Source organism: Streptomyces sp. NPDC005808 (assembly GCF_042871385.1).
Classification (GTDB): Bacteria; Actinomycetota; Actinomycetes; order Streptomycetales; family Streptomycetaceae; genus Streptomyces.
Genome location: NZ_JBIAIK010000017.1, coordinates 111,567 through 166,309 on the forward strand (window position 1 = coordinate 111,567; position 54,743 = coordinate 166,309).

Here is a 54,743-nt window from a genome sequence, read left to right on the forward strand (position 1 = left end):
CACCAAGACTGCCGACGTTGAGCGATGCCATGCCTCCACCCTGCCCCACCCTTGCTAGCAATTGCAAGCAGGCGCTTGCAAAAGTGCGCCACGCCACGTCGAGAGGCGCCGGGGTGTCCTGTCTCTGCTTGAACAGTCCGGTCTGTTCACCGTGTCCTGTCTCTGTGATGTCCGGGCAGTCTCGGAGATCTCCGGGCATGTGAGTGGGCGTCTCGGTCATGTCCGGGCAAGTTGAGGGGTGTCTCAGTCTTCTCCGGGTACGACGGGCCCGGCGGTTCTACGGTCGTAGCGTCTGGTCGGCGTCGTACCGGAGGCCGGGATGGCAGGACACGCGCAGGTTCCGGAGTCCGCAGTGGACTTCGAGGTCGAGTAGTCCGACGCGGATACCGCCCCAGCGACCGGCGTCGACGGCTCGACATCCTGGGCACCAGCCACCCCGAAGTCTGGGACCCCCGCCGCTACATCGCCGTCTATCCCGAGGTCGTCGCAGCCACCGCCCTCTACGCCTCGCCCCGCTGGAGGAACCTCGCACTCTCTGGAGGCAGCGAATACTTCCAGTTCAGGACCGAGTTCATCCGACGGCTGCCACAGGAACAGGTCCTCCGCAAAAGCAGCAAGCCGTGGTTCCTCAAGGAACTGGGCGAGACCGCGCAACGCATCGAAACAGCCATCACGGCACATGCCCGGGACGGGAATGCCCGGAGTGAACCAAGGACAGTCATCCGACCATCCACTGCTCCAGACACCCCAGGCCAGCAGACCTGCACTACCCGGGACAGCCGCGAGAGAACCAGACACATGAGATCAGCGTCCATCCCTGACGAACAAGATCACGGATAGTGACGGAGACCCGGGACATGACAGGCGCAGCCACTCGATACCTCTACCTCGCCCGGCACGGTGAAGCGTCAGCAGACGAGACGACCCTGACGGAAAGCGGCCGGCGCCAAGCCGTTCTGCTCGGTGAACGGCTCCAGAGCACCCCACTTTCGGCGATATACCACGGGCCGCTCCCTCGGGCGCAGCAGACGGCCCAGCTGATCAGCGCACAACTTGACGCCGTCCCACTGCACCAATCGGAACTGGCCGGCGACTACGTCCCCTACCTGCCTACGAAGGAGGAGTTGCCGCCGGATTCGGCCGAAGCCATGCTCAGCTTCCTCGCTCAGGTTCCGGAAGAGGAGCGCAACCGTGGTCCAGCGCTGGCCCGGGAAGCGCTCGCAGAATTCACAGGCTCGGTCGACGGCGAACGCCCCCGCCATGAACTGGTCGTCACACACAACTTCCTCATCGGATGGCTGATCCGAGCTGCCCTCGACGCACCCGAGTGGCGCTGGATGGGCCTCAACCACGGCAACGCAGCTCTGACGGCCATCCGATACGCACCCGGCAGGCCGTCCTCCGTGCTCTTCTACAACGACATGCGACACCTGCCCGCAGAACTGCGCTGGACCGGCTTCCCGCCCGAACTCCACATCTGACCAAGAAGGCCGTTTGCCCGGACTCGAGTGAGACGACCTTGCGAAAACCCGTCTCACTCAAGTCCGGGCATCGCAGGTCAGGGGACCGCCTCACCCGGACTTATCTGAGACCGGACATGTCCTGTCTCTGCTTGAACAGTCCGGTCTGTTCACCGGCATCCGCGGCAAGCAGCTCGCTGACCGCTGCATCCTCGTCCGCACCGGGCCCTTCCTCCTCAACACCGAGTGGCGGTCCCTGATCTCCTCCATGGAGAACGCCCTCCGCCTCCAACGGTACGAGCCGACCACCTTGGTGACGATGGCGAAGAACCTCAGCGCACCGGCAGCATGATCGGAAGTCTTGATCGGAAGTCTCTCCCGCTTCCGCCGTTTCCCGGCGAGTGCGAATCGTCCTACTGGACCCGGCTGGCCCAAGCCAACCATGTTCCTCTGGCCCCGGCCGCGAGCCCCGTCGCGCTGGCTGGAATCCCGCCTGACCAGCGTCGATGCCCTATCCCGATCGTCACGGGCATCTGCCTGGACGCCACCGGCAAGCTCTGGAGCGGTCTGGCCCACCGCCACTACCGGCTCAACCGCCGGGTCGAACTCCTCCACGACCTGATCCGAGTCCAGCCCGTTGCAGACACCCCTGCGGGCGTTGCAGACGCCTCTGCGGGGCACCAGCCGCACGTGGCTCAGCACCACCATCGAGGCCACAGCCAGGCAGATCGAAGGCCTCCTGGACCCCTTCAAGAGGCGCAACCGCGTCCACGGCCCGGTGAGGCATCGATGCCCACCGACGGTCGGCGTCCTTGACTGATCACTCAGCCGACGAGCGAGTGGGAGACCATCTGACCGAGCCGGCGCAGGACTCTGGTTGACCTTCACCTTGGGGGAGGCCACAGCATCGGTGAGGCCGGGCGACATGCTCGGCATGAGGAGGAGAGCGGGCATGGGGTCGGACATAGGGTTGCTGACTATCGGGACGTTCGCGAAGGCATCCCGGCTGTCACCGAAGGCGCTGCGTCTCTACGACGAGCTCGGTCTGCTGACTCCCGCTCGCGTCGACCCGGTGACCGGCTACCGTCTCTACGCCCCGGAACAGCTGGAGCAAGCCCGGCTGGTCGCCTGGCTCCGGCGCCTCGGGATGCCCCTGGCCCGCATCCAGCACGTCTGCACGCTGGAGGCAGGCCCGGCGGCCCGGGAGGTCCGCGCGTTCTGGGCCCAGGTCGAGGCCGACACCGCCGCGCGGCGAGACCTCGCTTCCTTCCTCACCGGCCATCTGTCCTGGAAGGACCCCGCTATGTCTCCGACCGCTAAGCCCCTGGGAATCCGTTACGCCGCTCTTTCCGACACTGGCCTTGTCCGTGAGAGCAACCAGGACACCGCCTACGCAGGGTCCCGCCTGCTCGCAGTCGCCGACGGCTTCGGCAGCGGAGGAGCCCCCGCAAGTGCCGCCGCCGTCGACGCGCTCAAGCGCCTCAAAACCGACAGCATCCCGGCAGGCGATCTCCTCCACCTCCTCGAGGACGCCATCGAACAGGTTAAACAGGCCGTCAACGGCGTCGCCGGACCCGCCTCATCGCCCGAAGAGGCGGGCACCACTCTCACCGCGATGCTCTGGACCGGCTCACAGCTGGCCCTCGTCCACATCGGCGACTCCCGCGTCTACCTCCTGCGCGACGGAGAGCTGTTCCAGATCACCCACGATCACACCGTGGTGCAGTCGATGGTCGACGAAGGAAGCCTCACCCCGGAGGAAGCCGCCTCCCACCCCCAGCGGTCCCTGTTGCTACGAGCCCTGGGCCAAGGAGCCGATGGCACCCCCGACATGCGTCTGCACGACGCCCAGCGGGAAGACCGCTACCTGCTCTGCTCCGACGGCCTGTCGACCGTCGTGCCGAGCGAAGAGATCCACCGGGTGCTCTCGGAGATCAGTGAACCCGAGCGGGCGGTCCGCGAACTCATCGCCCTCGCCAACGGCTCCGGCGGCCCCGACAACGTCAGCTGCGTGGTCGCCGACGTCATGGAGCTCCAGCAGTAGGAACGAGCGGCATGCACTTCGAGTTGCACCAGATCCGCTCTCATGAACTCATCCGCGAGGCGGACGAGTACCGACTCGCCCAACAAGTCAGGAAGGCCAAATCGGCTCCCCGATCCATGCCGGCCGACACATGGCGACCGACTCCACGACGCCTGCTGGCTTGGCTCCGCGGGTGAACCATCACGCTCCCTACGGTTGAGCGGGACACCGACCGCCAACCAGTCCCGCTCAGCCGTAGGCACCGCAGGTCAGGCTGTCCACCGACCTCTTCCTCTACTCGCCCAGCACCATCAACTTGAAGACGCACGTCCACACCCGCCCCATCGGACAGCGTCCCTTCATCGAGCTGGAGCCGACCGACCACCCTCTCGCGGTCGAACAGCGGACCGGCATCACTATGGAGCGCGTCCGTGAAATCGCCGAAGCCGTCCTTCACCCCACTGCCAGTGAATTTAAGTGACGTCGAACGTGCTGCTGACCTAGCGTTCCGCCCATGACCACCCCAGACGTCGGCACTGACGATAAGGCCGGCGTGACGATCCGCTGCCAGGACAACTCGTCTGTCGGTGTGAGGTTCTGCGATCGGTTCAGCTTCGACGAAGACTCTCTGCACTACGCCGTCGAACTACAGGCTCCAGGCTTGGCCGCCCGAGTCAATGAGGTCGTCGCCTGGACCTGGGACAGCGATTTAGTCCCGTTCCTGGAAGAACTCGCCGCCGACTACCGGGGATGGGACGGCGAACGGAGCTGGCAGACCAACGACCGTGACCTCGCAGTGTCAGCCGTCTTCCGGTCCGGCGGCCACGTCGGACTGACCTGGACCTTGCAGCCATGGCCGAGGGCCGCCGGCGGCTGGCGTACCTCGGTGACCACCTGGCTGGAGGCCGGTGAGCAGATGGCTTCCCTGACAGCCGATGTCCGGCACTTCCTCGCCGGGGAGCCGCGGTGACAGCCGGCATACGAATCACCTGGACGCTGGGAGCACATGGGTGGGCCGACTGCGTCATTGAGGACGACCAGGCGAAAGCGGAACTGACCGCGTCCTACATCAGTAGCGCGCCTGAAGAGTTCCTGACGGCAGTGGCCCGGCTCGTCGCGGGAGAGACGGAAGCCCGCGCCCAGTTTGAAGCCGAGCCGACCGCCTACCGGTGGATCTTCTACCGCGAAGCTGTAGATGTCTGGATCCGCTTGCTGGAACTACGTCGCGGCAGCGACCACGACAATAGGGGCACCGAGATCTGGTCGTTCCAACTCCCCATCGATGCACTCGCTCGGACTGTGGTCCGCTGCTTCGACGAGGTGTCTCGGACCTACGGCGAGAGCGCCTACCGAGGCAAATGGGGTGAGCATTTCCCTCGAACCGAACTCGAAGCCCTGAGACGCCTCAGGCACGCTCACCGCCACGACTATGGCCCATAGCCGCAGGCGCCAACTGCTCAGTCCTGTGACACCGAAGTTGAGTGGCTGAGCGCATACAAGCCCACAGTCGGTCAGCTGAGGTAGTTCGCGCGTCCCTCGTCGTCGAGCTCGAAGGCGCCTTCAGGGATGATGCAGAACTCATTGCCCTCAGGGTCCGCCATCACCAGGAACCCCCCGTCGTCGTACTGCTCCAGTCTGCGCCCGCCGAGCGTCTCCACCCGCTGCTGCTCGGCTACGGGGTTGGGCGAGGTGACGTCGAAGTGCACGCGGTTCTTGCCCGACTTGGATTCCTTGGTCTGCTGGAAGCCCAGCCCGACGCCGTTCTCTCGCCGAAGCCATACGTACGGCCCCATACGGCCCACGACCGGCCTGCCGAGCAACTCGGACCAGAACACGGCGAGCCGCTCGGGGTCGGTGGCATCGACGATGAGGGCATTGACCTGCATAGGGGAGTCCGCCATGCCCCCGATCCTCTCAGGCTGCCAAGGCCGCCGCTCAGCAGCGAGGCCAAGACCAGGAGAAATCAAACTCAATGACACGAGCTGCCCGGAAATAAATCCTCAGTGGCATCCGCTGAAGGCCCCATGGTGCAGGACAGACGACTAGTCACGACTGTCGACGACGGCTGACGAAAAGTCACTGGCTTCCCGTTCCATCCAGCGATGAGACTTCCGACGTGACGCTTCACGAGAATGAGATCCCAGTCGACGAGACGCTGGTCCGATCACTGCTGAAAGCACAGCGCCCAGAGTGGGCTGGGCTACCGTTGTCGCCCGCAGGCGCGGGCACGGACAACACCATGTATCGACTGGGCGATGACCTGCTCGTGCGCCTTCCACGAACTGCCGACAATGGACATTCCTTGCGGAAGGAACAGGAATGGCTTCCTCGCCTGGCGCCCCTCCTTGCATGTCCGATTCCCGAGTCCGTCCACGCCGGGACACCCACCGACGCCTTCCCACTGGTCTGGTCGGTCTACCGCTGGATTGACGGTGACGAGACGGGCCCGGACACCGTCCAGGACTGGCCCGCTTTCGGAACCGACCTGGCGGCGGTCGTGAGGGAGCTCCACCGCGTCGACCTCATGGGAGCGACTCGCGCGGACGACCTCAGCTGGTACCGCGGAGGCAGCCTGGGACCATGCGACCAATGGATCAGTAGATGTCTCGATGACTGCCGAACCACCGTGGGTTCTGAACTCGACGTTGACACTCTGGAACAACTGTGGGGAGCCGCGCTCGCACTGCCCGAGCCCTCCGGACCTCACGTGTGGCTCCACGGCGACCTCAAGCCGACCAACCTCTTGGTCCGCGAAGGCAGACTTCACGCAGTCATCGACTTCGGAGGACTCTCGGTCGGCTTTCCCGACGCCGAGCACTCGACGGTCTGGGACCTGCCTCCAGAAGCACGGCAGGCCTATTGGGACACCTTGAACCTCCACGATGTGACCTGGACCCGCGCCCGCGCCTGGGCCATCGCCGTGGGCATCAGTGGAATCTCCTACTACTGGCACACCTTCCCCGCCTTCGTCGCCGAATGCCAGGCACGCCTTCAGACAATCCTCACTGACGCCGCTGCGCGCTGAGTGGCTCCCGGGCCAGAAAGAGGGCAGTAGGACAGAGGTTCAGTGAAACGCTACCGGGCCTGCCCCCACGGGCCTCCGAAAGCGACGTTGTCGGTAGGCTCTGCCAGGGTGTGCGTCGTGGACGAACTGGTGGAGCGCGTCGACGATCAAGATCGCATGCTGGGGGTGACGGTCAGCCGCCGACAGGCCACCCGAGAGGGTTGGCTGCACCGGGTCGCCGTGACGGTGTGTCGTGATGAGCGTGGGCGGATCCTCGTTCACCGGCGGTCGGAGCAGCTGTCACGCTTCCCCGGGCTCCACGAGGTCGTGGTCGGTGGCGCCGTGGATGTCGGTGAGTCCTACGAACAGGCGGCCGCGCGGGAGCTGGCCGAAGAGCTGGGCATTCGTGTGCTGCCACGCTTGCTGTTCACATTCCTCAACCGCAGCGGTTTGAGCCCTCACTGGCTCGGCGTGCACGAAGCCGTGGTGCCGGACATGGTGGCCGCCGATCCTGATGAGGTCGCCTGGCACGGCTGGCTGACCGAGCCGGAGCTGCGGTCGGCCCTGCTGGAGTGGCGCTTCACCCCCGACAGCCACGATGCCTTCCGCCGGTATCTCGCGTTCCGGACCGCGCAGTCCGTGACGCGAGGTGCGCGACGCTAGCGCATGACGCATGACGCATGACGCATGACGCAAGGCGCAAGGCGCGAGGCGCGTGACGCAAGGCGCGTGACGCGAGGCGCGGCCCTTTGCCCGCGGCCACATCTCCTTCGCCCGAGGACCAAGAGCCCAACCGCTCCCCTCCACCTCACCAGTTCAAGCTCCATAGCCCGAACGGCCATTGCTGCGACGCCTCCAAGTCACCTCCACAGAGGGCGAGTTCCGGCTGCCCTGCATCCCGGATGTATTTGGGAGAGAGATGGCACTCCTGGCGTTGTAATGATCGTCTACGTGCCAGACCCTTCTGGGGGAGGACGTTCTCATCGACCTCCTGCAGGTAATCCCCCCATCGAAGGACTGGCTAGATTGCGTACGCATTGGCGTGGAAGAGCCGCACTCACCACTGCTGCCCTGTCCCTTCTCGCCCTCGGTCTCTCCAGTGCGCCAACCGTGGCGCAGGAGCAGTCGGCCGTGCGGATCAACGAGGTGGAGTCGAGTGGCGGCACACCAGGTGACTGGGTGGAGCTGGTCAACACCGGCTCCACCCCGGCCGATATCTCCAAGTGGATCGTGAAGGACAACGACAACTCCCACTCGTACCAGGTCCCCTCGGGTACCTCGCTGGCTGCGGGCGCGCACCTGGTGCTGGACGTCGAGACCTCGTTCGGTCTGGGCAGCGCCGACTCGGCCCGGCTGTTCCAGGCCGACGGCTCCACGCTGGTCGATTCCTACAGCTGGACCGCTCACGCCGCGACAACGTACGGCCGCTGCGCGGATGGTACGGGCGCGTTCACCACGACGACCGCGCCTACCCGGGGTGCGGCGAACGCCTGCGGCAGCAGCGACGGCGGAGGCGGTACGCCCTCGGTCACCCCGTGGCCGGGGGACGCCGCGGTCACCGTCGCCGACGGCTCGGACGTCTTCGGTGAGAACCTCAGCGGTCTTTCCTTCGAAGGCCCCGGCGTGCTCTGGGCGGTGGACAACGGCCCGAGCAAGCTCTACCGCCTGGTTCCCAACGGCGCGACGTGGCAACCCGACCCGGCCAACGGCTGGGCTTCGGGCAAATCGCTGCACTACGGCAGTGGCAGCGGCGACCCGGACACGGAAGGTGTGACCGCCACCCCTGACGGGATATTCGCTTCCACCGAGCGCGACAACAGCAACAGCGGCGTCAGCAAGCCGGGGATCGTCCGCTTCGACACCTCGTCCACGGCCGGCACCCTGAACGCGACCGCGGAGTGGAACCTCACCTCCGACCTGCCCGCCGTGGCGGCCAACAGTGGGCCCGAGGCCATCTCGTGGATCCCGGACACCTACCTCACCGCGCACGGCTTCAGCGACGAGCACACCGGCGCCGCCTACAACCCGGCCGCCTATCCCGGGCACGGCAGCGGTCTGTTCTTCGTCGGCCTTGAGGCCAACGGCACGGTCTACGCCTACGCGTTGGACCAGACCGGCGGTGGATACACCAGGGTCGCCACTTTCTCCAGCGGCTTCCCCGGAGTGATGGACCTCGAATTCGAGCCCGAAACCGGTCACTTGTGGGCCGTCTGCGACGACACCTGCGAGGGCCGTACCACGACCCTGGACATCGACGCGCAGGGCCGGTTCACCGCCACCGCCGTCCATGACCGCCCGGCCGGCATGCCCAACTACAACAACGAGGGTTTCGCCATCGCCCCCCAGGCGGCCTGCACCGACGGCCACAAGACGGTCGTGTGGTCCGACGACAGCAATGACGACGGCCACGCACTGCGCGCCGGCACCCTGCCCTGCACCACAGTCAGCGCCGCCACCTCAGCCACACGAACCACACAAACCACACAAACCACACAAACCACACAAACCAACTGATCCCACCGACAGATCGGGGTGGGCGGTCACGAAAGAACCGCCCACCCCGGTGCCCACGTACGGGCGGCCGGCCCAACGCACGGTGCAGTAGCGCACACGGGTGGCCCACGACGTACGCCCCTGATCACATGCCAAGTCCCGGCACCGGCACGTTAAGTGGCCTCCCACGTACGCGGTGACAAGCCGGCCGCCCGGGAATCTCACCCCCGGGCGCCCCGGTTCCCGACCTCCGAGATTCGCAGGAGGACCACTGCGATTTCTGCCGTCGGCAGACCGGGACGGGCTGTCACACCGCGACCTGCCAGGATGACCGCATGAGCAGGAACGTGGCGGTGCGTCGGCTGGAACTCACCGGTGAAACCGAGTTCTGGCCGGGAATCTGGATCATCCCGACGCCGGGGCACACCCAAGGGCATCAGTCTCTGGTCCTCCAGCGAGGCGACGGCACAGTAGTCCTCGCCGGCCAGGCACACGACTTCGCTTCCCATTTCACGTCCGACCAGCTGGCCCGTCACGCGGCTCTCCAGGGCGTGGAGCCACCACTTCCTCCCTATCAGCACTGGCTGGAGCGACTCGCCGACTTCGACCCACGCCGTGTGCTCTTCGCCCACGACTGCTCGGTCTGGGAACCCTCCTGGACCGCCTGACTGCGTCAATCACGGGGCCTGCGAGGCCGACTCTCCTCCCCGGTTCCCTGTCCGGGGCTCGGCTGCTCGCTCACCCCGGCCAGGAGTTCCGCGAACATGGGGCGGAGTCGGGACGTGAGTGCCGGATCGGTGTGTTCCAGTTCGTCCGTCACCACGGTGATGGTGGCGCTCAGTGCGCGGTGGAGTTCTGGTCGGGCGAGTGCGCGGACGAGGGTCGTCTCCAGCGGTGCGGTCAGATCATCGGGCAGCAGGTGGGCGCCCTTGGCGTAGGCAGCGGGGTGACCCAGCCGCAGGCAGGCCAGCGTGATCGCATGGTCGCGGATGGCACTGATCCAGTGCTCGGCCTGCCACCAGCGCCTGCGCCGGATGCAGATCCCGGCGTGGAGGGCGTGATGCCAGACGAGTCCGACCAGGGTGTTGCGGTCGGGATCCGTAAAGGGTTCGAGCGGTTGCGGCCGGCCGAAGATCGTCCGCCATTGCGGGCCCCGAGGGCCGAACTCCGTCTCGGGCGCGAAGGTCATGTCGAGCTCAAGCCACCCCGGCAGGAGGAAGACGCGGATGGTGCTTGCACCGACTGGCAGGTCCCAGTGGTGTTGCGCGCCGAGTTCGTCGTACAGCCATCTCGTCCATCGGTTCAGCGTTGCGTTCAGATCGCCGCGGACGGCGAGGACGATATCCGTGTCCGACCAGCGGTCGCCGACTCCGACGGCATGCGACCCGGTGAGCGCGGCACCGACAATCGTCTCGTCGGCTTCGGCCTTCGCCAGTAGCCGGTCCCGGATGCTGTCCCGCTCTTCGGCTGTGAACATCACGCAACTCCTCCCCTTCTTCCTTCGTGCTTGCGCATGGCAAGTCCGATCTTCCTGCCTGCAACCAACCGCCCGTGTGGCAGCGGCCGTTCGTGATAGGGAGTACGAATGCTTGGTCGACTGCCTCTCGTTGAACAGATCGATGGTCTGCGGTCCGTGCTCTGCCAGAACGAGGTGCTGACCGACGTGATGTCCGGAGCCGCGACCTTGGAGCTGCCCGACTGGTACGTGACGGCGGGCTGTCTGTTCCAGACGGTGTGGAACGTGGTCACCGACCGGCCCCCGACCAGCGGCATCAAGGACTACGACATCTTCTACTTCGACGGCACCGACCTCTCCTGGGAGGCGGAGGATGCCGCGATCAAGGCAGGGCAGGAGGTGTTCGCCGGTCTGCCGGCCGAGGTGGAGATCCGCAACGAGGCCCGCGTGCACCTCTGGTACGAGCAGAAGTTCGGCGTGCCCTGCCCGCCTCACGAGTCCACCGAGGCCGCGATCGACTCGTTCGCCGCGACGACGTGCTGTCTGGGTGTGCGGCTGGAGCCCGGTGGAGGGTGGCGCGTCTATGCGCCTCACGGTCTGTCCGACATGTTCAACCTCGTGGTCCGGCCCAACCCGGTGCTTGCCCCTCGGCAGGTTTACGAGGCCAAGGCCGCGCGCTGGAAGGTCGAGTGGCCTGACCTCACTGTGTTGCCGTGGCCGAGCTGACGTACGGATGCGGGTGGCCATAACGGCGGGAGAACCGGACGGATCCCGCCCCACTCCGCCCAACTCGAAATCGCCACGCGATACATCCGAAATCAGCCGGGAGTGGGGCGGGGAGGAAATTGGGTATTGCCTTCCCTCTCACACAGGCATTACGGTTACGCCTATGACTGCCGGGTCGGCCTTGTGCCGTGAACGAGTTGGGCACCCGGCCTCCGAGTGAGGCCGGGGCGGGGTAGAGCCCCGCCCGCCGTTACCTCGTACGACGTGCTCGTACGACATCTCCGTACGCGATCCTCGTACGACATCTCCGTACGCGATCCTCGTACGACATCTCCGTACGCGATCCTCGTACGACATCTCCGTGCGCGATCCCTATATCCCTCGGTGCGCACCCACGCCCGAAATTCCAGGCGCCCGCGCGAACCCGTGTCTTTGTGCATCCATTGCACCCATGCCCACACCCCACGGGATTTCCCCTGCCCAAAAACAAAAGAAAGCAGCGAATGCCCAACCCCTTCAATCAGCAAGTCATCGAAGAATTCCGGGCCAACCACGGACAGGTCGGCGGCTACTTCGAGGGAGCACGCCTGCTCCTCCTCACCACCACCGGCAGCCGCACCGGAACCCCGCACACGACCCCCGTCGGCTACTTGCCCGACGGCGGCGAGCGGGTCCTCGTGATCGCCTCGGCCGGTGGCGCCCCCGGGCACCCGGACTGGTTCCGGAACCTCGTGGCGAACCCCCGGGCGACCGTGGAGGACGGCCTGTTCACGTACGAAGCGGAGGCCGTCGTACTCGAACGCGCCGAACGTGACCGTGCCTTCGCCCGGGCTGTCGAGGCCGACCCGGGATGGGCCGAGTACCAGGCGAAGACGGACCGCGTCATCCCCGTCGTGGCCCTCCGCCCCATCCCGCAGGACGGCCCGCCGAACATGAACGCGGGCTCCATCGCCGAGCACCTGCAGGCTGCCCACGGTGCCTTCCGACGCGAACTTGCGCTGATAAGAGAGGAGTTCAAGGAATCGGGCACCGCCCTGGGTGCCCAGCTCCGCGTCAACTGCCTCACCCTCTGCCAGGGCCTGCACAACCACCACACCGGCGAGGGCCTCGGCCTCTTCCCGCTCCTCGCCGACCGCCATCCCGAACTCGCCCCGACCCTGGACCGCCTGGGCCAGGAGCACGAGCAGATCGCCGAACTGCTCGAACGGCTACGCGGGGTGCTGGCTGACGCCGAGCAGGCGGAACCCGGTCGCGTACTCGCCCAGGTGGAACACCTCACAGCCGCGCTCGAAGCCCATCTGACCTACGAGGAGGAGCAGTTGATCCCTCTCCTGACCCCTGTGGGAGACCCGGGCGGCCTCCGGTAGATCACCACGGCAGGGGCCGCGCGTGCACCACGTCCAGCCGCGACACCGCCCGCGTCAGCACCACGTACACACGGTGCGGCCCCCGCGCCTCCGCCTCCGCGACTGCCGCGGGTTCGACGGCGACGACGTGGTCGTACTCGAGTCCCTTGGCGAGGGTGGCGGGCAACACCGTGACCCGTGCGCCCAGTTCACCCAGTTCGGCCGGTCCGGAGGGTCCGGAGGGTCCGGAGGGTCCGGCGGTCTCGACGCCCGCGGTGCGGAGAGCCTCCCGCACACGTACGACATCGGCATCGGCGGCGATCACGCCGATCGACCCCTCGTGCGTGAGCGCCCGGCGCACCGCGTCGACGGTCGCGGCGAGGACGTCGGACACGCGGTGCACGTTCAACTCCCCGTCCGTCCTGAAGGACTGAGCCGGAGGCACTCGCACGTCCAGGCGGGCCAGCAGCCGGTTGGCGAGCCCGACGACGGCTGACGGAACCCGGAAGCCGGTCGTCAGGGGGACGACCGCGGCATCCGGCTTGCCCAGATGCGCGAGCAGCTCGTCCCAACTCCGTGCCGCCCAGGGAGTCGTGCCCTGGGCGAGGTCGCCGAGCACGGTCAGCGACCCGAACGACGCACGGCGCGCGATCGCCCGGCACTCCATCGGCGACAGGTCCTGGGCCTCGTCGATCACCAAGTGGCCGTAGCCCTCGGGGTGTTCGATGAGCCCGGCGACCTCGTCGAGAAGGACGAGGTCGGCGGCCGACCAGCGTGCCGACCTGTACGAGCGCGGCGGCTTCGCCCACAGGATCGCCTTCCGCTCGTCCGCGTCCAGGAGCCCGTCCGCAGCGACGTCCAACACGTCGGCGTCGGCGAGGAGTTCGGCGAGAACCTCCTCGGGAAGCGCCCTGGGCCACACCGCGTCGACGTACGCGCTGACGGGCCTGGCCCGCGAGATCTTCCGCACCCAGGCGTTCGTACGCGGCCCCGCGCGCCGTTCCGCCTGCTCCAGCAGGCACCCCACGACCCGCGTCCGCACACGCTCACGCCCGACGGCGTACGGGGGTTCTTCGGCGCGTACGTCATCCACGATGCGGTGGAGTTCGTCGGCCGGGATGCGCCAGCGGTACGAACCATCGGGCACGGCAAGGGAGTTGGCGGGGCTACCGACCCGTCGGTACAGGGCCCGGCGGAGCACCTCCGCCATCCGCGCGTCGTGCTTGACGACGGCGGCGTGTTCCTCGTCCTTCCCCGTGACGGGATGGCGGGCGATCTCGTCCCCGACGGTCGACTGCCGTACGCCTGACTCGCCGAGCGCGGGCAGGACCTCCGAAATGTACGACAGGAAGGTGCGGTTGGGACCGAGGATCAGCAGGCCGGCGCGGCGGATGCGCTGCGGGTAGGTGTAGAGGAGGTACGCGGCCCGATGCAGTCCGACGGCCGTCTTGCCGGTACCCGGGGCGCCCTGCACACAGACCGAGGAGGCGAGATCACCTCGTACGAGATCGTCCTGTTCGGGCTGGATGGTCGCGGCGATGTCGCGCATCGGGCCGATACGGGGGCGCTCGATCTCGCCCGCGAGGATACGGCTCGGCTGCGCGTGACGCTCCGGTGCAGGACTCTCCGGTGCAGGACTCTCCGGCGCATGGCTCTCCGATGCAGGGCCTTCCGACGCATGACCCTCCGACGCATGACTCCCCTGCACGCGGCTCCCCTGTACACAGCTCCCTTCCCTGATGTGCTCGTCCTCCAGGCCCGTGAGGTCCGCGGAGTCACCCAGGCTCCCCGGCGCCCAGCCGAACCGCCGCCGGACGGCGACGCCCTGCGGCGCATGGACGCTCGCCTGGTAGAAGGCGCGGGAGACGGGGGCACGCCAGTCGACGACGAGGGGCGGCGCGGAGGGGTGCTCGGTGATCCGCAGCCGCCCGATGTGATAGCTCTGCCCGGCGTGCTCGCCGGCCGCCCCACCCACGCTTCCGAAGTCCAACCTGCCGAAGAACAGCGGGCCTTCGGGCAACTCGCGCATCTCCTTGGCCTTGCTGCGCAGGCGGTGGCCGAGCACTTCGGCGTCGGCACCGGAGGCGGAGACGTCCTCGCCGGTGACGACGTGTTCCTCGGCACCGGCGACCATGGCGGCAAGGGCCGCGCGGCAGGTGTCGTGGTAGGCGCGTTCCCGGGTGAGGGACTGAGCGAGGGTCCGGGGCCGGCCGAGGACAGGGTCAGGGGGTGACGTCATTCCAACCAGGGTAGCGGAATAACGTAACCGAGTTACATTTTTAACCGAGTCACACCAATGGGAACCGTCCTGCGGGGTGCGTCCCACCAGTTGCGTCCTATCGAGCCGCCAACCCCGCCGCCAGCCCCGCGAACGCCCGCCGGGCAGCGGTCACGGCATCCCGCGCTACGTCCGCCACCGGCTCCCCCTCCGCGATCCGCCGCCAGTTCTCCAGAGCGAGGATGCGCCGTACGGCGGTGATCTGACCGGCGGCGAGCCGGGCGTCGAGGTCGCCGCCCAGTGCCTCGGCGAGCGCCGCCTCGGAACGCTCGACGTACGCGTACACCCGTGCCGCCAGCGACGGTGTCCCGTAGAGCAGCCGATGGAAGGCGAGGACGTTCGGGTGGTCATTGAGCCCGGTGGCGGGGTCGTGACGGCGGAGCCCGTCCAGGAAGTGCTCCAGCAGAGCGTCCGTGGCCGACTGCCCCTGCGCCCGCCCGGCGACGATCCGCGCAGCCTCCGTCTCGTGATCGGCGAAGCGGTACAGGACCAGGTCCTCCTTGGCCGGGAAGTACCGGAAGAGGGTCGGCTTGGAGATCTCGGCGGCGGCCGCCACCTCGGCGACGGACACGGCGTCGAACCCCTTCTCCAGGAAGAGCCCGATCGCGATGTCGGACACCGCCTGGTACATCCGCTGCCTCTTGCGCTCCCGGAGCCCGATCTCACCCATCCCCCGAGCCTACGCACGACGCCGGCCACCCCTTGACCTCAACCAAACTTGAGGCTGAAGAGTGCGCGACATCATCCCCTCTTGCCAGGAGTGAGTGAACGATGCGAGCAGCACAGGTGAAGGCGTTCGGCGGCCCCGAGGTTCTCGTGCAGGTGGAGATTCCGGACCCGGTCCCGGGACCCGGCGAGGTGGTGATCGATGTCGCCTACGCGGACACGATCTTCCTGGAGACCCAGTTGCGGAGCGGCTGGGGCCGGGAGTACTTCCCGATGACACCGCCGTACGTCCCCGGGGGCGGCGTTTCGGGCGTGGTCAGCACCCTCGGCGCGGACGTCGCCGACGAGTGGCTGGGGCGCCGGGTCACCGCCTCCGTGACGGGCAGCTACGCGGAGCGGGCCGTCGCCGCGGCCTCGGCCCTCACCGTCCTGCCGGACTCCCTCGACCTCCTCACGGCCGCGGCCCTGGTCCACGACGGCATCACCGCCACCGGCCTGATCGAACTGACCGGCATCGGCCCCACCGACCGCGTCCTCGTCCTCGGCGCCTCCGGAGGCATGGGCACGCTGCTGGTCCAACTGGCCCACGCTCGCGGGGCACGCGTGGTCGCAGTGGCCCGGGGCGCGGCGAAGCTCGCCCTGGTAAGGGAGTTGGGGGCGGACGCGGCGGTCGACGCCACTGACCCCGACTGGCCCTCGGCGGCCCGCCAGGCGCTCGGCGGATCCGTCCCGGCCGCCGATGTCGTCCTGGACGGTGTCGGCGGCCAACTCGGCGCCGCCGCCTTCCCGTTGACGGGAAAAGGCGGCCGCTTCTCGGCCCACGGCGCCCCCACGGGCGGCTTCTCCCCCATCGACACGGCCGAGGCCGCCCGCCTCGACATCACCCTCTTCGGCATCGCCGACGTCCAGTTCACCCCTGCCGACCTGCGCCGCTTCGCATCCACCGCGCTCGCCGAGGCCGCGGCGGGGCGGCTGCGGCCGGTGATCGGCGAGGTGTTTCCGCTGGAGCGGGCGGGAGCTGCGCATGCGGCTGTGGAGGGGCGGGGGTTGGTGGGAAAGGTGGTGTTGGGGGTGTGAGGGGGCACATGTGAGCTGCCACGTCTCAGGGTCCAGCAGACCGATGCGGCAGCCCCGGGGCATAGAAATAAATCGGGGTCCGAGCTGTGCCACACGCCGGACATCGTCGACCCCTCTCCCTCTCCCTCCCCCTCTCCCTCTCCCTCTCCCTCGACGCCCAGCGGTCCGACGTAGCACCTCACACCTCTAGGGGCACCCCGGCCTGGCTGGTGGTGCCGTGGTCACCGTCCGGCAACGCGCGGGCAAGGTACGGGTTCGACAGCAAGCGCGGAGGCAGTCCGAGCGCCCCCTTCACCATCCGCAGGGTCATCCCGTACGAATCCACCGCGCGGCTCACGTTGGGAGCGTCGAGGCTTGCGCCCGTGATCAGGCGGTCCAGGTCCACGTAGGCGGAGCGCACGTTCTCGATCCACCGATAGACGTGCAAGTCCCGCTCCCAGTCCTTGGTGTGAGCAGGGGGCAGGATTCTGCTCCAGCGCTGGAACATGCGGGCGCGGATCTCGGGCCGGGTCGGGGTGAGGTGCATGTGCCGGACCAGGTCATACAGAGGGTCCCCGACCATGGCCATCTCCCAGTCGATGATCGTGAGAGCGCGCTTGTCGTCCCGTCGCACCAGGTTCCAGGGGTTCAGATCACCGTGCAGCAGGGTCGACTCTCGCGGCGTCACCCGGTGACGAGCCAGCATCTCCCACAGGCGGCGTGCGTTGGGCAGCCCCAGCACACCGGCCAGGTGTTGCGTCTCCTTGGGCAGCTCGTCCACCATGTGGACGAGCAGCTCACTCAGCCAGTCGAAGAACCGAACGTCGTTGGCAGTGGGATCCAATGGCCGGTAGTCCACGTGGGTCAGAGCCCGGAGTTGGTCGACCAGTCCGTCCGCCTCGTGCGGCAGCAGGCCGTGCACAGGGTGGCTGGGAGGCTGGGCGCTGTCGTGCGGGCCGACATACGTGTGGATCGCGAAAGGGTCGTTCGTATGGCTGGTGCCCAGCGCCAGCACCCGCGGCGCCGCCACGTCGGCTCCGGACCGCTCGATGGCCCGCAGGACGGCGTGCTCGCTGAGGAATGTGGGTTCGCGACGGCTGACGGCAGTTACCTTGCGACGCACCATGACGGGGAAACCGACGCCCGGCACACGCACGACCGTGTTGAGATGCGCGGTGCCTTTGAACACTTGAGCGGCAGGCGCCGCGCCCTCCGCACGCAGGGCGTCGGGCACAGCGGCGTGAGGGAAGTCGGACGGCTCACGCAGCCGTCTGTCGGGCTGCCAGCCGATAGCGGTGACGGCACGCCGGTCGCCGTGCCATTCGCTCCGGGACAACTGCCAGCGGCGCAGGACCCGCTCGATCTCGGCCTCGTCGGGCACGTTGACGAGGCCCAGCGGTTGGGCCGCCGCGTCCAGTGCACGCCGCACCATGTGGGTCGCCATCTCCAGGCATTTCTGGTCGAGCGACACCTCCAGCGACTTCGCCGCACGCATCACATCCGGATACACGGACTGCGCACGTTCGAAAGCGACGTAATGACCGAGATCATTGGCGAGGCCGGCAGCCGCAGCCGGCCTGACCTTCTGAACAGCGTTCGCCCAGGCATCGACGACCTCGTCCCACTGGGACTCCGGGTAGCGCATCCGGACGAGATGCGTGGCCAGGTCGTGCAGCGGGTCGCCGTAGGTCGCGAGTTCCCAGTCGACACAGATCAAGGGCGGTTCGCCGCGGTAGGTGACGATGACGTTGTCGCGGTGCAGATCCGTGTGGAGCAGGCTGTGCGGGCGGCGGGCCATTACGGGCACCCGGTCGGCCAGCCGTACCAGGGCGTCCTCCGGGATACCCAGAGCGGCGAACAGTCCGCCGAAGTCACGCCAATTGGGCCGACGGATCTGCCGGTCGGTGAGATGCGCCAGCGTGCGCAGGAACCCTTGACTGTCCTTGTTGCTGGGCGGCCACCCGTCCGGCAGCGGCGGTAACACTTCCTTGCGCACCTTTGACATCTGCGCCAGCAGTCCTGCCATCGCCTTCACCAGCACGGTGTCCACAGGCTTGCCGTTCGGGCAGATCGCGGAGAGCGGGAGGCCCTCCACATAGCTGTGCACAGCTGTCCGGCCACGGCTGGCGACGCAGCGCGGTACGTGCGGGAGAGTGCCCTCGACCGCACGGAGAATGTCCACTTCGGGCCACGTCCTGATGACCACCGGCAGCGCTTCCAGTCTGCGCGTCCGCACGATCACAGAGGTGCCCGGATCGCAGTTCACGTGGCGCGCCATGGCCTCGGTCAGCGGCAGTACGTAGTTCCGGTTGTGATGGCCGCCGCTCATCACTCCGTGCTGTTTCGCCAGCCGTACGAACGTGTCGTAGGCATCGTTGGCGATACGTTGCTCCCTGGGCACAGGCCCGGGCGCAGGAGACGCGCCCAATGGCCACCCCTGGAAGTGAAGGTGAGCACACCCTAGCCGGGCCGGGGAACCCTCACGAGCGGAGGCCTGAACGGGTTGGTCTCAATGAGGTAACTGGTGAACCAGATGAGCCTCTCGAGGAAACCCGCGCTGTCACCCTCCTCCGCGCGGTCCTGCGGTTTGCACCTTCGCTCCACGAGCAGCGTGGAGGCGGTGACGGACGCCAACTGCCTGAAAAGGCCGCGTCGAGAACTCAGAGTTCACCCCGCAGCACCCGCAGAACCGGCTCCAGCGACCCCACCACGTCCTCGGCCCCGGCATCCCGCAGCAGCTTTTCCTTGGTTCCGTTACGCGCGTAGCCAAGGAACGGAACCCCGGCGCGCTGGGCGGCGAGGAAGTCCGACGGGGTGTCGCCGATCATGAGGGCGGCCGATGGGGCGGAGCCCAGGTTGCTCAGGGCACGGTTGAGGCAGTGCGGGTGGGGCTTGAGATGGTCCAGGTTGCGGGTGCGGCCGTAGACGTTGGGGGCGAAGCACTCGGTGAGGCCGCGGCTCTCCAGATAACGGGCCACCACGCGCGGGGAGTTGTTGGTGGCCACCGCGAGGCGGACGCCGACGGCGGTCCAGGTCCGTATCAGGGGGTCGGCGAACGCGGTCGGCCAGGCGGACGGTACGGCCTTGAGTTCGTGCTGGGTGAGCAGTTCCTCGAGCTCGGCCACCAGGTCGCTGTGCGGATGCCGCTTGTTGACCACGCGCAGCACGAGATGCGGATCGGGATGGACCCGTTCCTCCTCGCTCAGCAGCCCTCGCAGCCCCTGCTCCTCCAGCCACTCCACCAGGTTCCTCGCCACGTCCTCCGCCGAATGCCCCGCGAACAGCCGGCAGATCGGCCCGTCGAAGTCGAAGAGGACGAAGCGAGCACGGTCGATCACCTGCCGCAGGTTCTCTGTCTCTGTGGTCACTGTCTCTGTGGTCACCGGCTCGGTCTGCGCTGTATGAGGAGTCACTAGGAGAGTGTCAGGTCCGTGGTGATGGTTTCCCAGAGGGCGTTGAACCACTTCTGGGATTCCTTCACGAACGAGGCGTCCCGAGGACCGGTCGGCTTCTCGAAGGAGAAGAGGAGCGACGAGGAGCCGACGGCGTCGTACATGTCGAGTACTCCTCCGCTGTCCACCGTCTCCTCGCGCCTGGTGATCATGTAGTACGCGATCAGCGCCTCCGACTCGTTGAGGAGGTACAGCTTCACCGGCGGCGTGAACGGCAGGGCGCGGAAGGTCACGTGGACGTCGATGCCGTGCGAGTGGCGCAGGGTCTGCAGGTTGTGGCGCAGGACGTGCCCCTGGGCGTTGCGCTGGGCGAGCCAGCGCTTGTGGACCGCGTCGTCGTCGGTGCGGCCCTCGACCGGGACCGGGAACGCCAGGGTGATGTCCCGGGAGGGCAACAGGATCCGTACGTCGATCGACTCCGGGCGGATGGCGCCCTCGTGGATCAGGCGTACCGGTTCGCCGAGAGCCACCATCAGGGTCTCCGCGGTGAGACACGCCGCGTCTATGCGGACGTGCGGGGCAGCGAACGCCTCGGCGAGGCGCGGCGCGAGGCCCACCATCGTCGTCTGGGGTTCGTCGCGGGCGGGTGACACGTCCGCGATCCGCGGCGGGCTGCCCCTGCCGGTGTTGCTGAGCAGCCCGTCTCTCTGAAGTGAGCTGAGGGCCTGGCGGACGGTGCCGCGCTCGACGCCGAACTCGTCCGCCAGCTCCGCCTGGGTGGGCAGGCGGTCGCCCGCCTTGAGGTCCCCGGCACGGATCCGGTCCCGCAGGACGCCGGCGATCTCCTGGGACGAGAGCCTTCTGTCACCGTTCACTGCCACGTTCTCCTGGGTCACAACCAAACGCTACAACTCCCATCCATCTATGGGGAGTTGTTTAAAAGTTGTTTATGAGTGCCTGCCAAGTGGGGACAACTTAAGCATAGTTGGTCGCCAACTTCACCAAGTTGGCGGAAGTTTTGCTTCCCCCTTTTTCACCTCCCCCAGAAGCAGGAGGAACCACCATGCCTGTCATCGCCCTCCTCTCCACCGTCTTCGTCGTCGGCTTCGAGCAGCTCGTCCAATGGCACTACGGCCCCGCGGGCATCGTCGGACTCCTGCTGCTCACCATCGGGATCAAGGCGAAGAGCCCCACCTGCAGCTCCATCGGGGCAGTCGTCCTGGCCCTGATCGTCACGGGCCCGGCCCTCTGACCCGCATGCAGCCGCATGTATCCGAACCCGACAACCCCCCGCCCAGGAGACCTCAGCTCGTGAGCAGCAGCTCCGAGCTGATGGTCTCCCACAGTGCGTTGAACCACAGGTGGGACTGCTCGACGAACGTCGTGTCCCGCAGCCCCGTCCCCTGCATGAAGGGGAACAGCATGGACTGGGTGCCCTGGACGTCGTACATCTCCAGGTGCACATGGTCGATCTCCTCCTCGCGCTTGGCGAGGGTGTAGTACGCGAAGAGCGCCTCGGACCCGTTGAGCAGATACAGCTTCACGGGCGGCGTGAAGGGGAGCGCGCGGAAGGTGACGTTGACCTCGATGCCGTGCGTGGCACGCAGCGCGAGCAGGTTGTGGCGCAGGACCTGACCCTGGGCATTGCGGTTGGCAAGCCAGTTGCGCTGAAGCCGGTCGTCCTTGGACCCGCCGCCGCCCGACGCATTCACCGGAATCGGGAAGGCCAGCGGGATGTCACTGCTGGGGAGCAGCACCCGGACGTCGATCCTGGCCGGTTTTATTCGCTCGGCGTGGATCTGACGGAGCGGCTCGCCCAGGGCGAGGGTGAGTGAGATGGACGTCAGGCACAGCGCGTCGATCTCCACATGAGGGGCCGCGAAGGCCTCCGTTATCCTCGCGCCGAGCGCCACCGTGGTGGGCTGCGGCGGGGCTTCGGGCCCGGTCAGAACCCTGCCCCGGTCGTCAGCGACGGTCGCCGGGCTGCCTTTGGAGACATTGACGAGCAGTCGCTCCGACTGCAGGATGCGCAGCGCCTGCCGTACGGCGCCACGCTCGACGCCGAACTCGTCCGCCAGCTTGGCCTGGGTGGGCATGCGCTGGCCGGCCCGCAGCTGACCGGACCTGATCCGGCTGCGCAGCTCGTCGGCCACCTCGCGGTGCGATGCCAGTGGCCGTGGTGACCTGTTTCGCCCATTGGCGGCGGCGTGTTCCGGGTCCACGACCAAACCCTACAACTTCCCGCCATCTTTGGGCAGTTACGGGATAGGTGGTTATGAGTCGACCCAACGCGGAGATAACTATGAATAAGTTGGTCACCAACTTAGGCAACATGGTCAAGCTTCCAGGGGGTTGGCCGCCAGGGTCGCAAGTGTCGACCAGGTGGACGGTTCCCAGCGGTTCCCAGCCGAGGTTCGCCTCCCCGTCCCCCAGGAGGGACCGTCATGCCGCTCGTCGCCCTCGTAGTCGCCGCCCTCGCCATCGGATTCGAACAGCTCATCCAATGGAAGTACGGGCCGATGGGAATCATCGCGTTCGTCGCGCTGACCATCGGCATCAAGGCCAAGAACACCATGCTCAGCGGCATCGGAGCTGTGATCATCGTGATGCTGCTCGCCCAGTCCGGCTGATCGGGCGCCACCGTCCGGACAGTCCGGCTGACCGGGCTCCCTCCCTGGAGGGGAGCCGGGAGCTCGGTCAGTCAGCACCACCCACAACCACAACTGAACAGCAAGTAGCTACGGATCAACGGCACCACCGGCATGGAAGGAGCCCGCGGAAGGAGCACGGCCGCACAAGAAGAACAGAGGATCGCAGTCGGTTCAGCAGACCGCGGTCAGAAGATGTCCGGGCACCACGGTCGCCTGGACGTTCGCAGCAGGGCGTCGGCCACGGAGCCGGCGCCCGCTCGTTCTTCCCGGACCCGGCCGAGCGCCACGAGCCGCGCCGCCGACTCGTCGCCCAGCCACAGCCGCGCCAACTCACCCACATCCAGCGTGAGTTCGGCATCCAGCGTGGTCGGCGCACAGGACGCCCCGTCAGGCCCGGCGTCCAGCCGGTACCGCCCGGCCGACAGCCCGTCCCGGTCGGTCACCTCCAGCACCAGCGTCCCCGTACCCCCGTACGTCCGCGCCTCCAGAGCCCGTACGACGTCCAGGATCCGCACCCACAGCCAGTCCGACTGTGCGGTGATGCGGGCGGCCCGCGGGTCGGGCAGGAACTGCGGCAGCAGGTCGTCGGGGGCGCGCCAGCCCGTCTTGACCTTGGTGATCCAGTCGATCGAGCAGAGGTACTGCCACAGGGCGCGCTCCGCCGCCGGCGTCGCCGCGATCAGCCAGTTCACATCCACCGTGTTGTGCGGCTGCTTGTCGTGCCACGTGTCGTCCGACTCGTAGGAGACAAGGCCCTCGACCTCGCCGGTCACCGAGCGGTACACGGCGTAGAACGGTTCCGTCCACGCCGAGCTGTCCAGTTGCAACACGCCCGTGTTGGTCTGCCACCAGCGCTCGTCGCGGCTGACCGCGCCGGGCTGCGCGCGCCTGAGCCGTTCGTGCAGTTCGGGACCGGTCTTGCGGACGTCCTCGCCGTCGACGAGGTCGATACGGCCGCCGTCGGCCGGGCCCGACCAGCGGCGGTCCAGGCCAGTCCTCGGCACCTCGATGGTCCACTCGGCGGTGGAGGTGGCGGGGCCGAAGCCGTACCGGCCGTAGATCGGGTACTCGGCGGCGATCAGGGTCGCCACCACGTCACCCCGCTCCTTCGCCGCCGCGAGGTCCGTCGCCATCATGCGGGTGAGGAGGCCCCGGCGGCGGTGTGTGGCGGTGACGGTGACGTTCGAGATCGCGTCCGCCGGGACGGGGGTGCCGCCCACGGTGGTGAGCTCCTGCGGGAACGACCTGAAGGTCGCGACGGTGCGGCCGGCGTCGAACGCGGCGAGGGTGCGCTCCGGGACGATGTACGAACTCCGGCCCCGGATCTCCGCCTCCGAGACCGCGGGCGAGCGCAGGAAGCCCGTGTTCAGCGCGCGGATCCAGTCCGGTATCTCGGCCTCGGTGATCGCTCGTACGTCGATGGCGTCGCGATGGGTCATGAGGCCACGCTAGGTGTACGAGGGTGGGGGTGTCGCGGGGATTTTCTCGCCCCCTCCGCCCCCTGCCCGTCCCTCTTTCCCGGGGGTGTGACGGACGCGTCCGTCACACGAGCAGGTCCTCGACCTGCGCTTCGCCCTCGCGGTACCTGCGGGCGATCTCCGCGCTGCAGTCGTCGGCGGTGCGCTGGAGCTGCTGGCGGCGCCGGGAGACCTGCTGCTCGTACCGTACGAGCCGGCCCATTCCCGCGCCCAGCTCTTCGTCCGTACGGGCTTCGAGGTCGGACAGTTCCACCTCGGAGAGCATGTCCGAGGCCAGCCGCCGGTACTCCTCGCCGTGCGGCGTGCCCACCGTCACATGGCGGGCCGAGGAACGGTGCCGGGCGGGTGCGTCCGTGAGGATCTCCGAGAGCCGCTCGACGACCGACGGCTCCCCGGAACCGACCACCCGCGGCTGCCCCGCGCCGTGCGCCCGCAGTCCCCCGCGGCGCGCCAGCTCGGCCCGCAGGATGTCGATGCGCCCCTGGAGCAGCCGTCGCACATAGCTGAGGTCGGCCTCGTCCCGCTGGGCGTCCCGGCGCAGCACGCGCAGCTCGGCCAGCCGCAGTACGGCCAGGTCGTGCCGCGGACCTTCCGGGGACGGGGGTACCTCCCGCTCGAACGGAGCCGAGAGTGGAGGAGGACTGTCGGTGCGCTGCACCGGCGGCCGGGCCGTGGCCGTCAACCCCGCCGCATGCGCTGTCCGTCCCGCCCGCGGGCTCGTACGGGTCAGTGACACGACCCCGGGCGGCTGCCCACTACTCGGTGTGCTCATGTGCCTCTACCGTCCCCTCGACCGGCGCGGTCCGTCCCATGCATGCGCCATGAATGCGCCCATGAATGCACCGCAACACCCCGCATGGTGCCACCCCTGGTGGTCGCTATGTGACCGAGTGCCCCCGATCGGCCCCAGATGGGGGTTTGGCGAACCGGGAAATCACACGAAGGGCCCGCACAGAGCCCCCGTACGCGCGCACGGCATGATGGTCCGCATGCGTGCGGTGGTGCAGAGAGTGGACGGCGCGAGCGTCGTCGTCGAGGGCGAGACGGTCGGCGAGATCAGCGGAGAGGGACTGTGCGTCCTCGTCGGGGTCACCCATGACGACACCAAGGAGAAGGCGGCCCAACTCGCCCGCAAACTCTGGTCGGTTCGCATGCTGAGCGAGGAGCGGTCCTGCTCGGACATCGACGCGCCGCTGCTGGTCATCAGCCAGTTCACGCTGTACGGCGATGCCCGCAAGGGCCGTCGCCCCACCTGGAACGCGGCCGCCCCGGGCGATGTCGCCGAGCCCCTGGTCGACGAGGTGGTCGCCCAACTCCGCGCCCTGGGGGCGACGGTGGCGACGGGCCGGTTCGGCGCGCAGATGCGCGTCTCGCTGACGAACGACGGCCCGTTCACCGTCCTGCTGGAGATGTAGCCGCGGCTACGGCTCGACCACGACCTCCTGCGCAGCCGCCGTCGAGTCCGCGAGCAGCGGCGCGTCCAACGGCACGTTCCGCTTGATGACCGCGAGAGCGATCGGGCCCAGCTCGTGGTGGCGGACCGAGGTGGTGATGACGCCGATCTTGCGACTGTCGGGGCCTTCGTCCGCGCGGCGCAACTCCGTGCCCGGCGGCGGGAGATGGACCTCGCTGCCGTCGAGGTGGAGGAAGACGAGCCGGCGCGGGGGCTTGCCCAGGTTCTGGACCCGGGCGACGGTCTCCTGTCCCCGGTAGCAGCCCTTCTGCAGATGCACCGCGCTGCCGATCCAGCCCAGCTCGTGCGGGATGGTGCGGTGGTCGGTCTCGAAACCGAGGCGCGGCCGGTGGCTCTCGACGCGCAGCGCCTCGTACGCGAGCAGCCCGGCCGCCGGACCGCTCTTGGCGGCGTACGACTCCAGCTCCGTACGCGGGAGGAAAAGATCGCGTCCGTGCGGCGTCTCGCGTACGACGACGCCGTCCGGGACCTCGGCGATCGATCCCGCCGGCAGGTGCACGAGGGCGAACTCGGCCGTCCGGTCGGCGACTTCGACCCGGTAGAAGAACTTCATGGACTCCAGGTACGCGATCAGCGCGTCCTGGCTGTCGGGTTCCACGTGGATCCAGGTCGTGGTGCCGTCGTCGACGAGGTACAGCGCGTGCTCGATGTGGCCGTTCGCGGAGAGGATCAGCGCTTCGGTGGCACGGCCCGCCGGGAGGTCCGTCACATGCTGGGTGAGCAGCAGGTGCAGCCAGGTGAGCCGGTCGTCTCCGGTGACCGTGACAACGCCGCGGTGCGAGAGGTCCACGAAACCGGTGCCGTCGGCGAGGGCACGCTGTTCGCGGAACAGGTCTCCGTAATGGGCGGCGACGCCTTCGTCCACACCCTCGGCGGAGACGGCGCCGGGCAGGGACAGCAGAGGGCTCTTCATATGGACAGCCTACGACGTGGTAGTTGAATTCTTGAGCGAGCAGTCCTTGCAGAGGCCGAAGATCGCGAAGTGCTTCAGGTCCGTCTCGAAGCCGAACCTCTCGCGGAGCTTGGCGGTGAACTCGGCGGCGATCTTGGTGTCGGCCTCGATGACGTTCTTGCAGTCCCGGCAGACCAGGTGGATGTGGTGGTGGCGGTCGGCCAGGTGGTACGTCGGCGCGCCGTGCCCGAGATGCGCGTGGCTGACCAGACCGAGCTCCTCCAGGAGCTCCAGCGTCCGGTAGACCGTCGAGATGTTCACGCCCGAGGCCGTTCTCCGTACCTCGACCAGGATGTCGTCCGGGGTGGCGTGCTCCAGCGTGTCCACCGCTTCGAGCACAAGTTGCCGCTGCGGAGTCAGCCGGTAACCGCGCTGCCGCAGATCGCTCTTCCAGTCGGTGCTCACCACGCGCCCAGTGTAGGCCGCGGCTACGGAGTCAGGATCTCTCGTACGCGGGTGACGATGTTCTCGAGGACGAAGGGCTTGGGGAGGAAGACCACCGGGACGTCGTGGCCGTCGTCGCGCAGGATGCGGGCGACCTCCAGGCTGTCGAAGTCCGGCAGGCGGACGTCGAGGACGACGAGGTCGGGGAGCTCCGCGTACGCGGTGTTCAGCGCGGCCACGCCGGTGGCGACAGCGGTGACGTCGAAGCCGGCCAGGCGGAACGTTTCCGCGAGCTGCTCGCGGACGGCGTACTCGTCATCGACGACGAGCACCTTGGCGCTGGAAGCACTGGAAGCGTCGGGAGCCTCGGGAGCACTGAGGGCGCCGTGAGCGCCATGGGTACTGCGGGAAACAGCTGTAGGGCCGGTCACCCCAGCAGAGTGTCCGGCCCGGATCAGAACAACGTGAAGTTCGTCTTTGTGAGGCGTAAGACCGTCGCCCTCGGACCTGATGTCGTCCTACATGAAGCAGGCGGTCTACTTGAAGAAGGCGATGCCGTCGTCCGGCATGTCGTCCGGGAGGGCCTTGGCCCAGCGTTCGACGTCCTCCGGGGTGACGACCTTCTTCAGGTGCGCGGACATGTAGGGGCGGAGCTCGACCTCGGGGGTCTGCTTCTCGCCGACCCACATGAGGTCGCTCTTCACGTACCCGTACAGCCGCTTGCCACCGGTGTACGGACCCGAGGCGGCCGTGCGCGCCACCGCATCCGTGACCAGGTCGACCTGCGGCTGCTTGGCGGCAAGGTCGCCGTACCAGATCTCGACGACACCGTCGTCGCGGGTCATCACGACCTCGACCTTGCGGCTGGGGTCGATCCGCCAGAAACCGAACTCGGACTCCAGGGGCCTGACCTTGTTCCCGTCGGCGTCGAGCACCCAGGTGTGCGAGTGGTACTCCAGGAAGTCCCGCCCGTCATGGGTGAAGGTGACCTCCTGCCCGAAGTTGCACTTCTCGGAGCCGGGGAAGTCGTGGACACCCGCGCCTGCCCAGTTGCCGAGCAGGAAGGCAAGGGGGAGCAGGTCCTTGTGCAGGTCGGACGGGATCTCGATCATGAGCAGCTTTTCTTCGTGGTGGTCAGCGCTGGCCCTGGTACAGCTTCTTCACGGTCAGCCCGGCGAAGGCGAGAACGCCGACGCAGACAAGGGCGAGCAGGGCTTCGAAGAATGCCTCAAGCACGGGGTGCTCCTCGGGTGACACGGTGAAGGCGATACAGGGCCGGGCCCCAGCTTAGACGGCTGGGGCCCGGCCTTCTCTCTCAGGTCCGCCTGGGCGGCGTCGACGGCTGGTCCTCGGCCGGCGGTTGCTCCGCGTGACGGCTGACCCTCGGTCGGCGGTGACGGCTGGTCCTCGGCCACGGTGACGGCTGACTCGCGGCCGGCGGTGACGGCTCGACGATTCGGAGTACCACCCGACTGGTACCACCCGACTAGCATTCGGACATGGCGAAGAAGCTCGTGATCAAGGTGACGGCGGGGGCCGACGCCCCCGAGCGCTGCTCCCAGGCCTTCACGGTCGCTGCGGTGGCCGTGGCCAGCGGTGTCGAGGTGTCCCTGTGGCTGACCGGCGAGTCCGCGTGGTTCGCGCTGCCCGGCCGCGCCGCCGAGTTCGAGCTGCCGCACGCGGCGCCGCTGCCCGATCTGATCGACTCGATCCTGCTGGCCGGCCGCCTCACGCTGTGCACCCAGTGCGCGGCCCGGCGGGACATCGCGGAGAAGGACGTCATCGAGGGCGTACGGATCGCGGGAGCGCAGGTGTTCGTGCAGGAGGCGATGGCGGAGGAGACCCAGGCGCTCGTCTACTGAGGCGCGGTTACTCCTGCACCCAGAGGCAGAACGGGTGTCCCGCCGGGTCGAGGAGGACGCGTACGTCCTCCTGCGGCTGGTAGTCGGCGAGCCTGGCGCCCTCGGCGAGGGCCCGTGCCGTCTCCGCGGCCAGATCGTCCACCTCGATGTCGAGGTGGAGCATCATGCGCTGGTCGCCCGGTCCTGCGGGCCAGACCGGCGGGACGTAGCCGCGCGAGGTCTCGAACGCGAGCGCGGTGCCGCCCCCCGGTGGGCCGATCAGCATCCAGTCGGGCTCCTCCGCGCGGACCACATAGCCGAGGAGCCGTCGGTAGAACCCGGCGAGCGCATGCGCATCAGGTGCCTCGAAGGCGACCGTCGACAGCCTCACGCTCACACGTACCCCCGTATGACAGATGACCGGATGACGGATGGCCGTACGACACATGGCCCGATGACGGATGACCGTACGACAGATCACCCGATGACGGGTGGCCGTACGACAGACGACCGTACGACTGGGTCGGCCATTACGGTCCCCGCCGCTTCTTCCCGTCCAGCTCGTCCCACCAGTCGTCGGACTTGGGGTCGCCGGAGGGGTCGTCCCACCACCGGTCGTCAGGGCCGCGCCGGTTGGCGGCCATCGCGGCGACCGGCGGGATGATCATGGCCACGACGCACATGCCGACCGCCACCGGGACCGACCAGAGACGGACGACTCCCCAGGCCAGGACGAACAACCCGATGCACGTCCCCATCATGGCGAAGTAGACGTGCCGCCGTCGTGCGTACATAGGTCCAGGGTAGGCCCGCCCCGCCGCAGCCGTAGAGGGGCAGGCCCGAGCGCCCGGGCACGGCGAAAGGCCGTACCCCGGCGCCCGGAGTACGGCCCTTCAGTTGCTGCTGGTGCCGCTGGTGCCGCTGGTGTCAGACGGCGATGGCGACCTCGGCGAGGCCGCCCGTCTGGGCGACGACCGTGCGGTCCGCGGTGCCCCCGGGGACCAGGGCCCGTACGGTCCAGGTGCCCTCCGCCGCGTAGAAGCGGAACTGGCCCGTGGCGGAGGTCGGGACCTCCGCGGTGAACTCACCGGTCGAGTCCAGGAGGCGGACGTAACCGGTGACGGGCTCGCCGTCACGGGTCACCTGCCCCTGGATCGTGGTCTCACCGGGCTTGATCGTCGAGGCGTCGGGACCGCCGGCCTTCGCTCCACACATATTTCGTTTCCGTCCTTCAGGCCTTGACTTGCCGTTCTTGCCGGATTACTTGCTGGCGCCGAGCTCGATCGGCACACCGACGAGGGAGCCGTACTCGGTCCAGGAACCGTCGTAGTTCTTGACGTTCTCGACACCGAGGAGCTCGTGCAGCACGAACCAGGTGAGCGCGGAACGCTCACCGATGCGGCAGTACGCGATCGTGTCCTTGGCCAGGTCGACCTGCTCGTCGGCGTAGAGCTCCTTCAGCTCGTCGTCCGACTTGAAGGTGCCGTCGTCGTTGGCGTTCTTCGACCACGGGATGTTGCGCGCGGACGGGATGTGGCCCGGACGCTGCGACTGCTCCTGCGGCAGGTGGGCCGGCGCGAGCAGCTTGCCGCTGAACTCGTCGGGCGACCGCACGTCGACCAGGTTCTGCGAACCGATGGCCGCCACGACGTCGTCGCGGAAGGCGCGGATCGCGGTGTTCTGGGCCTTGGCCTTGTAGTCGGTCGCGGCGCGCTCGGGCACCTCGACGACCAGGTCGCGGGAGTCGAGCTCCCACTTCTTGCGGCCGCCGTCGAGAAGCTTCACGTTCTCGTGGCCGTACAGCTTGAAGTACCAGTAGGCGTACGACGCGAACCAGTTGTTGTTGCCGCCGTAGAGCACGACGAGGGTGTCGTTGCCGATGCCCTTCTCCGACAGGAGCTTCTCGAAGCCCTCCTGGTCGATGAAGTCACGGCGGACCGGGTCCTGGAGGTCCTTCGTCCAGTCGATCCGGATGGCGTTCTTGATGTGGTTCTTCTCGTACGCTGACGTGTCCTCGTCGACCTCGACGATGGCCACGCTGGGGTCATCCAGGTGGTCCTGGACCCAGTCGGCGTCTACCAGGACGTCGCTGCGGCTCATGCTCGTTCTCCTCCGGGGCAGTTGCGGCGGGGCGGGGCGTTGGCGTTCAGGAGAGGGTGCGCGGTCATGCCGATGGCGGCCGGCCGGCGCAGGGGTGGCCCTGACGCGAGAGGTCAAAGGGCCCGGCTCGCGGAAGTAACGACGCTTCCGCTCAGAAAGTGCGACAGAGCATGGCGGCGACGCGGCAGAGGTCCACTGCCCGCCGCTTCGTGAAATCCGCCTGTCCCCTCGACCGGAGGACGCTCAAATTGCACTGCATGTCCACGATCGTAGGGACGGACCGCCGCAGATGTCACCGGCGTGTCGCATGCTGAGACGCGATCGTCCGCGATGTGGGAAGGATGAATCGCCAGGGCCATGTCCGTACGGTTCCCGGGCACCTGTGTGCGCTCCGCACCCGCCACCCATCTGCAGGACGGACGGGGACGTCTCGCCCTTCGGACCGTACGCCCCGCCCGAAGGCCTCAAGCCCGGCTTCGGGGAGCCCTGCCCGTTCGGCCCGGTATCCCACCCTGGAACCCTGCCTGTTCGGCCCGGCACCCCCACCCGGGAACCTGCCCGTTCGGCCCGGCTACCCGACCCCGGAGCCCTCCTACCCGACCAGCCTGACGTCCGAACCCTTCACCGAGATGTCTACGCCGTCCTTGGCCACCTCGACCTTGTCGAGCTGGATGCCGCCGGGCAGGTCGTCGATCTTCTGCTCGAAGTCGGTGACCGAGCGGACCGTGTCCTCGGCGAGGTCGACGCCCAGGCTCGGCAGGGAGTCGGCGTGCACCTTCACCGTGTCGCCCTCGACGCTGACCGAGCTGAGCACGGAGACCGGCTGGGGCAGCTTGGTGCCGAAAACGGTCGCCTCGACGGTGACCTTGATCTTGCCGTTGCCGCCGTCGGAGAGGCCGACGACCTGGGCGGTGACTCCCGTCGTGACGTCCGTGGTCTCGGTCTTGGCGGCCTTGAGCAGCTCGGCGTACGAGATGGTCGCGGTGCCGGTGGCGGTGTTGGCGGTGGCGGTGCTGTAGCTGCCGCTGAAGACGACGCCGTGCATCTCGGCGTTGAGGTCGTCGATGCGGATGGTGCCGGCGGCGGCGCCCGTACCGCTTGTCGACGCCTCGTAGTCCTTGATGCCGATCTTCACGTCGTCGAGCTCGCCGCCAAGGGCCTGGGTGAGGAAGGGGAAGCCCTCGATGGTCACGTCGGGGGTGCTGGTCAGGCCCTCGGTGGTCTTGATCCGGTTCGCTGCCTCGTCCTCCGCGAAACCGACCGCCACCCGGTCCGCGATGACGAACAGACCGCCAAGGATGACGGCGACGACCAGGAATATTCGCAGTGCACGCATGCTCGCTGTTTCCCCAACCCCGGCCCTGTGCCGACGATCCGTGACGACCCCCGAAACGGCCGAATGGCCGCCGAACGCCGAGCCTATCCCCGCGGGACCCCCTGATCGGGAGCCCTTTCGAACAGTTGTCGATCAGCTGTGACGAACGACCGGCTGCCAGGTCCCACAGCCGGCAGACAGGAAGCACAGGCTGTGGGCGGGGTGGTTCACGTCCGGTGGCCAGGCACCAGACATCAGCCGAACGCGACCCGCTCCAGCCAGAAGTCGAGCAGCCCGGCGTCGCCCTCGACGTCCAGGGAGCCGTCGGCCACGGAGCGGCGGCGGTAGACGGCCAGCAGGAGTTCGGACAGTGGGCCCCGGACCGTCACCGCGGCGGGCTCGGCCGACCGGCGCCAGGCGAGCACGTCGCCCGTCAGGTCCACCAGCCAGGACGCCTCGCCGTCCCCCCGTACGTCGGTGGCTTCGAACCGCAGGGTGCGGCCGGGGCCGAGGAGCTCCCGCTGTCCCGGGTGGAAGTCGAGCATCTCGGGCAGCGAGCCCAGTTCCATCCACTCGTCGAGGCCGTCGGCCGCCACCTCCGGCGCGAGCACGTACGCGCCCTTGAGCGCCAGGACCGCGTCGGCCCGGTGGAGGGCGGTCTCATGGGTCATGCGACGCGCGAAGAAGTACGGGTTCCGCGGGCCCCTGGGAAGCGGCGTCCACACGTCCGCGTCGGGACCGGCCTTGCGGAGGGTGGCCGAGAACTGCTCGGCGCCCTCGGTGAGCCAGTCGGCGAGCATCACCGGGTCCTCCCCGGCGTACGGGGAGAGATCACGGAAGTCGAGGTCGGGCGGCGGCTGCGCGGCACGGGTGCGGACGATCTCCTCGGCCCAGCGCTGGCCACCGCCCAGGTGGCGCACCAGTTGGTTGACGGTCCAGCCGGGGCAGGACGGCACCTCGGCGGCGAGGTCCGCGCCGGGAAGGACGGCCGCGAGGAATCCGGCCTGCGTGACGATCTCGGCGCAGCAGCGCTCGAAGCCCAGCCCCTCGCCCACTGCCGTGAACGGTTCCTCGCCCACTGCCGTGAACGGTTCCTCCCCCACTGACGGTCCCTCGGCCCCCGCCGTGAGCGGCTCTCCATCCACTGCCGTGAACGGCTCCTCGTACATGCATGTCCTCTCGGTAGGGGCGCCGCCGGGCCGTCAGGCGGTTCAGGCGAAGGCGCGCCCCAGCAGATAGACGGCCGGGGCCGCGGCGGCCAGCGGAAGGGCCACGCCCGCGGTGAAGTGGACGAAACGGGACGGGTAGTCGTAGCTGGCGACCCGGTGGCCGACCAGCGCGCAGACGCCCGCGCCGAGGCCGATGAAGGCGCCCTGCGTGCCGACGTCGGTCATCGCGCCGACCGCGATTCCGGCGCCGGTGGCGGCCAGCAGCGCGACCACCACGGAGGCCGCCGTGGGCAGCGGCAGCGCGCGGGCGAGAACCGCCACGGCGACCGCGACGGCGCCCACCGACACGGCGTCCGGCTCGGCCGCGAGATACCCGGTCGCGATGATCGCAAGCGCCGCCGAGACGACGGTCGCCATCAGCCCGGACATCCGTGTGTCCGCGTCGGCGTGACTGCGCAGCTGGAGTACGAGGGTGAGCAGCACCCAGACCCCAAGGGTGCCGAGGATCGCGGCGGGCGCGTTCTCCCGGCCCGCGGCGAGCAGCGCCACGTCGGCGGTCAGCGCGCCCGCGAACGCCAGCGCGATGCCCTGCCGGGCGGGCCACATCCCGTTCAGCCGGAACCATCCGGCCGCGGTGACGGCCTGCAGCAGCACGAGGGGTACGACGAGGGCGTACTCCCCGATCGCCGCCGTACCGGAGAGCAGCAGCCCGAGCAGCGCGGTGAGCCCGGCGGGCTGGATCCCGGGTTCGATGATGGGCGAGCGGCCCTCGGCACGGGCGCGCTGGGCGTCGGTGACGCGGGGGTTGCCGGTGATGGTCGGGGGGCCGTAACCGGGGCCGGCCTCGGCGGCAGGGGCGTACTCGTCCACCTGGGGCTGCGGTTGCGGCTCGCGGGCCCAGCCGTGGGCAGCGGCGGCCGCGCCCTCCGGCGGGAGTGGCTGGTGTGCGGGCGTGGCGGCTGCGTACCCGTACGCAGCCGACTCCCCGTAACTCTGGCCCTGCGGGACGCCGTACGCCTGCTGGTATCCCTGGGGCGGCAGGTACGCGGTGTCCGGCGCGGAGACCACGGGGGCATGGGTCTGGGTCTCCCAGGTCTGCCCCTCCCACTGCTGGGTGTGCTGCTGCCAGTCGGGCTGCGGCGCGGGCTGCTGATGCTGCTGCGGGGGCTGAGGCTGCTGCGGGGGCTGCTGATATGGGTCATAGCCCTCGTACGGGGGCTGGTACTGCGGATCGTGGGGCTGGTTGCTCATCGTCTCGGTCACCCTCCTGCGAACGGCGGGAGCACCTCGACCGTGCCGCCCTCGGCCAGCCGTACCGTCTCATGCCCGCGGGTTCCCACGGGGTCACCGTCGATGAGGAACGAGCATCGCCGCAGCACGCGGACGAGTTCGCCGGGGTGTCGCTCGCGGGCCGTGTCGAGCGCCTCGGCGAGTGTCTCGGCCTCGTACGGCTCCTCGGCGACGCCGGCGGCGGACTTGGCCGCGGCCCAGTAACGCACCGTGCCCTTTGCCATCACGTTCCTCAGTCAGTCGTCGGTCGATGGTCGCTGTGAACACGGCCAGGCTAGCCCGCGCGGGTGGCGGCCCATTCCCCGATGCGGGCCAGCAGCTCGTCGTCCGCGGCGTGCTCGGCGTGACCCATGCCACGCTCCAGCCAGAGTTCGGCGTGCCCGGCGGCCGCCGCGGCCAGCATCCGCGGGTGGTCGACGGGGAAGTAGCCGTCGGTGTCCCCGTGGACGATCAGCAGGGGTGTGGGCGCGATCAGCGGGACCGCTTCGACCGGGGAGGCCGGGACCGGGTTCCAGCCGCGGCCATGGATCCGGGTGTGCAGACAGCAGCGGGTGACGGCACGGCCCACCGGCTGGGTCACCAGCCAGTGCACGCGCCGCATGGGGGCCGTACCCCGGTAGTACCAGCGGGCCGGTGCGCTCACCGAAACCACCGCGTCCGTACGCGCTTGCGTGGTTCCCCGGGACTCCTGCCCCGCAGCCCCGTACTCCGTGGTTCCCCCGAACTCCTGCCCCGCAGCCCCGTACAGCGCGGCGTGCCGCAGCACCACGGAGCCGCCCATCGAGAAGCCGACGGTCACGACCCGCTGGTGCCCGAGCTCGCGCGCCCAGGCGACCACGGCGGCCAGGTCGTGGACCTCGCGGTCGCCGACGGTGGAGCGGCCGCCGGATCTGCCGTGACCGCGGAAGGAGAACGTGAGAACCGCCGCATTCCGGGACAGGGCGTCCGCCGCGCGGCGCACGTGCGCGCGGTCCAGATCGCCTGTGAAACCGTGCGCGACGACGATCGCCAGGTCACCTGATGGCCGCGTTCCAGGGGTGTACGCCGCATCAATCGTGACCCCGTCGACCGTGCGCAGAAACCTCCGCAAAGGGGTGCGGGGGGTCGTCTCAAGGGATGGACGAAGGAAAGATCCCGTGACTTGACCTGCCGGACCTGAGCTCATGTGGGCTATTCTGACGGGCAGAGGACTCGGGCAGAGTAGCCCCCGAGTCCTTTTGTGCATTCTTAACCGTTGTATACGAAGCGGGAAACCGCAGATGTACGAAGGCCACGAGCGCATAGCGCCTCCCAGGGACGCGGGAGACGCGGAACGAAGCAGTGCCGCAAACGTCCTCGCAGGGACCGAGGAGGAACCGACGTTATGGGCAAGCGAACCGTGCATGACCTTGTGACGACGACCCTGGCAGGTGGGGCGCGATGAGTTCTCTTCTGCTCCTGACCAATGCCCTTCAGCCGTCGACGGAGGTGCTTCCCGCTCTCGGCCTGCTCCTGCACAACGTGCGAGTGGCTCCGGCGGAAGGCCCCGCCCTCGTCGACACCCCCGGTGCCGACGTCATCCTGATCGACGGACGCCGCGATCTCCCTCAAGTGCGCAGTCTTTGCCAGCTGTTGCGCTCGACGGGGCCTGGCTGTCCGCTGATCCTCGTCGTGACGGAGGGCGGTCTCGCGGCCGTCACCGCCGACTGGGGCATCGACGACGTCCTGCTCGACACCGCCGGTCCGGCGGAGGTCGAGGCCCGGCTGCGGCTGGCCATGGGCCGGCAGCAGATCGTCAACGACGACTCCCCGATGGAGATCCGCAACGGCGACCTCTCCGTGGACGAGGCGACGTACAGCGCGAAGCTCAAGGGCCGGGTCCTCGACCTGACCTTCAAGGAGTTCGAGCTCCTCAAGTACCTGGCGCAGCACCCGGGCCGTGTCTTCACGCGCGCCCAGCTGCTCCAGGAGGTCTGGGGCTACGACTACTTCGGCGGTACGCGGACGGTCGACGTCCACGTACGACGACTGCGCGCGAAGCTCGGAATCGAGCACGAGTCGCTGATCGGGACCGTCCGGAACGTCGGTTATCGATTCGTTACACCGGAGAAGACGGACCGGGCCACGGACGAGGCGAAGGCCAAGGCGGCCCAGCCAAAGCCGGAGGATGCGGACGAGACGGCGCACCTCGACGCCGTCGACGCCGAGGAGACCACAGCTCCGGCACAGGAAGTAGCCGTACGGCCTGCCCAGGGGTAGGTCCATCCGCGTAGACTCCGCGCGTGGCCAAGGTGACTCGGGATGATGTGGCGCGACTGGCGGGTACTTCCACCGCCGTGGTCAGCTATGTCATCAACAACGGACCGAGGCCGGTTGCCCCGGCCACGCGCGAGCGCGTTCTCGCCGCGATCAAGGAGCTGGGGTACCGGCCCGACCGGGTCGCCCAGGCCATGGCATCGCGGAGGACCGAGCTCATAGGCCTGATCGTGCCGGACGCACGCCAACCCTTCTTCGGGGAGATGGCGCACGCGGTCGAGCAGGCCGCCGCCGAGCGCGGAAAAATGGTGCTGGTCGGCAACTCCGACTACGTCGCGGAGCGCGAGGTCCACTACCTGCGCGCCTTCCTCGGCATGCGGGTCTCCGGACTGATCCTCGTCAGCCACGCCCTCAACGACAACGCCGCCGCCGAGATCGATGCCTGGGACGCCCGCGTCGTGCTGCTGCACGAACGGCCCGAGGCCATCGACGACGTCGCCGTCGTCACGGACGACATCGGCGGCGCCCAGCTCGCCACCCGCCATCTGCTGGAGCACGGGTACGACTACGTCGCCTGTCTCGGCGGTATCGCGGAGACCCCGACGGTCGGCGACCCGGTCTCCGACCACGTCGAGGGCTGGCGGCGTGCGATGCAGGACGCCGGGATCCCCACGGAGGGCCGGCTCTTCGAGGCGCCGTACAACCGCTACGACGCCTATCAGGTCGGCCTCCAGCTCCTTGCCGGACCGCACAGACCGCCCGCCATCTTCTGCTCCACCGACGACCAGGCGATCGGCGTGCTGCGGGCCGCGCGCGAGCTGCGCATCGACGTGCCGGGCGAGCTGGCCGTGGTCGGCTTCGACGACGTCAAGGAAGCCGCCCTGACGGACCCGCCGATGACGACGATCGCGACCGACCGTACGGCGATGGCCCGCGCGGCGGTCGATCTCGTGCTCGACGACGGTCTGCGGGTCGCGGGATCACGCGGGGAGCGCGTGAAGCTGTTCCCGTCGCGATTGGTCGTGCGGCGGTCCTGCGGCTGTGCCTGACCCGGCCCGTGCGCCGGGCGGGGGCACCCGGTCGCGGGGACTCGGACCGCTCTGGTACGGGGACGCAGACCGCTCTAGTACGGGGATTCGGACCGCTCTGGTACGGCGACTCAGACCGCTCTAATACTGGGCTCCCGAGTCTTTATATCGGGCATACGAGCTTCTGCCGGGCTTCTCAGCGGGCGCTCAGGGAGCTCTCATGATGGGGCGCCAGTCTCTTTTACATGACCGAGAGCTTCCGCCGCAGCGGCGAGTACGAGCACCCCCAGCAGGGCGACGAGTCCGGGTATGTTCAGGGCAGCCAGCCTCCCGCGTACCCCCAGCAGCAGCACGCTTCCTCCCCCGTGAACCCCGAGTGGCCGCCCCCGCCGGCGCACCAGCCGGCGCAGCCCGTCACCGTGGAGCCCGGCACCACCGTATGGCCGGGCTCCGGTCAGGGCGGCAGCGGCGGGAACGGCGACGGCGGCCAGGGCGGTGGCTCCTACGGCGGCTACCCCGAGCCGGCCGCCGCGAGCACCGCCGTCCTCACCGCCGAGCCCGCGCCGCCCACCCACCACACCCCGAAGAAGCGCGCCAAGGGCCCGCTGGCCCTCCTCGCGGCCGTCGCGATAGTCGCCGCGGCCATCGGAGGCGGCACCGCATACGGCATCCAGGAACTGACCGGCACCGCCACCGTTTCGAGCAGCACCAGCACGAGCGTGGTGCCCACCGCCGACAAGGGCACTGTCGCCGGGGTGGCCAAGGCCGTCAGCCCGAGCATCGTCGAGATCACCGCGTCCTCGAACGCCGGTGAGGCCACCGGTTCCGGCGTGATCATCACGACCGACGGCGAGATCATCACCAACAACCACGTCATCTCGGGCGCCTCCACGATCAAGGTGCAGCTGAGCGACGGCAAGTCGTACACCGCGAGCGTGGTCGGCGCCGACAGCGCCAAGGACCTCGCGCTGATCAAGCTGGACGACGCCCCCTCCGGTCTGACGGTTGCGACGCTCGGCGACTCCGACGGCGTCCAGGTCGGCGACGAGGTTGTGGCGATCGGCTCCCCCGAGGGCCTGACCGGCACCGTCACCAGCGGCATCGTCTCCGCCCTGAACCGTGACGTCACCGTCTCCACGGACGAGAGCCAGGGCCAGCCGCAGGGCGGCGGCGGCAGCGGACAGTGGCCGTTCGAGTTCGGCGGCCAGCAGTTCAACGGTGACACGGGTTCGTCCACCACGACGTACAAGGCGCTCCAGACGGACGCGTCCCTCAACCCGGGCAACTCCGGCGGCGCCCTCATCGACATGAACGGCAACATCATCGGCATCAACTCCGCGATGTACTCCGCCGCGGACGCCACCAGCTCGTCGAGCGCGGGCAGCGTCGGCCTCGGCTTCGCCATCCCGATCAACACCGTCAAGTCCGACCTGGCAACCCTCCGCGCAGGCGGCACAGGCAGCTGAGACGCCCCGCGGGGCCGTAAGTGAGCAAGGAGTTCGACATGACCACGCAGATCAAGCAGACCACGCAGGCTCCGGCCGAGCAGCTCTCGATCAAGCAGGTTTCGCACGCGGTCGCGGGCGACGACCCGGCCGGTCTCGGCCTGGCTCTCGCGGTCGCCCGCGAGCTGCACGCTCCGGTGAGCCGGGCTCCTGAGGTCTCCACGGCCGCCGCCCCGCGGTCCCGCCGGACTCCCGCCCGCCGCCGTACCGTCGTACGAGGCTGATCCCTCGTAAGCAGGGCTGATCCTTACCGCCCTACGACACAGCCCGGAAACGTGCGAGGCTGAAAGCGACCGGCCCCGTCCCACCGCACCCGAGGAACCCACGCCCATGAGCCCCGCCGAAGGCGACCGTGAACCCCAGCGCATCCTGATCGTCGACGACGAGCCGGCTGTACGCGAAGCACTACAGCGCAGCCTCGCCTTCGAGGGATACGACACCCAGGTCGCGGTCGACGGGGCGGACGCGCTGGAGAAGGCGACCGCCTACCAGCCCGACCTGGTCGTCCTCGACATCCAGATGCCGAGGATGGACGGTCTGACGGCCGCCCGCCGGATGCGCGGCGCGGGCACCACCACCCCCATCCTCATGCTGACCGCGCGTGACACCGTCGGCGACCGCGTCACCGGGCTCGACGCCGGCGCCGACGACTACCTCGTCAAGCCGTTCGAACTCGACGAACTCTTCGCCCGCGTCCGGGCGTTGCTGCGGCGCAGCTCCTACGCTGCCGCCGCGGTCGGGGTTCCCGAGGACGACGCTCTCATCTTCGGCGACCTGCGCATGGACCTCGCGACCCGCGAGGTCACCCGCGCCGGGCGTGCCGTGGAACTGACCCGCACGGAGTTCACGCTCCTGGAGATGTTCCTCGCCCACCCGCGCCAGGTCCTCACCCGCGAGCAGATCCTGAAGTCCGTCTGGGGCTTCGACTTCGAGCCGTCCTCCAACTCCCTCGACGTGTACGTCATGTACCTCCGCCGCAAGACCGAGGCCGGCGGCGAGCCGCGCCTCGTGCACACGGTGCGGGGCGTGGGGTACGTGCTGCGGTCGGGCGGCGCGGAGTGATCAAGGTGGTACGCCGGCTCCGGACGCTTCCCATCCGGGCTCGGCTGTCGATGCTGGTGGCTGCGGCGGTGGCGTTCGGGGTGGCGGCGGTTTCGGTCACCTGTTGGTTCATCGTGCAGGGGAAGCTTTACGACCAGGTGGACACACAGCTCAGCAACTTCAGCCTCAGGTTGAGCGCCCCCGAAGTGGCGTCCTTGGTCGCGAACTGCACCGAGAGTACCGACGACTCGACCGACAGGCCCTCGGTCGTCTACATGCAGCTCGTTACCTCGGACGGCGATACCTGCGTCATCCCCGGGTCCGCTGGGGTGATCAAGACCACCGCCAAGGACAAGGACGTGGCCGCAAATCCCGACCCGGGGGTCCGCACCTTCCACAACAGCACCGACTCCGACGGCAACAACGTACGGGTGGAAACCAGCCTCGTCATGGTGGGAGGCCCTAACCTCAACACCCAGGCCAACCCTGCCGTCGCATTGATGTTCGGTGTCTCGCTCAAGGACACGGAAGCCACGCTCAACGACCTCGCCCTGATCCTCCTCCTCGTCTCCGGCATCGGAGTCGTCGGCGCCGGAGCCGCGGGCCTGGGAGTGGCCCGCGCAGGCCTCCGCCCCGTCGACAAGCTCACCGAAGCCGTGGAACACGTCGCACGGACCGAAGACCTCACCATCCGTATCCCCGTCGAAGAGGACAGCGAGGACGAGATCGCTCGCCTCTCCCGTTCCTTCAACTCGATGACGTCCTCGCTGGCCTCCTCCCGCGAGCTGCAGCAACAACTCATCGCCGACGCCGGCCACGAACTCCGTACGCCCCTCACCTCCCTCCGTACCAACATCGAACTCCTCGCCCGCAGCGAGGAGACGGGCCGGGCCATCCCCCCGGCGGACCGCAAGGCGCTGCTCTCGTCGGTCACCGCGCAGATGACCGAACTGGCCTCGCTGATCGGGGACTTGCAGACGCTGTCGCGTTCGGACGCGGGTCATCAGGCGGACCGGCTGCAGGTGGTCGCGCTGCAGGAGACCGTGGACGCGGCGCTGCGCAGGGCGCGGCTGCGCGGCCCTGAGCTGACGATCAGGGCGGACATCCAGCCCTGGTACGTACGGGCGGAACCGTCCGGCCTGGAGCGGGCGATCGTGAACATCCTCGACAACGCGGTGAAGTTCAGCCCCGAGGGCGGCACGGTCGACGTGATTCTCAGGGACGGCGAACTGACCGTGCGGGACCACGGCCCGGGCATCCCCTCCGAGGAACTCCCGCACGTCTTCGACCGTTTCTGGCGCTCCCCGAGCGCACGAGCGCTGCCGGGCTCGGGCCTGGGTCTGTCGATCGTCGCGCGTACCGTGCAGCAGTCGGGCGGCGAGGTCTCGCTGACGCCCGCGGCGGGCGGCGGCACGGTCGCGACGGTTCGGCTGCCGGGGGCGCCCACGCCTCCGCCCGAGCTGCCGTAACCCCCGCGTCCCTCGCCGAGTGGAGTGAGGCGCGTCCCAGCACTCACCCCCAGCCTCCGCACACCCCCCTCCAAGCTCTCCCACAGGCCTCCGCTACACGTTTGTCGGATGGCGCGGAAGATCCTGCTGGCCGATGACGACGAGGCCGTACGAGAGGGGCTCGGCAGACTGCTCAGGTTCGAGGGGTACGAGACCGTCCTCGCCGGTGACGGCAGGGAGGCGCTGGAACTGGTCGCCGCGAAGGACGGCCTGCCCGACCTGGTGCTGATGGACGTCACCATGCCGGGCCTCGACGGGCTGGCCGCGACACGGCGGATCAGAGCCTCCGGGTCCACCGTGCCGATCCTGATGATCACCGGCCGGAGCGCCGTCGGCGACCGTATCGTCGCCCTCGACAACGGCGCCGACGACTACCTGATGAAGCCCTTCGCGGCTGAGGAACTCCTCGCGCGCATAAGGGCGTTACTGCGCCGCAGCCCCCAGCGGACGCCCACCGCGCCGCGCCCCGGCGACCGGCTCGCGTTCGCGGACCTCGCCATGAACCTGCGCGCCCGCACGGTGACCCGCGACGGCCACGCGCTCGACCTCACCAAGACGGAGTTCGGCCTCCTTGAGTACCTGCTCCGGCACCCGGGCAAGGTCCTCGGCCGCGCCAGGATCCTCAAGGAGGTCTGGGGCTTCGACTTCGAGCCGGCGTCCAACACGCTGGACGTGTACGTGATGTATCTGCGCCGGAAGATGGAGCGCCGGGGCGGACCCCGGCTCATCCACACCGTGCGGGGGCTGGGCTACACGCTGCGAGCGCCGGAGGCGTCGTCGCCCGGCGCGGCCGGCACCCGGGGTGCGCCGGAGAGGCCCGGCACGCTCGGTACCCGCGGGGGGCGCGGGTCACGCGGCACGCTCGGGATCAGGTAGCCGCCGAGCCCCGGCGCCGAACGGCCCAGCACCAGGGTCGAATCACCCGGCACCGTCACCGACGCCCCCAGCGCCGACGCCGGCGCCGACGCCGGCGCCGAGGCACGCGACGCCACCAATTCCGTCGCCGACTGCCCCAGATCCGGCGTGGCCAGTCGCGCATACGCGCCGCCCCGCTCCATCAACTCCTGGTGGGTGCCCGCCTCCACCAGCCGTCCGCCGTCCACGACGAGGATGCGGTCCGCGTCGGGGGCGAGGCTCAGGTCGTGCGTGATCATGATGGTCGTACGGCCCGCCATCAGTCGTCGCAGCGGCTGCACCACCCGGCGCGCGGCGACCGAGTCGAGTCCGGTGGTGGGCTCGTCGAGGACGAGGACCGGGGCGCCGCGGAGCATGGCGCGGGCGATCGCGATGCGCTGGAGCTGGCCGCCGGAGAGGGTGGCGGTGCCGGGTGCGATCTCCGTGTCGTACCCGTCGGGAAGCGCGCTGATGAACTCGTGCGCGAAGGCGTCGGCCGCGGCCCGCTCGATGTCGGCCGGGGAAGCTCCTGGGCGTCCGCACCCGATGTTCTCGCGGATCGTGCCGTTCAGGATGAGGGTCTCCTGGGGCAGCAGCGCGATGTTCTCGCGCAGGAACTCCAGGGGCAGGGCGGTCAGCGGGACCCCGTCCAGGCAGATCACGCCCGAGGTGGGGTCGTAGAAGCGCGTGAGGAGTTTGGAGAGGGTCGACTTTCCGGCGCCGCTCGGGCCGGTGACGATGACGAGTTCGCCGGGTGCGGCGGTGAGGGTCACGTCGTGCAGGGAGTCGCGCCCGGCGCCCGGGTAGCGGAACGAGGTGTTGTGGAGGCTGACCCAGCCGCGTACGGGCCAGGCCCTGACCGGGTCGGCGGGGTCGGTGACGGCGGGCCGGGTGTCCAGGATCTCCGCCAGCCGGTCGGCGCCCGCCGTCGCGGCGGTGAGCGTCAGGCCGAGCTGGCCGAGGCTGCGGATCGGCGGATACAGATAACCGAGGAACGCGGCGAAGGCGAGCAACTGGCCGAGCGTCATGCGCCGTTGGGCGATCTCCCAGACACCCATGCCGATCACCGCGAGCACGCACAGCGTCTCGACCACCTCGACGAACTGCTCGTACATCTCACTGGCCCGCGCCCCGCGCACGGACGCCCGCATCCAGGCGCGTGCCTCGCGGTCGAGCCGCTTCTCCTCGGCACCGCGGCGGTTGTAGGCCTGGGTCAGCACAACGTTGCCGAGGGACTCCTCGACGACCGAGGTGATCGCGCCGTCGGCGGCGCGCTCCTCCTGGGAGGACGTCTTGATGCGGCCGGCGAAGCGGCGGGCGGCGACGAGGAAGAGCGGGGCCAGGAGGAAGGTGACGAGGGCGAGGTCCCAGCGGAGCCAGAGCGCGGCGGCGGCGTAGAAGACGGCCGAGAAGGCGGCGGAGACGGTGCCGACGACGCCGGACACCACCATCTGCTCGATGGCCTCGACGTCGCCGGTGAGGCGTTCGACCAGGTCGCCCTGGCGGTGCTTCTGGAAGAAGTCGGGGGGCATGTCCTGGACGTGCGCGAAGACGTTCGCGCGCAGCCGCAGCACGAACCTCTCGGCGGTCCACACGGCGAGCGAGTTGCCGAGGTAGCCGACGACCGCGCCGAGAACGGCGACGCCGAGCCAGGTGGCGGCCGGTCCCCAGAACCTGGCGAGCCTGCCGAACTTCAGCGCGTGATCGGTGAGATCGGCGAAGATCAGGATCGAGGCGGTCTCGGCGAGCGCTGCCACCATCACGCAGCAGATGATCAGCACCAGCCATTTACGGTCACCGCGCGTCAGCGGCCAGAACCGCGCGAACGCCTCCCGGACTTCCCGCATTCGACTCAACTCCCCTTTCTGTTCCAGAACATGGCCGAGGCGGGGCCACCGGACCAATTCCGGTGACCCCGCCTCGTTGCGGCTGCTAGCGGTCCTGGTGACCCACCGGACGCTTCGGAGCCTTCTTCGCCGTCTTCTTCTTCGACTCGGTCTTCGGCGCGGCCTTGCTGGTCTTCTTGACCGGGGTGATCTTGTGGAAGCTCATGATTTTCTCCTCTTCCGCTGCGATGTCGTGCGGTGGATTCCTTCTGCCGGAAGCTCCGTTCGCTTTCGACAAGAAAAACACTACGGGACAGCAAACCCGCAAATCGCCAATTCACCTTAGACCTCGGTGAATTGCACCTGAAAACAATTCTTAGCGCGGAGCCGGAACCAACCCACGACTCACACAGAGTTTATTACAGGCCTCACCTGGAATTTATCGGGGCGCTCGTCAGGATAAAGCAGTGGGGCCGGTACGCAAAGGCGTACCGGCCCCACTCGGCTATTCGCTGTTCCTACTTCACGATCGTGATGCGGTTCGCCGCCGGCACCGGATACGGCGTCGTGGCCGACGAGTTGGCCGTCAGATAGGCCTCGAACGCGGCGAGGTCGTCGCTGCCGACGAGGACGTTCGCGCCCTTGCCGAGCTCGGCGAAGCCGTCGCCGCCGCCCGCGAGGAAGGAGTTCATCGCGACGCGGTAGGTGGCGGCCGGGTCGATGGCCGCGCCGTTCAGCTTGACGGAGTCCGCGACCACGCGCGCGGCGCCCGACTTCGTCAGGTCCAGCGTGTAGGTCAGCCCCGCCGAGATCTGCAGGATCTTCGGGGAAGCCTCGTTCAGACCGCTGACCTGCTGCTGGAGGGCCGTGATCAGCTGGGCGCCGGTGAGGTCGACCAGGTTGACGGTGTTGGCGAACGGCTGGACCGTGTACGCCTCGCCGAACGTCACCACCCCGTCTCCCTCACTGCCGCTCGCCGCGTAGGTGAGCCCGGCGCGGATGCCGCCCGGGTTCATCACCGCGATGTCGGCTTCCGGGTCGAGGGACTTGGCGTGCGCGAGCTGCGCGTCGGCGATCAGGTCGCCGAGCGGGGACTCGGTGCCGGTGCTGGGGATCTCGCCCGCGATGTAGCCGATGGGGCGGGAGGCGATCGGGGCGGAGAGCTCCTTCCACCGGTCGATCAGGGCGGTCATGTCGGTGGCCTTCGCCACGTCACGGGTGACCACGTGGTTCGCGGACTTCACCGCCGTACGGGCGATGTCGCCGGTCCAGCGGTCGTACGTCAGCGTGGTGTCCGTGTAGAGACGACCGAAGGACGCGGCCGAGGTGACCGTGCGGGGGTTGCCCGCCGGGTCGTCGATCGTGCAGGCGTACGCCTGGTGGGTGTGGCCGGTGACCAGCGCGTCGACGGCCGGGGTGACGTTCTTGGCGATGTCGACGATCGGCCCGGAGATGCCGTCACCGGCGCCGGGGCTGTCGCAGTCGTAGTTGTACGAGGTCGAGGCGGGCGCGCCGCCCTCGTGGACCAGCGCGACGATCGACTTCACGCCCTGCTTCTGGAGCTCCTTGGCGTACTTGTTGATCGTGGCGACCTCGTCGCCGAACTTGAGGCCCTTGACGCCCTCGGCGGAGACGATGTTCGGGGTGCCTTCGAGGGTGACACCGATGAAGCCGACCTTGATGCCGTTCTGCTTCCAGACCCAGTAGGGCTTGAGGATCGGCTTGCCGGTCTTCTCGTCGGTGACGTTCGCCGCGAGGTAGGGGAAGTTGGCGCCGTCGAACTCCTCGCTGTTGTCATAACAGCCGTCCGTCGGGTGGCAGCCGCCGTTCTGGAGGCGGGCCAGTTCCTGGGCACCCTCGTCGAACTCGTGGTTGCCGACGGAGGTGACGTCCAGGTCGAGGCCGTTCAGCGCCTCGACGGTCGGCTCGTCGTGGAAGAGCCCGGAGATCAGCGGGGAGGCGCCGACCATGTCACCGGCGGCGGCCGTGATCGAGTACTTGTTGCCCTCGCGGGCCTCGCGCAGGTGGGTGGCGAGGTACTCGACGCCGCCCGCGTCGATGGTCTTCGTGGTGCCGTCCTCATGCACCTCGGTCACCCGGCCGGAAGAGCCCGACGGCGGCTCCAGATTGCCGTGCAGGTCGTTGAAGGAGAGCAGCTGTACGTCCTGGTAGCGGCCGCTACCGGGCTTGTGGGCTGCGGACTTGTCCACGGCCTGCCCGGCGCTCGCGGGCAGTGCGGCGGCCAGGGCACCGACGGTGGCCAGGCCCGCGGCGCCCGCGAGTATGCGATACGTACGTCTGTGCCGGGGAGTCGGCGGCATGGGTTCCCCCCAGGGAATGTGAGAGCCGGGAGCGCCTGAGAGCCGCGAGGGCCACGAGCGTTGTGCGACGGCTGTGGTTTTGCACGCACTTTAGAATCAACGCGCGTAGCGCAACAGGGGTTTCGTGGTTACAGACAGGTTGCCGTTGCCTCTCGATACCTCGGCCCATCGCCTGGCGCAGCGGTTCGCCCCCTCGTCCTTCGCCCTCTCGATCCATATGCCGCTGCCTCTCGATCCCTCCGGGCGGCTCGCCGTACCCTCATATCCATGACCAGCGACGACACCGCACAGCCCGGCCTCTCCCGCGCCATCGAGACCCACTCCGCGCTCTCCCCGGCCCAGGCCGAGGACGTGCTCAGGCTGCTCGCGGAGGCCGCCAGGACCGACGGTCAGCAGGCGGTCTCCGAGCAGGGGCGTCTGCAGCTGAAGGGCGGAGCCCGTCCCGGCGTACGGCATCTGCTGCTGACCCTCGGAGACGAACTGGTCGGGTACGCGCAGCTGGAGGACACCGACCCCGTGGAGGCCCCGGCCGCCGAGCTGGTCGTCCACCCGGCGCACCGCGGGCGCGGGCACGGGCGGGCGCTGGGCGCCGCGCTGCTCGCCGAGTCAGGGAAGCGGCTGCGGGTGTGGGCGCACGGCGGGCACTCCGCCGCCCGGCATCTCGCCCAGGTCCTCGGGCTCACCCTCTTCCGCGAACTGCGGCAGATGCGGCGCCCGTTGACAGGCCTGGAGCTGCCCGAGCCGAAGCTCCCGGGTGGCGTGCATGTCCGCGCCTTCGTGCCGGGCCGGGACGACGCCGCCTGGCTCGCGGTGAACGCGGAGGCCTTCGCCCACCATCCCGAGCAGGGCTCCCTCACCCAGCGCGACCTGGACGACCGGATGGCCGAGCCGTGGTTCGACCCGTCCGGCTTCTTCCTCGCCTTCCGCGACGGCGAACTGATCGGCTTCCACTGGACGAAGGTGCACGCCGAGGAGCAGATCGGCGAGGTGTACGTCGTGGGAGTGCGCCCCGGCGCGCAGGGCGGCGGACTGGGCAAGGCGCTCACGACGATCGGGCTACGTCACCTCGCCGGACAGGGTCTGCCCACCGCGATGCTGTACGTCGACGGTGACAACAAGGCAGCGGTCACGGTGTACGAGCGGCTCGGCTTCCACACCCACGAGACGGACCTGATGTACCGCAGCGAGTCCTGACCCCCGACGGAGGGTCCTTCTGGGGCTCCGCCCCAGACCCCGCTCCTCAAACGCCGGAGGGGCTAAAGATTTCTGGCCCGTCCGGCGTTTGAGGACGAGCGCGTTCAGCGCGATACGGGGGTCTGGGGGCGGAACCCCCAGGTACGGGACGGGTAGGGGCGGCGGGGGCGAAAAACCCTCACGCCCCCGCCGACGAAGAGCCGCGCTGTCAGCGCTGACGCGTCACCGCCGCAAGGCGGCCATCACCGACTGCCGTCGCAGGGGCTCCGCCCAGGCCGCCGCCCCGACCACCACCGCCACGACCAGGATCCCCGCCCACCGGTCATGGGCGCCGTCCCAGCGCGGGTCGTTGACCGCCACGACGAGCGCCCACCGGTCCGGGACCAGCAGGGCGGCGCACAGCCCGGCGCCCAGCAGCACGCCCGACACCGCGATCCCGGGCTCGGCCACTTCCGTGCACCGCACCACCACGGCCGCGCCGGCCAGGGCAAGTGCGGCGACGGCGGCGGCCTCCAGGGTCACCGCGCCCAACGGCGGCCGGACCTCCTCCGGTACGAGGAGCAGCGCGGCCGTCCAGCAGAGCGCGGTGAACGGGACGGCGAACGCCACCCGGAGGCCGGTGCGCACCGGGCGCCGGGTCGGTACCGCCGCGGTGGTGTGCCGGGCGGGGTCGTCGAGCAGGAAGGCCAGGCCCAGGCCGAAGGCGAGCGCGGCGGCCCGCAGGATGTTGAGGCCGGGCCAGCTGTCGCGGGAGACCGACAGCAGCCACGGGGCGCCGGCGAGCAGCAGCCCCAGGATCGCCCCGGCCGCGAGGGCCCGGCGGGGCAGGGTGCGCCACACGGGGCGCAGAAGGGCGCGGATCACTGCGTACGTACGCCTCCTGGACGGTTCACCGGTGCCGGTGCCGGTGCCGGACGCCTTGGACGGAGTACGAGTACCAGGCGCCTTGGACTGTGTACCGGTGCCGGCCGACCTGGACGGTGAGCGGGTGTCGGCCGCTCCGGACGGTGCGCGGGTGCCGCCCGCTCCGGACTGTGCGCGAGCGCCGGCCCCCCTGGACAGCGCGCCCCCGCCGGGGGCGGCTACCCGCACGACTCGTCCTCCGTCGCGTCGGCAGTTCCCTTGGGCGCGGCCGATACTCCCAGCAGTTCGGCCACCCGCGCCGTGGACGTCTCCGGGGAGGTGAGTTCCGTCCAGTGGGACTTCACCTTGGGGATGACGCTGTAGCGGGGCTTCTGAAGCAACTCCCGTACGATCCGGGTCTGTTCGGCGGTCATGGAGACCCCGTTCGTGGGCGACAGGACGACCGCGGAGCCCTCGATGCTGTCGCCGAGCCGGACGTTGCGGAATGCGGCCATCGGGTCGGACTCGGCGCCCAGCGCCAGCCACATGACGGTGACCGAGCGGGGGTCCCCGCTGCACCATTGGCTGGGGACCGCCTCGCTCCCCGCCACCAGGACGGAGGCGACTCCGACGGCGAACTCGGGGACCCGGTTGCCTCCCCACTGCGTGCCGACGGTCACCGTGCCCGGTGTGGTGGACGCTTCGAGCGTGCTGTCGCTGGTCAGGCCGTAGCGGGCGTCGATCCGCTGCCGTACGGTCAGCCGCTCACCGCCGGCGGCGCCGCCCGCCAGGGACTGGACGCGGTCGACGACCGGGGACCAGTCGAGGGCGGCGCGGGCATCCCACTCGGGGAATGTGCAGTAGGTGGACCTGCCGTACTCGTGGCAGGTCTGGAACTCCTCCGGGCTGACGGACATCTTCGTACGGGCCGCGATCAGGGCGGCCGAGTCACCCTGCGACTGCCCGGCGACACCCGCGACCGTGGCGGCCAGGGTGACGGCGGTCGCCGCCTGCACGATCCGCTGACGACCGCCGCTGACCAGGACCGCGGCGCAGACCAGGACCCCGACGAGCCCCACCAGGTACAGCGCGTGCCAGGCGGCCGGGCGGCCGATGAGCTCGGACGGGAACGGAGCGGCGCCCGTCTCGGTGACGACCGGCGACAGCCACTGCTGCCAGCGTGGGCTGCCCGTGCTGGAGGCCAGCAGGACGGGCAGGATGACGACGCCGACGACGAAGAGCGGAGCGGCGAACGAGGACCGGACCAGCCGGGCGAGCAGCACGCCGAGGACGCCGGACAGGAGCACGGCCAGCGGTCCCACGGCCAGTTCGGCGAGCGAGGGGTGGCCGACCGCGCCCGGCTTCCGCGCGACCCAGACGATCTGGAAGGCCACGACCCCCGCAGTGATCACCGCGTACGGCACGACGGACAGCGCGTGTGCCACCGTACGCCGCCACGGTTCCATCACCAGGACGTCGAAGTGCCGGTCGGTGCCGCGCCGGTGGGAGCGCAGGACGGTCCGGTTGACGACGATGAGCAGCGCGACGCCGAGGACCAGCGGAGCGGACTGGGTGCTCCGGTCGACGTCCTGGAGGGCCGGGAACTCGTCCATGCCCTCGCGGCCGTTGAACAACTCCCAGCCGGTGGAGCCGAGGTAGAGCAGGAGGAAGGCGAACACCGGTATGTGGAGGAAGAGTTGATGTGCCTCGAAGCGGGCGAGGGCGATGACGGCCTTCGTCCTGTGCCGCACGGTCCACGGCGCCGGCTCCACCCCCGTGGGTGCCGCCTCCGTAACCGGTCCGGTCGTGATGCTCACGCGGCCGCCACCCCCGAGGTCTCGCCGTTCTCGCCCGTCCCGCCCGTCCTGCCGGTCCCGCCCGTCCTGCCGGTCCCGCCCGTCCTGCCAGTCCCGGCCGTCTTACCCGTCTCACCCGTCCCGCCGTCGAGGGTGAGCAAGTAGCCGTCCTCCAGGGTCGGTTCGAGGAGCTCGGCACCCTGGGGCGGGTCGCCGACGTTGCGGAAGGAGCCGGTGCCCGTACGCCAGCCGGCGCGCGCGGCCGGGTCGCGTTCCGTGCTGCTCCACACCCGGCCCGCCGCACGCGCGGTCAGTTCGGCCGGGGTGCCCTCGAAGCGGACGCGCCCGCGGGCCATGACGATCACACGGTGGCAGAGCATCGCGACGTCCTCGGTCTGGTGGGTGGACAGCAGAACCGTCCGCCCTTCTCCCGCCTGGGCGATCAACTCCCGGAAGCGCATGCGCTGTTCGGGGTCCAGTCCGACGGTCGGCTCGTCGAGGACGAGGAAACCGGGGTCGCCGACGAGCGCGGCGGCCAGCACGACCCGCTGCCGCATACCGCCGGACAGCTTCTTGATGCGCCTGCTCCGTACGTCGGACAGGTCGACGGCGTCGAGTACCCGGCGCACCTCCCGGTGCCGGGCGGTGCGGTCGGTCATCTCCTTCAGGATCGCCACGTAGTCGACGAACTCGAAGGCCGAGAAGTCCTCGTGGAACCCCGGGGTCTGCGGCAGGTAACCCAGCTCGCGCCGCACGTCCAGGCGCCCGGCCGCCGTGCCGGGGTCGTGTCCGAGCACCGTGAAGGCTCCCCGGTCGGCGGGCACGGCGGTGGCGAGCACCCTCAACAGGGTGGTCTTTCCTGCCCCGTTGGGCCCGAGGAGCCCGGTGACCCCCTCGCCGAGGCGCAGCGAGACGTCGTCGAGGGCGAAGGTTCCGCCGTAGCGGAGGGTCAGCCCGGAGGCGGAGACGGTGGGCGTCATACGTACGGCGCTCCTGTCGGAGAGGCGGGCGGAAGAAGGGTGGGCGCAGGGGCGGTCACAGGGCACCCCGCGGGCGAGGTCCGCGAAGGCGCCGGTCATGCGCCGCCCCCGCCGGAGAAGGGAACGTGCGCGGGCGCCGAGTCGAACCGGTCCCGTACGAGATAGAGCAGCCCGACGGCGAGCACGGCGACCGTCCCGGCGATGCCCTGCCCCGCCGCTGTGAACGGCGCGAGCGTGGCGTGCTCGGCGGTCGTCGCCCGCGCCGCAAGCAGCAGCGCGACCCAGGCGCCGCCGACCAGCGAGGGCGCGAGGACAGGACCGAGGCGGGGCGTCAGGGCGAGCCCGGTGCCGGTGAGGGCGAGCGCGGGCAGCAGCCAGGCCAGCGCGCGCAGCCCGTAGGTGGGCAGCGCGAGGGTGGCGAGCCCGTTCAGACCGAGGCCGACGGTGAGCACGGCGACCGTACGGATGAGGAGGAGCCGGAATCCGTGCGTCGGGGAGACGACGGCCATCTCGTACGTCGGGTCCAGCGTGGGCCCGTACGCCAGGGCGACCCCGGCGAGCGGAAGCAGCGGCGCGAGGGCCAGGAACAGCTTGGGGGTGGCACCGGCGTCCACCGAGTAGGTGGCCGCCACGGTCATCAGGAGCACGGCGGTGACCGCAAGGAGCCAGGAGCGGCGCAGTACGGGGGTGGCCGCCAGCAGCCGTGCCGTGTGGTCGGCGACACCGAACCGCACGAGCAGGGACTCGACCAACCCCGGGCGCGGCGCGTCCAGTTCGGCGTCGAGCCGCTCCCAGCCCGCGTCCAGCACGAGCGGATCGCTCACGGCCGCCAGCGCCTCGCGGCACCGCGCGCACGAGGCGAGGTGCGTGTCGGCGGACCAGAGCCTGGGCGGGGTCAACTCGCCCTGCGCGTAAGCCCGGAGGTCCTCCTCCGGCACATGCCAGGTGATGTCACTACGGCTCATGCCAGTGCCTCCCGCAACTGCTTGCGCGCACGCAGTGCCCGCGTCTTGACCGTGCCCGGCGGAATGCCGAGCAGGACGGCCGCTTCCCGGGTGGTGAGCCCGTCGATCACCGTGGCCTGGAGCACCGCGCGCAGTTCGGGCGAGAGCCGGGTCAGGGCACCCGCGAGGTCGCCGTGCTCGACGCCGGCCAGGACGCGCTCCTCGGCGGAGGCCTCGTCCCGGTGCCGAAGGCGGGCCAGCGCCTGCCGCAGCCGCCCGCGCGCACCGTCTCCGCGCAGGGTGTCGATGAGCCGCCGAGAGCCGATGCGCCACAACCAGCCGGCGGCGTCTCCGGGGGAACCCTCCTCTCGGTAGCGGGCGGTGCCGCGCCACACCGCGAGGAAGGTCTCCTGCACGACGTCGTCGACGACCCCGGCGTCGGCGCACCGGCCGCGCAGCCGCGCGGTCAGCCACGGCGCGTACCGCCGGTACAGCTCCTCGAAGGCGCGCCGGTCACCGTCCGCCGCGATGGCCCGCAGCAGCTCCCCGTCGCTTCTCGTTTCCCTCACGCCCCCTCATCGGACGAGCCCGGCCGAACGGTTCACACCCACCGGAGAAATCTCGTTCTTGACAGCGATCACCATCATGCACCACCCTTTCACTACTCAATTAGTGAAAGGGTGGTTGCCGTAGTGGTGGAGTACCGCATCGACCGGCGCAGCGGTGTCGCCACGTACGTCCAGATCGTCCAGCAGACCAAGCAGGCGCTGCGCCTGGGACTGCTCGAACCGGGCGACAAGCTCCCCACGGCCCGCGAGGTCGTGGAGGCCACCGCGATCAATCCGAACACCGTCCTCAAGGCCTACCGCGAGCTGGAGCGCGAGGGCCTGGTCGAGGCCAGACGCGGCCTCGGCACCTTCGTCAAGCGCTCACTGGGCAGCGCCCCGGCCGACTCGCCCCTGAGCGCCGAACTGCAGGCGTGGGCGGCCCGCGCCCGCGAGGCCGGACTCCAGCGCGACGACGTGGCAGCACTCTTCACCGCCGTACTCGATGAACAGTTCAGCAAGGGAGACCAGGAATGACGGATACCGCCTTGGAGGCGGCCGGACTCGGCAAGAGGTTCGGGCGGCGCGGCGGCTGGGCACTGCGCGAGTGCACGTTCCGGCTCCCCGCCGGACGCGTCTGCGCCGTCGTCGGACCGAACGGCGCGGGCAAGTCGACCCTGCTGGCCCACGCGGCCGGACTGCTCGCCCCCACCGAGGGCTCCCTGACCGTGCTCGGCACGCACCCGGCCGCCGCCCGCGAACGCATCGCGTACGTCGCACAGGCCAAGCCGCTGTACCCGCAGCTCACCGTCGCCGACACGCTCCGCGTGGGCCACGACCTCAACCCGGCCCGCTGGGACGCCTCCGTCGCCGAGCGGATCGTGGCGAAGGGCGACCTCGACCCGAAGAGCCGGATCCGCTCCCTGTCCGGCGGCCAGCGCACCCGCGTGGCCCTCGCCCTCGCGCTCGGCAAGCGGCCCGAACTGCTGCTCCTGGACGAGCCGATGGCCGACCTTGACCCGCTCGCCCGGCACGACCTGATGGGCGCGCTGATGGCCGAGGCCGCCGACCACGGCACCACGGTCGTGATGTCCTCGCACGTCGTCGCCGACCTGGAGGGCTCCTGCGACCACCTGCTCCTGATAGGCGGCGGCCGGGTCCGCCTGGCGGGCGACCTGGACGACCTGCTGGCCGCGCACACCCTCCTCACCGGACCGGTCGGCGACCTCGCCCCGCACACCGTCGTCGAGTCCCGCACCACCGGACGCCAGCTCACCGCGCTCGTCCGCCCGAACGGGTCGCTCTCCGACGGCTGGCAGAGCACCCGGCCCTCCCTGGAGGAACTGGTCCTCGCGCATCTGCGCAACCCCGAAGCGCCCGCGCTGTCCCTGGACGCCACCCCCACTTCCACCGCCGCCCAGGAGCCCGTCGCATGAGCGCCGTCACCCCCTTCGCCACGACACGGGTGATGCTGCGGCTGCACCGGCCCGCGCTGTACGTCTGGGCAGGCGTACTCCTCGTCGCCGGAG

At 69.3% G+C, this 54,743-nt stretch carries 56 protein-coding genes and 3 pseudogenes (2 of these 59 cut by a window edge); 27 read left to right on the plus strand and 32 right to left on the minus strand.

Annotation, left to right across the window (positions count from 1 at the left end; genetic code table 11):
• Positions 1–31, minus strand: partial view of a helix-turn-helix domain-containing protein gene (locus tag ACFYPC_RS30940; protein ID WP_391889305.1) — the start only. The gene continues 536 nt to the left of window position 1, outside the view; 31 of the gene's 567 nt are visible here — the first part of the coding sequence; its start codon is at positions 29–31; its stop codon lies beyond the left edge, outside the window.
• Between the two features lie 826 nt (positions 32–857).
• On the opposite strand from ACFYPC_RS30940, the gene ACFYPC_RS30945 reads away from it, so the two are divergent.
• Complete coding sequence (locus ACFYPC_RS30945; RefSeq protein ID WP_391889308.1) at positions 858–1,481, plus strand: histidine phosphatase family protein; 624 nt, start codon at positions 858–860, stop codon at positions 1,479–1,481.
• A 90-nt stretch (positions 1,482–1,571) separates the two neighbouring features.
• Here the strand turns inward: ACFYPC_RS30945 and ACFYPC_RS30950 are convergent, their stop codons facing one another.
• Positions 1,572–2,075, minus strand: coding sequence for a hypothetical protein (locus ACFYPC_RS30950; RefSeq protein ID WP_391889311.1), 504 nt, complete (start codon positions 2,073–2,075; stop codon positions 1,572–1,574).
• Positions 2,076–2,412: 337 nt separating this feature from the next.
• Here ACFYPC_RS30950 and ACFYPC_RS30955 point away from each other — a divergent pair, with 337 nt between their 5' ends.
• From ACFYPC_RS30955 to ACFYPC_RS30970, 4 genes and pseudogenes are all read left to right on the plus strand, one after another.
• The gene (locus ACFYPC_RS30955; RefSeq protein WP_391889313.1) at positions 2,413–3,504 is read left to right on the plus strand and encodes a protein phosphatase 2C domain-containing protein; all 1,092 of its coding nucleotides are present in this window, start codon (positions 2,413–2,415) and stop codon (positions 3,502–3,504) included.
• 253 nt (positions 3,505–3,757) lie between these two features.
• Positions 3,758–3,964, plus strand: a pseudogene (locus tag ACFYPC_RS30960) (DUF2199 domain-containing protein); the annotation flags it as partial.
• Positions 3,965–3,997: 33 nt separating this feature from the next.
• Positions 3,998–4,453 carry a DUF6228 family protein gene (locus tag ACFYPC_RS30965; RefSeq protein WP_391889316.1) on the plus strand — a complete coding sequence of 152 codons (456 nt, stop codon included), beginning with the start codon at positions 3,998–4,000 and terminating at the stop codon, positions 4,451–4,453.
• Entirely contained in the window at positions 4,450–4,923 is a 474-nt protein-coding gene (locus tag ACFYPC_RS30970) for a hypothetical protein (protein WP_391889319.1), read from the plus strand. The genes ACFYPC_RS30965 and ACFYPC_RS30970 overlap by 4 nt, the downstream gene beginning before the upstream one ends.
• A gap of 71 nt (positions 4,924–4,994) precedes the next feature.
• Here ACFYPC_RS30970 and ACFYPC_RS30975 read toward each other — a convergent pair whose 3' ends face one another.
• Positions 4,995–5,384 carry a VOC family protein gene (locus ACFYPC_RS30975; protein ID WP_391889322.1) on the minus strand — a complete coding sequence of 130 codons (390 nt, stop codon included), beginning with the start codon at positions 5,382–5,384 and terminating at the stop codon, positions 4,995–4,997.
• Positions 5,385–5,599: 215 nt separating this feature from the next.
• Here ACFYPC_RS30975 and ACFYPC_RS30980 point away from each other — a divergent pair, with 215 nt between their 5' ends.
• The 4 genes and pseudogenes from ACFYPC_RS30980 to ACFYPC_RS30995 all read left to right on the plus strand — a co-directional run.
• On the plus strand, positions 5,600–6,508 hold the full coding sequence (locus ACFYPC_RS30980) for an aminoglycoside phosphotransferase family protein (protein WP_391889324.1): 909 nt from the start codon (positions 5,600–5,602) through the stop codon (positions 6,506–6,508).
• 156 nt (positions 6,509–6,664) lie between these two features.
• A complete protein-coding gene (locus ACFYPC_RS30985) occupies positions 6,665–7,150 on the plus strand; it encodes an NUDIX domain-containing protein (RefSeq protein WP_391889461.1) in 486 nt (161 codons plus the stop codon).
• Between the two features lie 447 nt (positions 7,151–7,597).
• Positions 7,598–9,001 (plus strand): lamin tail domain-containing protein, encoded by a 1,404-nt coding sequence (locus ACFYPC_RS30990; RefSeq protein ID WP_391889327.1) that lies wholly within the window; start codon positions 7,598–7,600, stop codon positions 8,999–9,001.
• A gap of 344 nt (positions 9,002–9,345) precedes the next feature.
• Positions 9,346–9,648: pseudogene (locus ACFYPC_RS30995) on the plus strand (N-acyl homoserine lactonase family protein); the annotation flags it as partial.
• Between the two features lie 5 nt (positions 9,649–9,653).
• On the opposite strand, the gene ACFYPC_RS31000 reads toward ACFYPC_RS30995, so the two are convergent.
• Complete coding sequence (locus ACFYPC_RS31000; RefSeq protein ID WP_391889329.1) at positions 9,654–10,457, minus strand: hypothetical protein; 804 nt, start codon at positions 10,455–10,457, stop codon at positions 9,654–9,656.
• 108 nt (positions 10,458–10,565) lie between these two features.
• Here ACFYPC_RS31000 and ACFYPC_RS31005 point away from each other — a divergent pair, with 108 nt between their 5' ends.
• Entirely contained in the window at positions 10,566–11,162 is a 597-nt protein-coding gene (locus ACFYPC_RS31005) for a nucleotidyltransferase family protein (protein ID WP_391889331.1), read from the plus strand.
• Between the two features lie 503 nt (positions 11,163–11,665).
• Positions 11,666–12,529, plus strand: a complete 864-nt coding sequence (locus tag ACFYPC_RS31010; RefSeq protein WP_391889333.1) for a nitroreductase/quinone reductase family protein — start codon at positions 11,666–11,668, stop codon at positions 12,527–12,529.
• A gap of 1 nt (position 12,530) precedes the next feature.
• Here the strand turns inward: ACFYPC_RS31010 and ACFYPC_RS31015 are convergent, their stop codons facing one another.
• Both ACFYPC_RS31015 and ACFYPC_RS31020 read right to left on the minus strand, forming a co-directional pair.
• Positions 12,531–14,747, minus strand: a complete 2,217-nt coding sequence (locus ACFYPC_RS31015) for a HelD family protein (RefSeq protein WP_391889335.1) — start codon at positions 14,745–14,747, stop codon at positions 12,531–12,533.
• Between the two features lie 97 nt (positions 14,748–14,844).
• A complete protein-coding gene (locus ACFYPC_RS31020) occupies positions 14,845–15,456 on the minus strand; it encodes a TetR/AcrR family transcriptional regulator (protein ID WP_391889337.1) in 612 nt (203 codons plus the stop codon).
• Between the two features lie 101 nt (positions 15,457–15,557).
• On the opposite strand from ACFYPC_RS31020, the gene ACFYPC_RS31025 reads away from it, so the two are divergent.
• Positions 15,558–16,529: a zinc-binding dehydrogenase gene (locus ACFYPC_RS31025; RefSeq protein ID WP_391889339.1), complete on the plus strand. Its 972-nt coding sequence runs from the start codon at positions 15,558–15,560 to the stop codon at positions 16,527–16,529.
• Between the two features lie 178 nt (positions 16,530–16,707).
• On the opposite strand, the gene ACFYPC_RS31030 is transcribed toward ACFYPC_RS31025, so the two are convergent.
• The 3 genes from ACFYPC_RS31030 to ACFYPC_RS31040 all read right to left on the minus strand — a co-directional run bounded on the left by ACFYPC_RS31030 (position 16,708) and on the right by ACFYPC_RS31040 (position 20,802).
• Positions 16,708–18,837, minus strand: a complete 2,130-nt coding sequence (locus ACFYPC_RS31030; protein WP_391889462.1) for a phosphotransferase — start codon at positions 18,835–18,837, stop codon at positions 16,708–16,710.
• Between the two features lie 331 nt (positions 18,838–19,168).
• Positions 19,169–19,921, minus strand: a complete 753-nt coding sequence (locus ACFYPC_RS31035; RefSeq protein ID WP_391889341.1) for an HAD family hydrolase — start codon at positions 19,919–19,921, stop codon at positions 19,169–19,171.
• Positions 19,921–20,802: a GntR family transcriptional regulator gene (locus tag ACFYPC_RS31040; protein ID WP_391889344.1), complete on the minus strand. Its 882-nt coding sequence runs from the start codon at positions 20,800–20,802 to the stop codon at positions 19,921–19,923. The genes ACFYPC_RS31035 and ACFYPC_RS31040 overlap by 1 nt, the downstream gene beginning before the upstream one ends.
• Before the next feature lie 161 nt (positions 20,803–20,963).
• On the opposite strand from ACFYPC_RS31040, the gene ACFYPC_RS31045 reads away from it, so the two are divergent.
• Positions 20,964–21,152 (plus strand): hypothetical protein, encoded by a 189-nt coding sequence (locus ACFYPC_RS31045; protein ID WP_391889348.1) that lies wholly within the window; start codon positions 20,964–20,966, stop codon positions 21,150–21,152.
• A 52-nt stretch (positions 21,153–21,204) separates the two neighbouring features.
• On the opposite strand, the gene ACFYPC_RS31050 is transcribed toward ACFYPC_RS31045, so the two are convergent.
• Entirely contained in the window at positions 21,205–22,128 is a 924-nt protein-coding gene (locus tag ACFYPC_RS31050; protein WP_391889350.1) for a winged helix-turn-helix domain-containing protein, read from the minus strand.
• Between the two features lie 216 nt (positions 22,129–22,344).
• Here ACFYPC_RS31050 and ACFYPC_RS31055 point away from each other — a divergent pair, with 216 nt between their 5' ends.
• Complete coding sequence (locus tag ACFYPC_RS31055) at positions 22,345–22,530, plus strand: hypothetical protein (RefSeq protein ID WP_365443019.1); 186 nt, start codon at positions 22,345–22,347, stop codon at positions 22,528–22,530.
• Positions 22,531–22,736: 206 nt separating this feature from the next.
• On the opposite strand, the gene ACFYPC_RS31060 is transcribed toward ACFYPC_RS31055, so the two are convergent.
• Together ACFYPC_RS31060 and ACFYPC_RS31065 are read right to left on the minus strand one after the other, a co-directional pair.
• The gene (locus ACFYPC_RS31060) at positions 22,737–23,990 is read right to left on the minus strand and encodes a GNAT family N-acetyltransferase (RefSeq protein WP_391889352.1); all 1,254 of its coding nucleotides are present in this window, start codon (positions 23,988–23,990) and stop codon (positions 22,737–22,739) included.
• Positions 23,991–24,093: 103 nt separating this feature from the next.
• Positions 24,094–24,801: an AmfC protein gene (locus ACFYPC_RS31065; protein ID WP_391889353.1), complete on the minus strand. Its 708-nt coding sequence runs from the start codon at positions 24,799–24,801 to the stop codon at positions 24,094–24,096.
• A 217-nt stretch (positions 24,802–25,018) separates the two neighbouring features.
• Between ACFYPC_RS31065 and dtd the strand changes: the two genes are divergently transcribed.
• Entirely contained in the window at positions 25,019–25,444 is a 426-nt protein-coding gene (gene dtd / locus ACFYPC_RS31070) for a D-aminoacyl-tRNA deacylase (RefSeq protein WP_391889355.1), read from the plus strand.
• A gap of 6 nt (positions 25,445–25,450) precedes the next feature.
• Here the strand turns inward: dtd and ACFYPC_RS31075 are convergent, their stop codons facing one another.
• From ACFYPC_RS31075 to ACFYPC_RS31090, 4 genes are all read right to left on the minus strand, one after another.
• On the minus strand, positions 25,451–26,416 hold the full coding sequence (locus tag ACFYPC_RS31075) for a YgfZ/GcvT domain-containing protein (protein ID WP_391889357.1): 966 nt from the start codon (positions 26,414–26,416) through the stop codon (positions 25,451–25,453).
• Between the two features lie 9 nt (positions 26,417–26,425).
• Complete coding sequence (locus ACFYPC_RS31080) at positions 26,426–26,863, minus strand: Fur family transcriptional regulator (RefSeq protein ID WP_391889359.1); 438 nt, start codon at positions 26,861–26,863, stop codon at positions 26,426–26,428.
• Positions 26,864–26,883: 20 nt separating this feature from the next.
• On the minus strand, positions 26,884–27,270 hold the full coding sequence (locus ACFYPC_RS31085; RefSeq protein WP_391889361.1) for a response regulator transcription factor: 387 nt from the start codon (positions 27,268–27,270) through the stop codon (positions 26,884–26,886).
• Positions 27,271–27,375: 105 nt separating this feature from the next.
• Complete coding sequence (locus tag ACFYPC_RS31090) at positions 27,376–27,951, minus strand: FABP family protein (protein ID WP_391889363.1); 576 nt, start codon at positions 27,949–27,951, stop codon at positions 27,376–27,378.
• A 387-nt stretch (positions 27,952–28,338) separates the two neighbouring features.
• On the opposite strand from ACFYPC_RS31090, the gene ACFYPC_RS31095 reads away from it, so the two are divergent.
• Positions 28,339–28,701 (plus strand): DsrE family protein, encoded by a 363-nt coding sequence (locus tag ACFYPC_RS31095; RefSeq protein WP_391889364.1) that lies wholly within the window; start codon positions 28,339–28,341, stop codon positions 28,699–28,701.
• A 7-nt stretch (positions 28,702–28,708) separates the two neighbouring features.
• On the opposite strand, the gene ACFYPC_RS31100 is transcribed toward ACFYPC_RS31095, so the two are convergent.
• From ACFYPC_RS31100 to ACFYPC_RS31140, 9 genes are all read right to left on the minus strand, one after another.
• Positions 28,709–29,077 carry a VOC family protein gene (locus tag ACFYPC_RS31100; RefSeq protein WP_391889366.1) on the minus strand — a complete coding sequence of 123 codons (369 nt, stop codon included), beginning with the start codon at positions 29,075–29,077 and terminating at the stop codon, positions 28,709–28,711.
• A gap of 133 nt (positions 29,078–29,210) precedes the next feature.
• Positions 29,211–29,474 (minus strand): DUF3099 domain-containing protein, encoded by a 264-nt coding sequence (locus ACFYPC_RS31105; RefSeq protein ID WP_391889368.1) that lies wholly within the window; start codon positions 29,472–29,474, stop codon positions 29,211–29,213.
• 133 nt (positions 29,475–29,607) lie between these two features.
• Positions 29,608–29,895, minus strand: a complete 288-nt coding sequence (locus tag ACFYPC_RS31110; RefSeq protein WP_054232391.1) for a DUF1416 domain-containing protein — start codon at positions 29,893–29,895, stop codon at positions 29,608–29,610.
• 45 nt (positions 29,896–29,940) lie between these two features.
• Complete coding sequence (locus tag ACFYPC_RS31115; protein WP_391889370.1) at positions 29,941–30,780, minus strand: sulfurtransferase; 840 nt, start codon at positions 30,778–30,780, stop codon at positions 29,941–29,943.
• 592 nt (positions 30,781–31,372) lie between these two features.
• Positions 31,373–32,116: a DUF2993 domain-containing protein gene (locus ACFYPC_RS31120; RefSeq protein ID WP_391889372.1), complete on the minus strand. Its 744-nt coding sequence runs from the start codon at positions 32,114–32,116 to the stop codon at positions 31,373–31,375.
• 233 nt (positions 32,117–32,349) lie between these two features.
• A complete protein-coding gene (locus ACFYPC_RS31125; protein WP_391889374.1) occupies positions 32,350–33,264 on the minus strand; it encodes a maleylpyruvate isomerase family mycothiol-dependent enzyme in 915 nt (304 codons plus the stop codon).
• A 42-nt stretch (positions 33,265–33,306) separates the two neighbouring features.
• Positions 33,307–34,515 (minus strand): hypothetical protein, encoded by a 1,209-nt coding sequence (locus ACFYPC_RS31130; RefSeq protein WP_391889376.1) that lies wholly within the window; start codon positions 34,513–34,515, stop codon positions 33,307–33,309.
• 8 nt (positions 34,516–34,523) lie between these two features.
• A complete protein-coding gene (locus ACFYPC_RS31135) occupies positions 34,524–34,778 on the minus strand; it encodes a MoaD/ThiS family protein (protein ID WP_365442982.1) in 255 nt (84 codons plus the stop codon).
• 50 nt (positions 34,779–34,828) lie between these two features.
• Positions 34,829–35,719: an alpha/beta hydrolase family protein gene (locus ACFYPC_RS31140; RefSeq protein ID WP_391889378.1), complete on the minus strand. Its 891-nt coding sequence runs from the start codon at positions 35,717–35,719 to the stop codon at positions 34,829–34,831.
• A gap of 254 nt (positions 35,720–35,973) precedes the next feature.
• Between ACFYPC_RS31140 and ACFYPC_RS31145 the strand changes: the two genes are divergently transcribed.
• The 7 genes and pseudogenes from ACFYPC_RS31145 to ACFYPC_RS31175 form a co-directional block, all read left to right on the plus strand.
• Entirely contained in the window at positions 35,974–36,792 is an 819-nt protein-coding gene (locus ACFYPC_RS31145; protein ID WP_391889380.1) for a winged-helix domain-containing protein, read from the plus strand.
• A 23-nt stretch (positions 36,793–36,815) separates the two neighbouring features.
• On the plus strand, positions 36,816–37,838 hold the full coding sequence (locus ACFYPC_RS31150) for a LacI family DNA-binding transcriptional regulator (RefSeq protein ID WP_391889382.1): 1,023 nt from the start codon (positions 36,816–36,818) through the stop codon (positions 37,836–37,838).
• 224 nt (positions 37,839–38,062) lie between these two features.
• Positions 38,063–39,283 carry a S1C family serine protease gene (locus ACFYPC_RS31155; RefSeq protein WP_391889383.1) on the plus strand — a complete coding sequence of 407 codons (1,221 nt, stop codon included), beginning with the start codon at positions 38,063–38,065 and terminating at the stop codon, positions 39,281–39,283.
• 38 nt (positions 39,284–39,321) lie between these two features.
• Positions 39,322–39,546, plus strand: a complete 225-nt coding sequence (locus ACFYPC_RS31160) for a hypothetical protein (protein ID WP_391889385.1) — start codon at positions 39,322–39,324, stop codon at positions 39,544–39,546.
• Between the two features lie 106 nt (positions 39,547–39,652).
• Positions 39,653–40,384 (plus strand): response regulator transcription factor, encoded by a 732-nt coding sequence (locus ACFYPC_RS31165; RefSeq protein WP_391889387.1) that lies wholly within the window; start codon positions 39,653–39,655, stop codon positions 40,382–40,384.
• Positions 40,381–41,832: an ATP-binding protein gene (locus ACFYPC_RS31170; protein ID WP_391889389.1), complete on the plus strand. Its 1,452-nt coding sequence runs from the start codon at positions 40,381–40,383 to the stop codon at positions 41,830–41,832. Before ACFYPC_RS31165 ends, ACFYPC_RS31170 begins: the two co-directional genes overlap by 4 nt.
• Before the next feature lie 108 nt (positions 41,833–41,940).
• Positions 41,941–42,642: pseudogene (locus ACFYPC_RS31175) on the plus strand (response regulator transcription factor); the annotation flags it as partial.
• On the opposite strand, the gene ACFYPC_RS31180 reads toward ACFYPC_RS31175, so the two are convergent.
• A complete protein-coding gene (locus ACFYPC_RS31180) occupies positions 42,621–44,612 on the minus strand; it encodes an ABC transporter ATP-binding protein (RefSeq protein ID WP_391889390.1) in 1,992 nt (663 codons plus the stop codon). The pseudogene ACFYPC_RS31175 and the gene ACFYPC_RS31180 sit on opposite strands and share 22 nt — an antisense overlap.
• Before the next feature lie 497 nt (positions 44,613–45,109).
• Complete coding sequence (locus ACFYPC_RS31185; protein ID WP_391889392.1) at positions 45,110–46,912, minus strand: bifunctional metallophosphatase/5'-nucleotidase; 1,803 nt, start codon at positions 46,910–46,912, stop codon at positions 45,110–45,112.
• 267 nt (positions 46,913–47,179) lie between these two features.
• Here ACFYPC_RS31185 and mshD point away from each other — a divergent pair, with 267 nt between their 5' ends.
• A complete protein-coding gene (mshD, locus tag ACFYPC_RS31190; protein ID WP_391889393.1) occupies positions 47,180–48,106 on the plus strand; it encodes a mycothiol synthase in 927 nt (308 codons plus the stop codon).
• A 222-nt stretch (positions 48,107–48,328) separates the two neighbouring features.
• Here the strand turns inward: mshD and ACFYPC_RS31195 are convergent, their stop codons facing one another.
• The 5 genes from ACFYPC_RS31195 to ACFYPC_RS31215 all read right to left on the minus strand — a co-directional run bounded on the left by ACFYPC_RS31195 (position 48,329) and on the right by ACFYPC_RS31215 (position 53,238).
• The gene (locus ACFYPC_RS31195; RefSeq protein WP_391889395.1) at positions 48,329–49,198 is read right to left on the minus strand and encodes an ABC transporter; all 870 of its coding nucleotides are present in this window, start codon (positions 49,196–49,198) and stop codon (positions 48,329–48,331) included.
• Positions 49,189–50,766: an ABC transporter permease gene (locus tag ACFYPC_RS31200; protein ID WP_391889397.1), complete on the minus strand. Its 1,578-nt coding sequence runs from the start codon at positions 50,764–50,766 to the stop codon at positions 49,189–49,191. Before ACFYPC_RS31200 ends, ACFYPC_RS31195 begins: the two co-directional genes overlap by 10 nt.
• Positions 50,763–51,725, minus strand: a complete 963-nt coding sequence (locus ACFYPC_RS31205; protein ID WP_391889400.1) for an ABC transporter ATP-binding protein — start codon at positions 51,723–51,725, stop codon at positions 50,763–50,765. Before ACFYPC_RS31205 ends, ACFYPC_RS31200 begins: the two co-directional genes overlap by 4 nt.
• A gap of 95 nt (positions 51,726–51,820) precedes the next feature.
• A complete protein-coding gene (locus ACFYPC_RS31210) occupies positions 51,821–52,690 on the minus strand; it encodes a zf-HC2 domain-containing protein (RefSeq protein WP_391889402.1) in 870 nt (289 codons plus the stop codon).
• Positions 52,687–53,238, minus strand: coding sequence for an RNA polymerase sigma factor (locus ACFYPC_RS31215; protein ID WP_391889403.1), 552 nt, complete (start codon positions 53,236–53,238; stop codon positions 52,687–52,689). The genes ACFYPC_RS31210 and ACFYPC_RS31215 overlap by 4 nt, the downstream gene beginning before the upstream one ends.
• Before the next feature lie 123 nt (positions 53,239–53,361).
• Between ACFYPC_RS31215 and ACFYPC_RS31220 the strand changes: the two genes are divergently transcribed.
• The 3 genes in view from ACFYPC_RS31220 to ACFYPC_RS31230 are tightly spaced (each overlapping or abutting the next) and all read left to right on the plus strand, a layout consistent with a single transcriptional unit that may run on beyond the window.
• The gene (locus tag ACFYPC_RS31220) at positions 53,362–53,751 is read left to right on the plus strand and encodes a GntR family transcriptional regulator (RefSeq protein WP_391889464.1); all 390 of its coding nucleotides are present in this window, start codon (positions 53,362–53,364) and stop codon (positions 53,749–53,751) included.
• The gene (locus tag ACFYPC_RS31225; protein ID WP_391889405.1) at positions 53,748–54,650 is read left to right on the plus strand and encodes an ABC transporter ATP-binding protein; all 903 of its coding nucleotides are present in this window, start codon (positions 53,748–53,750) and stop codon (positions 54,648–54,650) included. The genes ACFYPC_RS31220 and ACFYPC_RS31225 overlap by 4 nt, the downstream gene beginning before the upstream one ends.
• Positions 54,647–54,743: the 5' portion of an ABC transporter permease gene (locus ACFYPC_RS31230; RefSeq protein WP_391889408.1), read on the plus strand. The gene runs 914 nt beyond the window's last position; only the first 97 of its 1,011 coding nucleotides appear in the window; it begins with the start codon at positions 54,647–54,649; its stop codon lies beyond the right edge, outside the window. The genes ACFYPC_RS31225 and ACFYPC_RS31230 overlap by 4 nt, the downstream gene beginning before the upstream one ends.

Excerpts from the sequence above, each read along its gene's own strand:
- ACFYPC_RS30945 (WP_391889308.1), top strand. The coding sequence starts at position 858 with ATGACAGGCGCAGCCACTCGATACCTCTACCTCGCCCGGCACGGTGAA.
- ACFYPC_RS30955 (WP_391889313.1), top strand. The coding sequence starts at position 2,413 with ATGGGGTCGGACATAGGGTTGCTGACTATCGGGACGTTCGCGAAGGCA.
- ACFYPC_RS30965 (WP_391889316.1), top strand. The coding sequence starts at position 3,998 with ATGACCACCCCAGACGTCGGCACTGACGATAAGGCCGGCGTGACGATC.
- ACFYPC_RS30975 (WP_391889322.1), bottom strand. The coding sequence starts at position 5,384 with ATGGCGGACTCCCCTATGCAGGTCAATGCCCTCATCGTCGATGCCACC.
- ACFYPC_RS30985 (WP_391889461.1), top strand. The coding sequence starts at position 6,665 with ATGCTGGGGGTGACGGTCAGCCGCCGACAGGCCACCCGAGAGGGTTGG.
- ACFYPC_RS31000 (WP_391889329.1), bottom strand. The coding sequence starts at position 10,457 with ATGTTCACAGCCGAAGAGCGGGACAGCATCCGGGACCGGCTACTGGCG.
- ACFYPC_RS31005 (WP_391889331.1), top strand. The coding sequence starts at position 10,566 with ATGCTTGGTCGACTGCCTCTCGTTGAACAGATCGATGGTCTGCGGTCC.
- ACFYPC_RS31010 (WP_391889333.1), top strand. The coding sequence starts at position 11,666 with ATGCCCAACCCCTTCAATCAGCAAGTCATCGAAGAATTCCGGGCCAAC.
- ACFYPC_RS31015 (WP_391889335.1), bottom strand. The coding sequence starts at position 14,747 with ATGACGTCACCCCCTGACCCTGTCCTCGGCCGGCCCCGGACCCTCGCT.
- ACFYPC_RS31020 (WP_391889337.1), bottom strand. The coding sequence starts at position 15,456 with ATGGGTGAGATCGGGCTCCGGGAGCGCAAGAGGCAGCGGATGTACCAG.
- ACFYPC_RS31025 (WP_391889339.1), top strand. The coding sequence starts at position 15,558 with ATGCGAGCAGCACAGGTGAAGGCGTTCGGCGGCCCCGAGGTTCTCGTG.
- ACFYPC_RS31030 (WP_391889462.1), bottom strand. The coding sequence starts at position 18,837 with ATGAGCGGCGGCCATCACAACCGGAACTACGTACTGCCGCTGACCGAG.
- ACFYPC_RS31045 (WP_391889348.1), top strand. The coding sequence starts at position 20,964 with ATGCCTGTCATCGCCCTCCTCTCCACCGTCTTCGTCGTCGGCTTCGAG.
- ACFYPC_RS31055 (WP_365443019.1), top strand. The coding sequence starts at position 22,345 with ATGCCGCTCGTCGCCCTCGTAGTCGCCGCCCTCGCCATCGGATTCGAA.
- ACFYPC_RS31060 (WP_391889352.1), bottom strand. The coding sequence starts at position 23,990 with ATGACCCATCGCGACGCCATCGACGTACGAGCGATCACCGAGGCCGAG.
- ACFYPC_RS31065 (WP_391889353.1), bottom strand. The coding sequence starts at position 24,801 with ATGAGCACACCGAGTAGTGGGCAGCCGCCCGGGGTCGTGTCACTGACC.
- dtd (WP_391889355.1), top strand. The coding sequence starts at position 25,019 with ATGCGTGCGGTGGTGCAGAGAGTGGACGGCGCGAGCGTCGTCGTCGAG.
- ACFYPC_RS31075 (WP_391889357.1), bottom strand. The coding sequence starts at position 26,416 with ATGAAGAGCCCTCTGCTGTCCCTGCCCGGCGCCGTCTCCGCCGAGGGT.
- ACFYPC_RS31090 (WP_391889363.1), bottom strand. The coding sequence starts at position 27,951 with ATGATCGAGATCCCGTCCGACCTGCACAAGGACCTGCTCCCCCTTGCC.
- ACFYPC_RS31095 (WP_391889364.1), top strand. The coding sequence starts at position 28,339 with ATGGCGAAGAAGCTCGTGATCAAGGTGACGGCGGGGGCCGACGCCCCC.
- ACFYPC_RS31105 (WP_391889368.1), bottom strand. The coding sequence starts at position 29,474 with ATGTACGCACGACGGCGGCACGTCTACTTCGCCATGATGGGGACGTGC.
- ACFYPC_RS31110 (WP_054232391.1), bottom strand. The coding sequence starts at position 29,895 with ATGTGTGGAGCGAAGGCCGGCGGTCCCGACGCCTCGACGATCAAGCCC.
- ACFYPC_RS31115 (WP_391889370.1), bottom strand. The coding sequence starts at position 30,780 with ATGAGCCGCAGCGACGTCCTGGTAGACGCCGACTGGGTCCAGGACCAC.
- ACFYPC_RS31120 (WP_391889372.1), bottom strand. The coding sequence starts at position 32,116 with ATGCGTGCACTGCGAATATTCCTGGTCGTCGCCGTCATCCTTGGCGGT.
- ACFYPC_RS31125 (WP_391889374.1), bottom strand. The coding sequence starts at position 33,264 with ATGTACGAGGAGCCGTTCACGGCAGTGGATGGAGAGCCGCTCACGGCG.
- ACFYPC_RS31130 (WP_391889376.1), bottom strand. The coding sequence starts at position 34,515 with ATGAGCAACCAGCCCCACGATCCGCAGTACCAGCCCCCGTACGAGGGC.
- ACFYPC_RS31135 (WP_365442982.1), bottom strand. The coding sequence starts at position 34,778 with ATGGCAAAGGGCACGGTGCGTTACTGGGCCGCGGCCAAGTCCGCCGCC.
- ACFYPC_RS31140 (WP_391889378.1), bottom strand. The coding sequence starts at position 35,719 with ATGAGCTCAGGTCCGGCAGGTCAAGTCACGGGATCTTTCCTTCGTCCA.
- ACFYPC_RS31145 (WP_391889380.1), top strand. The coding sequence starts at position 35,974 with ATGAGTTCTCTTCTGCTCCTGACCAATGCCCTTCAGCCGTCGACGGAG.
- ACFYPC_RS31155 (WP_391889383.1), top strand. The coding sequence starts at position 38,063 with ATGACCGAGAGCTTCCGCCGCAGCGGCGAGTACGAGCACCCCCAGCAG.
- ACFYPC_RS31160 (WP_391889385.1), top strand. The coding sequence starts at position 39,322 with ATGACCACGCAGATCAAGCAGACCACGCAGGCTCCGGCCGAGCAGCTC.
- ACFYPC_RS31165 (WP_391889387.1), top strand. The coding sequence starts at position 39,653 with ATGAGCCCCGCCGAAGGCGACCGTGAACCCCAGCGCATCCTGATCGTC.
- ACFYPC_RS31180 (WP_391889390.1), bottom strand. The coding sequence starts at position 44,612 with ATGCGGGAAGTCCGGGAGGCGTTCGCGCGGTTCTGGCCGCTGACGCGC.
- ACFYPC_RS31185 (WP_391889392.1), bottom strand. The coding sequence starts at position 46,912 with ATGCCGCCGACTCCCCGGCACAGACGTACGTATCGCATACTCGCGGGC.
- mshD (WP_391889393.1), top strand. The coding sequence starts at position 47,180 with ATGACCAGCGACGACACCGCACAGCCCGGCCTCTCCCGCGCCATCGAG.
- ACFYPC_RS31205 (WP_391889400.1), bottom strand. The coding sequence starts at position 51,725 with ATGACGCCCACCGTCTCCGCCTCCGGGCTGACCCTCCGCTACGGCGGA.
- ACFYPC_RS31210 (WP_391889402.1), bottom strand. The coding sequence starts at position 52,690 with ATGAGCCGTAGTGACATCACCTGGCATGTGCCGGAGGAGGACCTCCGG.
- ACFYPC_RS31225 (WP_391889405.1), top strand. The coding sequence starts at position 53,748 with ATGACGGATACCGCCTTGGAGGCGGCCGGACTCGGCAAGAGGTTCGGG.